At 71.6% G+C, this 55,443-nt stretch carries 58 protein-coding genes and 1 pseudogene (2 of these 59 running past the window's edge); 26 read left to right on the forward strand and 33 right to left on the reverse strand.

What is annotated here, in order from left to right:
• From BUS84_RS20245 to BUS84_RS20255, 3 genes are all read right to left on the reverse strand, one after another.
• Nucleotides 1–66, reverse strand: the 5' end (the start) of a protein-coding gene (locus BUS84_RS20245) for a threonine/serine dehydratase (protein WP_074314737.1). 876 nt of this gene lie to the left of the window's left edge; the window shows 66 of its 942 coding nt (coding positions 1–66); its start codon is at nucleotides 64–66; its stop codon lies beyond the left edge, outside the window.
• A 22-nt stretch (nucleotides 67–88) separates the two neighbouring features.
• A complete protein-coding gene (locus BUS84_RS20250) occupies nucleotides 89–403 on the reverse strand; it encodes a hypothetical protein (protein WP_143728463.1) in 315 nt (104 codons plus the stop codon).
• 74 nt (nucleotides 404–477) lie between these two features.
• Entirely contained in the window at nucleotides 478–993 is a 516-nt protein-coding gene (locus tag BUS84_RS20255; protein ID WP_074314741.1) for a DinB family protein, read from the reverse strand.
• Between the two features lie 195 nt (nucleotides 994–1,188).
• Here BUS84_RS20255 and BUS84_RS20260 point away from each other — a divergent pair, with 195 nt between their 5' ends.
• The 3 genes from BUS84_RS20260 to BUS84_RS20270 all read left to right on the forward strand — a co-directional run bounded on the left by BUS84_RS20260 (nucleotide 1,189) and on the right by BUS84_RS20270 (nucleotide 3,005).
• Nucleotides 1,189–1,533 carry a hypothetical protein gene (locus tag BUS84_RS20260; protein WP_074314743.1) on the forward strand — a complete coding sequence of 115 codons (345 nt, stop codon included), beginning with the start codon at nucleotides 1,189–1,191 and terminating at the stop codon, nucleotides 1,531–1,533.
• Between the two features lie 207 nt (nucleotides 1,534–1,740).
• Entirely contained in the window at nucleotides 1,741–2,094 is a 354-nt protein-coding gene (locus tag BUS84_RS20265; protein ID WP_074314745.1) for a PadR family transcriptional regulator, read from the forward strand.
• Nucleotides 2,091–3,005 (forward strand): hypothetical protein, encoded by a 915-nt coding sequence (locus tag BUS84_RS20270; protein WP_074314748.1) that lies wholly within the window; start codon nucleotides 2,091–2,093, stop codon nucleotides 3,003–3,005. Before BUS84_RS20265 ends, BUS84_RS20270 begins: the two co-directional genes overlap by 4 nt.
• Nucleotides 3,006–3,216: 211 nt before the next feature.
• On the opposite strand, the gene BUS84_RS20275 is transcribed toward BUS84_RS20270, so the two are convergent.
• A complete protein-coding gene (locus BUS84_RS20275) occupies nucleotides 3,217–3,549 on the reverse strand; it encodes a tyrosine-type recombinase/integrase (protein WP_074314750.1) in 333 nt (110 codons plus the stop codon).
• Here BUS84_RS20275 and BUS84_RS41280 point away from each other — a divergent pair.
• Nucleotides 3,548–3,655: a TetR family transcriptional regulator C-terminal domain-containing protein gene (locus tag BUS84_RS41280; protein ID WP_425293459.1), complete on the forward strand. Its 108-nt coding sequence runs from the start codon at nucleotides 3,548–3,550 to the stop codon at nucleotides 3,653–3,655. The two genes, BUS84_RS20275 and BUS84_RS41280, sit on opposite strands and share 2 nt — an antisense overlap.
• A gap of 34 nt (nucleotides 3,656–3,689) precedes the next feature.
• Here BUS84_RS41280 and BUS84_RS38305 read toward each other — a convergent pair whose 3' ends face one another.
• Nucleotides 3,690–3,860 carry a hypothetical protein gene (locus BUS84_RS38305; RefSeq protein ID WP_159451051.1) on the reverse strand — a complete coding sequence of 57 codons (171 nt, stop codon included), beginning with the start codon at nucleotides 3,858–3,860 and terminating at the stop codon, nucleotides 3,690–3,692.
• Nucleotides 3,861–4,305: 445 nt separating this feature from the next.
• On the opposite strand from BUS84_RS38305, the gene BUS84_RS20290 reads away from it, so the two are divergent.
• Nucleotides 4,306–4,527, forward strand: coding sequence for a low temperature requirement protein A (locus BUS84_RS20290; RefSeq protein WP_074314754.1), 222 nt, complete (start codon nucleotides 4,306–4,308; stop codon nucleotides 4,525–4,527).
• 27 nt (nucleotides 4,528–4,554) lie between these two features.
• Here the strand turns inward: BUS84_RS20290 and BUS84_RS41285 are convergent, their stop codons facing one another.
• Genes BUS84_RS41285 through BUS84_RS20300 form a run of 3 tightly spaced genes read right to left on the reverse strand, consistent with a single transcriptional unit; the run spans nucleotide 4,555 to nucleotide 5,760 of the window.
• Nucleotides 4,555–4,806: an integrase core domain-containing protein gene (locus BUS84_RS41285; RefSeq protein ID WP_425293494.1), complete on the reverse strand. Its 252-nt coding sequence runs from the start codon at nucleotides 4,804–4,806 to the stop codon at nucleotides 4,555–4,557.
• The gene (locus BUS84_RS20295; RefSeq protein WP_143728464.1) at nucleotides 4,694–5,452 is read right to left on the reverse strand and encodes an IS3 family transposase; all 759 of its coding nucleotides are present in this window, start codon (nucleotides 5,450–5,452) and stop codon (nucleotides 4,694–4,696) included. The genes BUS84_RS41285 and BUS84_RS20295 overlap by 113 nt, the downstream gene beginning before the upstream one ends.
• Entirely contained in the window at nucleotides 5,449–5,760 is a 312-nt protein-coding gene (locus tag BUS84_RS20300) for a transposase (protein ID WP_074318951.1), read from the reverse strand. Before BUS84_RS20300 ends, BUS84_RS20295 begins: the two co-directional genes overlap by 4 nt.
• 44 nt (nucleotides 5,761–5,804) lie before the next feature.
• Between BUS84_RS20300 and BUS84_RS20305 the strand changes: the two genes are divergently transcribed.
• Entirely contained in the window at nucleotides 5,805–6,749 is a 945-nt protein-coding gene (locus BUS84_RS20305; RefSeq protein WP_074314755.1) for a low temperature requirement protein A, read from the forward strand.
• A gap of 159 nt (nucleotides 6,750–6,908) precedes the next feature.
• Here the strand turns inward: BUS84_RS20305 and BUS84_RS20310 are convergent, their stop codons facing one another.
• Nucleotides 6,909–7,316 carry a DUF6188 family protein gene (locus BUS84_RS20310; RefSeq protein WP_208869701.1) on the reverse strand — a complete coding sequence of 136 codons (408 nt, stop codon included), beginning with the start codon at nucleotides 7,314–7,316 and terminating at the stop codon, nucleotides 6,909–6,911.
• Nucleotides 7,317–7,442: 126 nt separating this feature from the next.
• On the opposite strand from BUS84_RS20310, the gene BUS84_RS20315 reads away from it, so the two are divergent.
• Nucleotides 7,443–7,649, forward strand: coding sequence for a dihydrofolate reductase family protein (locus tag BUS84_RS20315; RefSeq protein WP_143728465.1), 207 nt, complete (start codon nucleotides 7,443–7,445; stop codon nucleotides 7,647–7,649).
• A 19-nt stretch (nucleotides 7,650–7,668) separates the two neighbouring features.
• Nucleotides 7,669–7,827, forward strand: coding sequence for a dihydrofolate reductase family protein (locus tag BUS84_RS38310; RefSeq protein WP_159451053.1), 159 nt, complete (start codon nucleotides 7,669–7,671; stop codon nucleotides 7,825–7,827).
• Nucleotides 7,828–8,174: 347 nt separating this feature from the next.
• On the opposite strand, the gene BUS84_RS20320 is transcribed toward BUS84_RS38310, so the two are convergent.
• From BUS84_RS20320 to BUS84_RS20335, 4 genes are all read right to left on the reverse strand, one after another.
• Nucleotides 8,175–8,540: a hypothetical protein gene (locus BUS84_RS20320; RefSeq protein ID WP_143728466.1), complete on the reverse strand. Its 366-nt coding sequence runs from the start codon at nucleotides 8,538–8,540 to the stop codon at nucleotides 8,175–8,177.
• 283 nt (nucleotides 8,541–8,823) lie between these two features.
• The gene (locus tag BUS84_RS20325; RefSeq protein ID WP_007465523.1) at nucleotides 8,824–9,078 is read right to left on the reverse strand and encodes a Smr/MutS family protein; all 255 of its coding nucleotides are present in this window, start codon (nucleotides 9,076–9,078) and stop codon (nucleotides 8,824–8,826) included.
• A gap of 121 nt (nucleotides 9,079–9,199) precedes the next feature.
• On the reverse strand, nucleotides 9,200–9,568 hold the full coding sequence (locus tag BUS84_RS20330; RefSeq protein WP_074314759.1) for a tetratricopeptide repeat protein: 369 nt from the start codon (nucleotides 9,566–9,568) through the stop codon (nucleotides 9,200–9,202).
• A gap of 108 nt (nucleotides 9,569–9,676) precedes the next feature.
• A complete protein-coding gene (locus tag BUS84_RS20335) occupies nucleotides 9,677–10,447 on the reverse strand; it encodes an ROK family protein (protein WP_074314760.1) in 771 nt (256 codons plus the stop codon).
• 62 nt (nucleotides 10,448–10,509) lie between these two features.
• Between BUS84_RS20335 and BUS84_RS20340 the strand changes: the two genes are divergently transcribed.
• From BUS84_RS20340 to BUS84_RS20350, 3 genes and pseudogenes are all read left to right on the forward strand, one after another.
• Nucleotides 10,510–12,147 carry an ABC-F family ATP-binding cassette domain-containing protein gene (locus tag BUS84_RS20340; protein WP_074314762.1) on the forward strand — a complete coding sequence of 546 codons (1,638 nt, stop codon included), beginning with the start codon at nucleotides 10,510–10,512 and terminating at the stop codon, nucleotides 12,145–12,147.
• Nucleotides 12,148–12,185: 38 nt separating this feature from the next.
• Nucleotides 12,186–12,431: pseudogene (locus BUS84_RS20345) on the forward strand (hypothetical protein); the annotation flags it as partial.
• Between the two features lie 350 nt (nucleotides 12,432–12,781).
• Nucleotides 12,782–13,507 carry a methyltransferase domain-containing protein gene (locus BUS84_RS20350; protein ID WP_074314765.1) on the forward strand — a complete coding sequence of 242 codons (726 nt, stop codon included), beginning with the start codon at nucleotides 12,782–12,784 and terminating at the stop codon, nucleotides 13,505–13,507.
• Nucleotides 13,508–13,574: 67 nt separating this feature from the next.
• Here BUS84_RS20350 and BUS84_RS20355 read toward each other — a convergent pair whose 3' ends face one another.
• The gene (locus BUS84_RS20355) at nucleotides 13,575–14,603 is read right to left on the reverse strand and encodes a LacI family DNA-binding transcriptional regulator (protein WP_074314766.1); all 1,029 of its coding nucleotides are present in this window, start codon (nucleotides 14,601–14,603) and stop codon (nucleotides 13,575–13,577) included.
• 146 nt (nucleotides 14,604–14,749) lie between these two features.
• Here BUS84_RS20355 and arfA point away from each other — a divergent pair, with 146 nt between their 5' ends.
• The 5 genes from arfA to BUS84_RS20380 are packed head-to-tail and all read left to right on the forward strand — an operon-like array spanning nucleotide 14,750 to nucleotide 20,512.
• A complete protein-coding gene (arfA, locus tag BUS84_RS20360; protein WP_074314767.1) occupies nucleotides 14,750–16,264 on the forward strand; it encodes an arabinosylfuranosidase ArfA in 1,515 nt (504 codons plus the stop codon).
• 60 nt (nucleotides 16,265–16,324) lie between these two features.
• Nucleotides 16,325–17,653, forward strand: coding sequence for an ABC transporter substrate-binding protein (locus BUS84_RS20365; protein WP_074314768.1), 1,329 nt, complete (start codon nucleotides 16,325–16,327; stop codon nucleotides 17,651–17,653).
• Between the two features lie 6 nt (nucleotides 17,654–17,659).
• Nucleotides 17,660–18,625 (forward strand): carbohydrate ABC transporter permease, encoded by a 966-nt coding sequence (locus tag BUS84_RS20370; protein WP_074314769.1) that lies wholly within the window; start codon nucleotides 17,660–17,662, stop codon nucleotides 18,623–18,625.
• Between the two features lie 10 nt (nucleotides 18,626–18,635).
• Nucleotides 18,636–19,490, forward strand: coding sequence for a carbohydrate ABC transporter permease (locus BUS84_RS20375; protein ID WP_208869702.1), 855 nt, complete (start codon nucleotides 18,636–18,638; stop codon nucleotides 19,488–19,490).
• Nucleotides 19,487–20,512 carry a glycoside hydrolase family 43 protein gene (locus BUS84_RS20380; protein ID WP_074314771.1) on the forward strand — a complete coding sequence of 342 codons (1,026 nt, stop codon included), beginning with the start codon at nucleotides 19,487–19,489 and terminating at the stop codon, nucleotides 20,510–20,512. The genes BUS84_RS20375 and BUS84_RS20380 overlap by 4 nt, the downstream gene beginning before the upstream one ends.
• A 58-nt stretch (nucleotides 20,513–20,570) precedes the next feature.
• On the opposite strand, the gene BUS84_RS20385 is transcribed toward BUS84_RS20380, so the two are convergent.
• Entirely contained in the window at nucleotides 20,571–22,073 is a 1,503-nt protein-coding gene (locus BUS84_RS20385) for an amino acid permease (protein ID WP_074314773.1), read from the reverse strand.
• A 302-nt stretch (nucleotides 22,074–22,375) separates the two neighbouring features.
• Between BUS84_RS20385 and BUS84_RS20390 the strand changes: the two genes are divergently transcribed.
• Nucleotides 22,376–24,037: a glycoside hydrolase family 10-like protein gene (locus BUS84_RS20390; protein WP_074314775.1), complete on the forward strand. Its 1,662-nt coding sequence runs from the start codon at nucleotides 22,376–22,378 to the stop codon at nucleotides 24,035–24,037.
• A gap of 186 nt (nucleotides 24,038–24,223) precedes the next feature.
• Nucleotides 24,224–24,760 (forward strand): phospholipase, encoded by a 537-nt coding sequence (locus BUS84_RS20395; protein WP_074314777.1) that lies wholly within the window; start codon nucleotides 24,224–24,226, stop codon nucleotides 24,758–24,760.
• A gap of 97 nt (nucleotides 24,761–24,857) precedes the next feature.
• On the opposite strand, the gene BUS84_RS20400 is transcribed toward BUS84_RS20395, so the two are convergent.
• On the reverse strand, nucleotides 24,858–27,698 hold the full coding sequence (locus BUS84_RS20400; RefSeq protein ID WP_084757537.1) for an ATP-binding protein: 2,841 nt from the start codon (nucleotides 27,696–27,698) through the stop codon (nucleotides 24,858–24,860).
• A 152-nt stretch (nucleotides 27,699–27,850) separates the two neighbouring features.
• Nucleotides 27,851–28,063: an FmdB family zinc ribbon protein gene (locus tag BUS84_RS20405; protein WP_074314779.1), complete on the reverse strand. Its 213-nt coding sequence runs from the start codon at nucleotides 28,061–28,063 to the stop codon at nucleotides 27,851–27,853.
• Nucleotides 28,064–28,117: 54 nt separating this feature from the next.
• Here BUS84_RS20405 and BUS84_RS20410 point away from each other — a divergent pair, with 54 nt between their 5' ends.
• From BUS84_RS20410 to BUS84_RS20420, 3 genes are all read left to right on the forward strand, one after another.
• Nucleotides 28,118–29,527 carry a lytic transglycosylase domain-containing protein gene (locus tag BUS84_RS20410; RefSeq protein WP_074314781.1) on the forward strand — a complete coding sequence of 470 codons (1,410 nt, stop codon included), beginning with the start codon at nucleotides 28,118–28,120 and terminating at the stop codon, nucleotides 29,525–29,527.
• Nucleotides 29,528–29,599: 72 nt separating this feature from the next.
• Entirely contained in the window at nucleotides 29,600–30,616 is a 1,017-nt protein-coding gene (locus tag BUS84_RS20415) for a GNAT family N-acetyltransferase (RefSeq protein WP_074314783.1), read from the forward strand.
• A 93-nt stretch (nucleotides 30,617–30,709) separates the two neighbouring features.
• Nucleotides 30,710–33,988, forward strand: coding sequence for a lamin tail domain-containing protein (locus BUS84_RS20420; protein ID WP_074314785.1), 3,279 nt, complete (start codon nucleotides 30,710–30,712; stop codon nucleotides 33,986–33,988).
• Nucleotides 33,989–34,274: 286 nt separating this feature from the next.
• On the opposite strand, the gene BUS84_RS40715 is transcribed toward BUS84_RS20420, so the two are convergent.
• From BUS84_RS40715 to BUS84_RS20450, 6 genes are all read right to left on the reverse strand, one after another.
• On the reverse strand, nucleotides 34,275–34,577 hold the full coding sequence (locus BUS84_RS40715; RefSeq protein ID WP_280175145.1) for a helix-turn-helix domain-containing protein: 303 nt from the start codon (nucleotides 34,575–34,577) through the stop codon (nucleotides 34,275–34,277).
• A gap of 191 nt (nucleotides 34,578–34,768) precedes the next feature.
• Nucleotides 34,769–35,752 carry a porphobilinogen synthase gene (hemB, locus tag BUS84_RS20430; RefSeq protein WP_074314787.1) on the reverse strand — a complete coding sequence of 328 codons (984 nt, stop codon included), beginning with the start codon at nucleotides 35,750–35,752 and terminating at the stop codon, nucleotides 34,769–34,771.
• Nucleotides 35,753–35,771: 19 nt separating this feature from the next.
• Nucleotides 35,772–37,352, reverse strand: a complete 1,581-nt coding sequence (locus BUS84_RS20435) for a bifunctional uroporphyrinogen-III C-methyltransferase/uroporphyrinogen-III synthase (RefSeq protein ID WP_074314789.1) — start codon at nucleotides 37,350–37,352, stop codon at nucleotides 35,772–35,774.
• Entirely contained in the window at nucleotides 37,349–38,317 is a 969-nt protein-coding gene (gene hemC / locus BUS84_RS20440) for a hydroxymethylbilane synthase (protein WP_074314791.1), read from the reverse strand. The genes BUS84_RS20435 and hemC overlap by 4 nt, the downstream gene beginning before the upstream one ends.
• Entirely contained in the window at nucleotides 38,314–39,711 is a 1,398-nt protein-coding gene (locus tag BUS84_RS20445) for a glutamyl-tRNA reductase (RefSeq protein ID WP_074314793.1), read from the reverse strand. The genes hemC and BUS84_RS20445 overlap by 4 nt, the downstream gene beginning before the upstream one ends.
• Nucleotides 39,708–40,478 (reverse strand): redox-sensing transcriptional repressor Rex, encoded by a 771-nt coding sequence (locus BUS84_RS20450; protein WP_074314795.1) that lies wholly within the window; start codon nucleotides 40,476–40,478, stop codon nucleotides 39,708–39,710. The genes BUS84_RS20445 and BUS84_RS20450 overlap by 4 nt, the downstream gene beginning before the upstream one ends.
• A 367-nt stretch (nucleotides 40,479–40,845) precedes the next feature.
• On the opposite strand from BUS84_RS20450, the gene BUS84_RS20455 reads away from it, so the two are divergent.
• Nucleotides 40,846–42,144, forward strand: a complete 1,299-nt coding sequence (locus BUS84_RS20455) for a sensor histidine kinase (protein WP_074314797.1) — start codon at nucleotides 40,846–40,848, stop codon at nucleotides 42,142–42,144.
• Nucleotides 42,145–42,202: 58 nt separating this feature from the next.
• Entirely contained in the window at nucleotides 42,203–42,856 is a 654-nt protein-coding gene (locus tag BUS84_RS20460; protein ID WP_074314799.1) for a response regulator transcription factor, read from the forward strand.
• Here BUS84_RS20460 and BUS84_RS20465 read toward each other — a convergent pair.
• The 3 genes from BUS84_RS20465 to BUS84_RS20475 are packed head-to-tail and all read right to left on the reverse strand — an operon-like array spanning nucleotide 42,837 to nucleotide 45,398.
• Entirely contained in the window at nucleotides 42,837–43,499 is a 663-nt protein-coding gene (locus BUS84_RS20465; protein WP_074314800.1) for an HAD family hydrolase, read from the reverse strand. The two genes, BUS84_RS20460 and BUS84_RS20465, sit on opposite strands and share 20 nt — an antisense overlap.
• Before the next feature lie 20 nt (nucleotides 43,500–43,519).
• Entirely contained in the window at nucleotides 43,520–43,774 is a 255-nt protein-coding gene (locus BUS84_RS20470; protein ID WP_074314802.1) for a glutaredoxin family protein, read from the reverse strand.
• On the reverse strand, nucleotides 43,764–45,398 hold the full coding sequence (locus BUS84_RS20475; protein WP_084757815.1) for an AMP-binding protein: 1,635 nt from the start codon (nucleotides 45,396–45,398) through the stop codon (nucleotides 43,764–43,766). Before BUS84_RS20475 ends, BUS84_RS20470 begins: the two co-directional genes overlap by 11 nt.
• Nucleotides 45,399–45,972: 574 nt before the next feature.
• Between BUS84_RS20475 and BUS84_RS20480 the strand changes: the two genes are divergently transcribed.
• The 3 genes from BUS84_RS20480 (at nucleotide 45,973) to BUS84_RS20490 (ending at nucleotide 49,110) form a co-directional block, all read left to right on the forward strand.
• The gene (locus tag BUS84_RS20480) at nucleotides 45,973–46,923 is read left to right on the forward strand and encodes an ECF subfamily RNA polymerase sigma factor, BldN family (protein ID WP_074314805.1); all 951 of its coding nucleotides are present in this window, start codon (nucleotides 45,973–45,975) and stop codon (nucleotides 46,921–46,923) included.
• 288 nt (nucleotides 46,924–47,211) lie between these two features.
• The gene (locus BUS84_RS20485; RefSeq protein WP_074314807.1) at nucleotides 47,212–48,090 is read left to right on the forward strand and encodes a DUF5667 domain-containing protein; all 879 of its coding nucleotides are present in this window, start codon (nucleotides 47,212–47,214) and stop codon (nucleotides 48,088–48,090) included.
• Nucleotides 48,091–48,240: 150 nt separating this feature from the next.
• Nucleotides 48,241–49,110, forward strand: coding sequence for an HAD family hydrolase (locus BUS84_RS20490; protein WP_074314809.1), 870 nt, complete (start codon nucleotides 48,241–48,243; stop codon nucleotides 49,108–49,110).
• Nucleotides 49,111–49,141: 31 nt separating this feature from the next.
• Here BUS84_RS20490 and BUS84_RS20495 read toward each other — a convergent pair whose 3' ends face one another.
• The 7 genes from BUS84_RS20495 to BUS84_RS20525 all read right to left on the reverse strand — a co-directional run.
• A complete protein-coding gene (locus tag BUS84_RS20495) occupies nucleotides 49,142–49,942 on the reverse strand; it encodes a lysophospholipid acyltransferase family protein (protein WP_244298881.1) in 801 nt (266 codons plus the stop codon).
• A gap of 314 nt (nucleotides 49,943–50,256) precedes the next feature.
• The gene (locus BUS84_RS20500) at nucleotides 50,257–51,330 is read right to left on the reverse strand and encodes an NAD-dependent epimerase/dehydratase family protein (protein ID WP_074314811.1); all 1,074 of its coding nucleotides are present in this window, start codon (nucleotides 51,328–51,330) and stop codon (nucleotides 50,257–50,259) included.
• A 121-nt stretch (nucleotides 51,331–51,451) separates the two neighbouring features.
• Nucleotides 51,452–51,553, reverse strand: coding sequence for a 30S ribosomal protein bS22 (locus tag BUS84_RS20505; RefSeq protein WP_007465623.1), 102 nt, complete (start codon nucleotides 51,551–51,553; stop codon nucleotides 51,452–51,454).
• Nucleotides 51,554–51,802: 249 nt separating this feature from the next.
• Nucleotides 51,803–52,012, reverse strand: coding sequence for a helix-turn-helix domain-containing protein (locus BUS84_RS20510; protein ID WP_007465625.1), 210 nt, complete (start codon nucleotides 52,010–52,012; stop codon nucleotides 51,803–51,805).
• Between the two features lie 226 nt (nucleotides 52,013–52,238).
• Nucleotides 52,239–53,423, reverse strand: coding sequence for an ABC transporter permease (locus tag BUS84_RS20515; RefSeq protein ID WP_074314812.1), 1,185 nt, complete (start codon nucleotides 53,421–53,423; stop codon nucleotides 52,239–52,241).
• Nucleotides 53,420–54,349: an ABC transporter ATP-binding protein gene (locus tag BUS84_RS20520; protein WP_244298656.1), complete on the reverse strand. Its 930-nt coding sequence runs from the start codon at nucleotides 54,347–54,349 to the stop codon at nucleotides 53,420–53,422. The genes BUS84_RS20515 and BUS84_RS20520 overlap by 4 nt, the downstream gene beginning before the upstream one ends.
• Nucleotides 54,346–55,443, reverse strand: partial view of an efflux RND transporter periplasmic adaptor subunit gene (locus BUS84_RS20525; RefSeq protein WP_143728467.1) — the 3' portion only. The gene runs 294 nt beyond the window's last position; the window shows 1,098 of its 1,392 coding nt (coding positions 295–1,392); its start codon lies beyond the right edge, outside the window — the gene reads right to left on this strand; its stop codon occupies nucleotides 54,346–54,348. The genes BUS84_RS20520 and BUS84_RS20525 overlap by 4 nt, the downstream gene beginning before the upstream one ends.

Raw genomic sequence — 55,443 nt, forward strand, 5'->3', positions numbered from 1 at the left:
CGGGGTCTCCCGGACCCGCCCCTCGATGAGCGCCGCAGCCGCCTCGACGTCGCTTCTGTCAACCATCAAATTGCACCCTTCGTTACGATCAGAGAGCCGGTCGACCATCGTCAGGCCGCGGACCGAGCCGGATCGTCCACGGCTCGACACTGTCCACCCGCAGATGCGTCTCGCTCCACGGATCGCGTCCCAGCGTGGCGCGGACGACGTCCTCCGACTCGGAGACGACGACGAGCACCACGCGGTGCTCGTCCGCCAGCGGCCCACCCAGGACGACGAAGCCCGTATCGACGAGCTCATCCATGAACGACGCGTGTGTGGCCCAGTCGGACTGCTCCTGCATGGGCCGCGACGGGTCCCACTGGGGACCACTGCGGTGCAGGAGGACAAGGAACGTCGGCATGCTCGGACCGTACTGCACGACGCGGCCTTCACCAGGGCCTCGCAATGCCCGCCAGGTCTATCCCGAAGCGCTTCTCAGACGCCTCTGGCCCCGTCGATGGCCTGTCGCAGCAGGTCCGCGTGCCCATTGTGGCGGGCGTACTCGGCGATCATCTGCAGGTAGACGTAGCGCAGCGACGCCACGTCCTCATCGGGAAAAGTGAAGGTGTCGTCCATAGAAGCCGCAGCCACGGCCTGACGTGCCAGTTCGGTCTCCTCGACCAGGCGGGCATAGTCGCCTTGAGCGCTCGCCGGGTCGATATCGTCGAAATCGGCATCGCGCCTCTCCGGCGTGGAGTAGAGCGTGTCCAGCGATTCGCTGCGAAAGAGCGTCCGGAACCAGGTGCGCTCCACTTTGGCCATGTGCCGGATCAGGCCGAGCAGCGAGAGGTTCGAGAAAGCCAACGGCGACCGCGCCAGTTGTTCGGCATCGAGGCCGGCGCACTTGTGGAGCAACGTGGCGCGATGCCAGTCGAGAAGATGACGGAGATGGTCGGCCTCTGGTGCGACGAGAACATCACTGGGACGGCTCACATCAGGCGCGATCCACATCCGGCCATGATGGCACGCGCTGGGGCATCGCCCTAGCACGAAGTTTTCGTACGCTCGTCGCGCTAGGGCGCGGAAGGCCGGGACGTCCCGGCTGGCGCCCATGAGCTGCCGCTGCCCCTGGCATGACAATCGTCATGGGTCACTTCACGACTAATGACATTTGCCCCTGACCTAGCGGTCCGTAGCGTTGAGGACATGGCGAACACGAACTCCTCCGACCGGATCAACTGGCAGGTTTCCCTTCTTGGCGGCCACAAGCAGCGCGGCGGCACGGCCGCCGACACCGTGGTCCTCACTCCGATCGGCGGCGCCGAGGTCGATCTCACCGACGCCGAGCTGGCTCCCGAGACGACGCTGACGAAGGTCTCGCTCATCGGCGGCGTCAAGCTGCGGGTGCCCGCCGACGCCGCCGTCGAGATCGAGGGCTTCCACCTGTTCGGCAAGCGCACGGTCCAACCGGGCACGTCCTCACCGTCGGCCCCCGTCGTCCGCGTCCGCGCCTACGGCATCTTCGGCGGGGTCAAGGTCAGCCGCGCGTGACCAGCTCAGCGGACCTGTAGGCGAAATGCCGTCGTCGCCACATCAGGTACCGAGACCTCCACCGGTTCCGGTCCCTTCGCCGAGATCCCGGAGGGTCCGCAGGACTCGCGCCTGGTTTCGAGCGACAGACGCCATCCACCCCGCGTAGCCGCCGGCGAGCACATCGAGCGTTGACCTATACGTCGATCATCTGCTTATGTTGACGGCATGACTGGTTCCTTCGCGTCGATGCGCGAACCTACCTACTTCATTCTGGCCGCGTTGCAGGACGAACCCTTGCACGGCTACGCGATCGTCAAGCGGGCGCAGGAGTTGTCCGACGGGCGGGTGCGCCTCACGACGGGCACCCTCTACGCCGCTCTGGACCGGCTCACCCGTGAAGAGATGGTGCGGGTGACCGAGGAAGCGGTGGTCAACGGCCGCGCCCGCCGCACCTACGAGCTGACCCAGCGGGGAATGTCTGCGCTGCGCGCGGAAGCAGAGCGGCTGGCTGCGGCGGCGAGCGTCGTTCGAAACCGTTCCGTCCGCTCGGTGGCTGCGGGTCGGGTGATGCCGGCATGACCGTGCTGGAGCGCCGTTACCGGTGGCTACTGCGGGCCTACCCCCGCGCCTACCAGCAGTACCGCGCCGACGAGATGCTCGAAACCCTGCTCGCCACGGCTGGCCAGCGGCGGCGGCCGGACCTTCGAGAAGCGGCGGCGCTCGTGGTCGGAGGACTACGCGCCCGCACCGGTGTTGGCCGTCTCGGCTCACGATCGGCGCTGGGATACTCCGCGCTGCGACTGTCCGCGCTGTCCCTGCTCGTGTACGGCATGACGCTCTGGGCCGGAGGTCCGATCTCGTTCTTGGTGACGACGCTGTCGGAGGGCGCGTACAAACCCGACGATTGGTGGTTCATCGTCATTCCGGCGCTGCTGACGATCGCGCTTTTCGCTGCGGCGTGGGGTAGCTACCGAATGGCAATCGCTGCGGCGATATCGACCGTGGTCGCGCAACATTGGTCGGCAAACTGGTGGGACCAATCGTCCTGGTTCTGGTCGGTTCATAGCCTCCAGTACGCGATTGTTCCCAAGTGTTGGCCAGCGCTGCTGGCTTCGCTGGCCTTGCTGCGACTGCTCCGCGCACCCCGAACGCCCGTGACCAAACCATGGACCTGGCCCGTCCTCGGGGCACTGGCAGTCGTCGTTCTGACGCCGAGCCCGATCAACGGCTGGTCGGACGCACCACTGATGTCCCTGTACGCGTTCGCCGCACTGGCCGTCATCACCGCGCCCATCGATGCACGGATGCCCATCGTCGCCTCGGTGCTTCTCCTGGCGCCAGCCTTGGCGCAAGCCGCCTACCAGCTCCACTTCAAACAAGCAGGGTGGGAACTAGGAACCTCCATCACCACGATCCTCATCCTCACGGCGGTCATGGTGATCACGCTTGCGGCCGGCACGATCGCAGCCCGCCGCCAAGCCCGCATGTAGACACGGAGGCGCCCCCGCCACCACTTCTCGGAGAGAGCGGCGGGGAAAGCCGGGGCTCTTACTTCCAGCCGAAGTGCACGAACCGGAGCAGATCCTGGCCTTGACCTGCGGCGCAACGTCACCCCGAAGACGACGGGAACAGACTGGGCACAACCCGGCCCGTCACTGGGTCACCACCGGCTGAGCACCCGACTGCTGGCATAGGGCCGCGTCAACCAGGTTCCGCGTACGATCGATCGCCTCCGGCCACTCCCCCGCCGCATGTGTTCAGCGTGATGATCGGCGTAGCATGGCCCAGCGCCATCTGAACCGTCTTCACACTCGCCCCGCCGTGGATCAACAGTGTGGCGAAGTAGTGGCGCAGCCCGTGGTAGCCAAACCCCGCCGGTACCCCGTCGACCGCCTCCACCGCCTTCTTCCCTGGGTAGGCCCAGCCGGTGCGCTGCATCGGGTTGCCTCGGCCGCTGGTAAACAGCAACTTCGCCGAAAGGGCAGCCCAGCACTTCGCCTTCATCATCGTCGGCGCGACGCTGGACCGGGTCATGTTCGAAGGCGAAGGAGCCATTCCCTCCGGCCCCGAACTGGACCGGCTCGCAGACAGCGGGGTCGAGGCGTTCCTCGCAGCGTACCGACCCGACGAGCGTCCATAGCCGTGCCGACTCCCTGACGACATGATGCCCCGCCCTAGTGGGCCTTCCGGCGGATGGACTCCTGCCGGACCGCCTCAGTGAGATCCCGCCAGGTGATGCCGGCCGAGGTCTTCATCATCCGGTCGGCCATCGCGCGGGCGGAGGCTTCGTCTGGGAAGTCGTACGAGACCTCCTGCCCCTCGTCACCGCCGAGACGGCCCCGCACCCGACAGACCTGACCGTCAGACGTCAGCCAGATGTCGCGTCGGGCTATGCGGCCCCAGCTCCCGTTCCACCATCGACCACGAATCTCCACCACGACCAGCTTGTCGTACACACGTTCGATCAGTTGGCTGCCGGCATGCCATGTATCGGGACCTGGATAGATCCGTAGCAGGGCCCGCACGGCCCGCACCCAGCTGTAGGGCTGGCCGACGAATGCGTTACGGCCGACGAGCCGACCCAGACCCGCGGCGGGGTGGAAGGGAGGCCATCGGCCCGCATCGTCGCCCGGAGGTGGAGTGAGGCCGGTCAAGGCCGGGCGGCAGCGCATCCACATCCACCAGCGCCTGTCGCGTGGTACGACTGCTCCACAGACAGAAGCGGCGGAAACGGGCTGATCGATGACAAGTAGGGCAGGCCGGCTGCGGCCGAGACCCGAGAAACCGAAGGTGACAGGCCTGGAACTGTTGTTCGACGTAGTGTTCGTTCTCGCGCTCGCACAGCTCTCGACTCTGCTCGAGGAGGATACGAGCTGGACCGGCGCCGTCCAGACGCTGATCTTGCTGCTTCCCCTGTCGGTGATCTGGGCCGTTACCGCAGAGGAATGCGATAAGTACGACCCGCAACAACTGCCGATACAGCTGCTGGTCCTTGGGCTTGACCCGTTTTGACGGACAGGGTCGATGTGTTGATCTTATTCAGGCTGCTTGGCTTGTCGGTAGCCGGTGCAAATCGGTGGCCTCGAACGCGGCGGGGCTGAGGTAGCCGAGAGTGGAGTGTCGACGGCGGGTGTTGTACCAGCCTTCGATGTACTCGAATATTGCCTGGCGGGCGGCGCTATGGGTGGGCCAGGGTTGGCGGTGTAGCAGTTCGGTTTTGATGGTGGCGAAGAACGACTCGGCGACCGCGTTGTCCCAGCACTGCCCACGCCGGCCGACAGAGAGGCGGATGCCGTGGGCAGCGGCGAGGCGGGCGTGTTGGTCGCTGGTGTATTGGACAGCCGCGGTCGGAGTGGAACACCAGCCCGGACGGCGGCCGGCGCCGCACAAGGGCATCGGTGAGCGCGGCGTCGATCAGGTCGGTGCGTAGGTGCTCGGCGACCGCCCAGCCCACGACCCGGCGCGAGGCCAGGTCGATGACGGTGGCCAGATACAGCCAGCCTTGCCAGGTGTTGATGTAGGTGATGTCGCCGCACCAGCGGGTGTCGATCCCCGCCGGGTCGGTGCCGAAGTCACGGTTGACCAGGTCAGGTCGCCTGCCGGCGTTCGGGTCAGGCACCGTGGTCGTTCGCCATCGGCGTGGACTCTTGCCGGCCAGCCCGGCGCACCGCATCAGCCGGGCGACGCGTTTACGGCCGTGTCGCAGCCCGGCGTCGGCGAGGTCGGCGTGGATCCGCGGTGCTCCGTAGGTGCCTTTCGACACCGCGTGCACCTGCGTGATCTTCGCGGTGAGCTGTGCGTCGACGCGCTGCCGCTGGGACTGGACGCCGCGTTGCTGCTGGTAGTAGGCGGACCGGGAGACCTCGAGTAGCTCGCACGCGCGCTTGACGTTGTGCTCGCCGGCTTGCTCCGCCTCGATGAACGGGTACACGTTCACCGGGTCTCCTTCGCGAAGAAAGCCGTTGCCCGCTTCAAAATATCGACGTCTTCACGCAGCCGGCGGTTCTCACGCCGAAGCCGCGCGAGTTCGTCTCGCTCATCCGAGGTCAACCCGTCAGTACGGGCGCCGCTGTCGAGTTCGGCCTGCTTGACCCATTCACGCACCGCGGTCTCGGTCAAGTCGAAATCCTGGCTGACCTGCCTGATCGTGCGGTCACCACGCTGACACAACTCGACGATCTCGGCCTTGAATTGCGCCGTGAACGACCGCCGAGGCCGCGACCGCTTCTTCCCCACGTTCTCCATGATGCTGGACATCCTCCCGGAGACCCCAGGTCCCCTGATCTCGGATGTCCGTCAAAACGGGGCAGGCCCACCTCGGAGCCCTGCTCGGCACCCTGGTGATGGCCGCCGCGGCGCCTGAAGCGTTCGGCGAACGAGGCCTTTACTTCGCCGGCGCGTACCTCGCCATCCAGCTCGGTGCCTCCGGCATCCTCGTACATCTGCTGCGTGGCGGCGAGATGCAGCGCCCCGAGGCGCGGGAAGCCTTCTGGTTCGGCGTGTCCGCAGTGCCGTGGATCGCGGGCGCGCTCATGCATGGTTGGGCCCGTGGGGTGCTGTGGGCGCTTGCGTTGGCCGTGGAATACGTGGCTGCCGTTCTCCGCCTACCCACACCAGGGCTTGGCCGCGGGCGAGCGACGGAGTTCGGGTACTCCGGTGAGCACCTCGCCGACCGGTGCCGGCAATTCTTCACCATCGCGCTCGGCGAGCTGATCCTGGTTACCGGGCTGACGCTCGACCAGAGCGGGTTTCAGGTTGCGACCTTTGCAGCGGTATTGGCAGCGTTCGCCACCACGGTGCTGCTATGGCGCGTCTACTTTTACAGTGCCGGGGAACTGCAATCGAAGGCCCTCGCAGAAGCCTCCGGACCGGTTCACGGACGCCCAGTGGTTTTCGCCCACCCGATCCTGGTCGCCGCCGTCATCGCAATTTCGATCAGCTACAAATTCGTGATTTCACATCCGCTCGGACGCACACCGCCGGCCTGGATCGCCCTCATCGTCGGCGGACCCGCACTGTTCCTCGCCGGGCGCGCCTTCTTGGAGTACGCCGTCTTCAGCCGCGTGTCCTGGGATCGGCCGATCGGAATCCTCGTGCTCGCCGTCATCTCACCGGCGATGAGCCTGGTGCCGCCGGTCGGGGCCGCCAGCGCCGCTGCCCTCGTCCTGGCCGGGGTCGCCCTGGTCGACACCGCACGTGGGCCACGACGCGGCCAGCCGGCAGCAGCCGGCTAGCCGGAAGTGCATCTGGGTTCCGATACCGATCTGTCATCCACACACATCAAGCGAGGTACGACAGCCGGCTGCCGGCGATGTCGGGCTCCACTTGACGCGTTACGGATCGCTGTCACTTGACCCGTGACACGTCCGGCTAGACGATCATGGTTGTAGATGTTAGCCGATGTGGCGTGGTTCGGGCTGGGGAGGCGGCTGCCAGTCGGTTTCCCCGCCCGGGCCGACGGTTATCGGCTCGACACCGATGCCCGTGAGGCGCCAGGACTCGTAGTTGTGATCGGGTCCGACGTGTAACTCCGCGCCGTTGTCGAAGTACAGGTGGAGGGCACCCTTGCCGCGGATCTCAACGCTGGTGATGGTCTGGCGGAACAGGTCCAGAACGGGTGCCAGGCGGGCGCCGGCGCCGGGGTCAAGTTCGTACCACTGCCCGTCCGCGTCGCGGAGCAGGAACGGAGTTTCGATCGCCAGTTCGGCGTCGACGCGGTAGCCCTCGTCGGGGTCGAGCGCGGAGAGGCTGAGCCGGACCTGGTAGTCGAAGGCCGTGCGGTCGACACGGCAGCCGGTCAACCGGGTAGGAATTCTGATCGGGCCTGTTCTGGTTAGGTGCCGGTCGGCCTGGCGCGCTGGCGTGGAGGTTAGCCAAATATTGATCGTGTCAAGCATCTGGTGGGACGCGAGTGTCAAGCATGTCCCGTGACGGGACACCGCCGGCCGCCGGCGATGTCGGATCTCAGGACCTTCGTGATTTCGACCACGCTGACCAGCGGCAACTGGAACAACACGACCGTCATCCACGACGACGTGGTCAGCCAGATCGCGAAGCTGAAGGCCAAGCTGACTGGTGACCTGCTCGTCTTCGGCAGCAACCAGCTGGTCCGCCGGCTCTCCCGCACGACGTGATCGACGAGATCCGCGGCTGGTGACCTACCCAGTCGTGATCGGCGACAGTACGCACCTGTTCGCCGGAGGCGACGGGATGGCGTCGTTCCAACTGCTCGGCACCACCACCTTCCAGTCCGGCGTCGTGGTGCTGACGTATGCGCCCCTAACCGGGGATACCGCCGACCCGGGGCAGTGACCACACTGCCGAACCCGACGTAGGACGTGCCGTCACGATGGGCGGCGGAGGTGATGAGCCCCGGCCGGCGTCAGGCCCCAGGCCCGCTGCGGGATGTGTCTTTAATCCAGCGGTTCAGGGCCGGACCGGACGTCTACCCGGTCGACCAGGCACGAAGCAGCGAGGAGGCATCGAACGCTTCGTCTGCGGGCGAAATCTGACGACAACAGGTGGGGTTGTCGCCGAGCTGGGCGGCACCGGATGACAGCCGATAGCAGCAGACGATGCGCCGCAACCGCGTTCGGGACGAAGGGGTCAGGTTGACCAGGCAGGTGGTCAACAAGTCCGGGAGGCATGGCCGGCTGCTGTCACGGGTGGACCTGCTCCAGGTTGTACCCGCAGGTAGCGGCCGCGATGGAGTAGCTGACGGTGGCTACCGTCAGCACGAGGCCGACACCGAGGCCGAGGGCAGCCGCGCCTTTGGCGGACAGCCCAGTTCGCCAAACGAACACGGCCGTCACCACAGCGGCCAGGGGCAGCGAGAACGCGAGGGAGAGCCACACGGTCTCGCGGAACACCCATACCAACCAAGCCGGATCGCCGGTGAGTGCCTCGCACGGCACCGGATGTGAGGGCATAGGCGCCGCCGCCAGCGGCGCAGTGGCAAGACCAGCGAACGCGTATGTCAACAGCGTCCAGCTCAGCGCAGCCCGGGTCCTCGGCCAGTCAATCACCACCGCGACTGTGCCAGAGGCGGCCGAAGACGGCTAGGGCGCGCGGACCTGATCGCCGTACAGCACGAAAGTGCAGCAACGGACGCGACCGCTGGCGACTCAGGCCAGCCAGGCGGTGCGTGTGACTTTCGCACTCGCCGGCAACCCCAGGTTCAGGGCCGGGCACAGATCCGGCACAAGTGAGCGCGAGTAGCGGCGAAAGACGCCGGAAACCGATGGAAGGCGTTTCCGCAGGCCAGGAGCTGTGTCGGGAGTAGCGCGCGAGGCTGGGAAGCCGGGGCTCTTACTTCCAGCGGAAGTGCACGAAGAGGCGGCCGAAGTTCTTGGAGTCCTTCTCCACCCGGTGATAGAGCTGCTTGACGTCCTTCTGGTCGAGGAACCGGAGCACCCGCTTCTTGAGCTGGCCCGATCCCTTGCCCGGAATGATCTCCACGAGGGTGGCCTTCTTCGCCACCGCCTCGTCCATGATCCCGCGCAACGCGCGGTCGATGTCCTGGCCCTTGTTGAAGATCTCGTGCAGATCCAGCTTGAGCTTCATGCCGCAGCCCCCGGCCGGTCAGGTCCCATGTCCGCCATCCTAGGCACGCCCGGCGGACCACCCGCCGGACGACGGCGGGGCGGCCCCGAAGGGCCGCCCCGCACACGTCATCGGTCCGCGCTCAGCGCGTGCCGCCCAGGCGGGTCTCCACCCGCTCCAGAGCGACCCGGTAGTCGTCGTTGGCCGCGTGCATCGCGGCGGCGATCCGCAGGTGCCGCAGCGCGTCGGTGTGCCGGTTCAGCCGCTCCAGGGTCCGGCCCAGCACGTGGTGCGCGTAGTGGTCGCTCGGGTCCCGGTCGACCAGCTCCCGCAACTGCTCCTCGGCCCGGTTGAGCTGGGCCGACTGAAAGTACGCCCGGGCCAGCAGCTGCCGGACCGCCGCGTTGCCGGGTTCGGCGTCCACGATCGGCTCCAGCAGTCGGGCTGCCCCGCTCGGATCACCGGTCTCGAAGAACATGGTCGCCCGCCGGTAGTCCGCCAGAAGATCCATCTGCCCACCTCCTCGGGTCGCGCCGTCACTGTTCCGACGCTGGCACAACATCAGCCGTTTAGCGACTGTTCCCGGGGGTGAGATCGCGTCGGTTCCGACCCTCGGCGGTCAGGTGCGGGCGTCCCGGCGCCCGACGGACAGCTCCCAGGCGCGGACGCCGCCGACGATGCCCGCGGTGTTCGGCACCACGACGACGTCGTCGCCCATCCGGGCCAGCTGTTCGGGCCGGATCAGCCGGGAGTTGCCCCCGCCCAGGTAGAGCCGGTCCCAGCGGAACACCGGGCGGAGCCCGTCCACCACCTGCCGGATCCGTCGGGACCAGAAGGCGTCGCCGAGCCGGCGGCGCTCCGGCTCGCCCACGTACGTGTCGTAGGTGGTGCCCCACCGCACCGGCGCGTGGGACAACTCCAGGTGCGGGGCGAGCACCCCGCCGTCGAAGAGGGCGCTACCCAGCCCGGTGCCCAGGGTCAGCACCAGCTCGCAGCCGGTGCCGGCGACCACCCCGGCACCGTGCACCTCGGCGTCGTTCAGCACCAGCGCCGGCACCCCGAACGCGTCGGCCAGCGCACCGCGCGCGTCCCAGCCGGACCACTCGGCGAGCAGGGCCGGGTCGACCCGACTGCGTGGTCCGCTGCGGGTCACGTAGTGCGGTGTGGCCACGACCACTCCGTGCCGGATCATCCCGGGAACGCCCACCGTCAGCCGGTCGGCCGCCGGCAGCCGCCCGCCCAGGTCGAGCAGGGTTCGGACGAACAGCTCAGGCGGCAGCGGGTACGGGGTCGGTACCCGCAGCGGCCGGGCCCGCATCGTGCCGGCCTCGTCGAGCACCGACGCCTTGATGCCCCCGCCACCGCAGTCGATAGCCAGTGTGGTCACCACGCCGTTGAGTCTGCCCGCTGCCGCCCGGCCGTATGCCGGCGGCCGGATAGGCTGCCGTCCTGATGAGCGCCACGATGATCGTCAAAAACCTGGCCGCCGGGCACGGTGACCGCCCACTCTTCGCCGGATTGGACCTGGTGGTCGCCCCGGGCGACGTGGTCGGCCTGGTCGGGCCGAACGGCGCCGGCAAGTCGACGCTGCTGCGTACCCTCGCCGGGTTGCTGCCGGTGGAGGCCGGCAGCGTCCGGCTCAGCCCGCCCACCGCGACCGTGGGGCACCTGCCGCAGGAGCCGGAACGGCGGCCGGGCGAGACGGTACGTGGGTTCCTGGCCCGGCGGACCGGGGTGACCGCCGCGCAGGCGGCGCTGGACGCCGCGACCGAGGCGCTGACCGCCGGTGCCGCGGGCGCCGACGACGCGTACGCCGACGCGCTGGAGCGCTGGCTCGCCCTCGGCGGCGCGGACCTGGACGAGCGCGCCGAGCAGGTGAGCGCCGACCTGGGGCTCGCGGTCGACCTGGATCACCCGACGACCGGGCTCTCCGGCGGTCAGGCGGCCCGGGCCGGGCTGGCGTCGCTGCTGCTCAGCCGGTACGACGTGTTCCTGCTCGACGAGCCGACCAACGACCTGGACCTGGCCGGGCTGGAGCGGCTGGAGGAGTTCGTCACCGGACTGCGGGCCGGCACGGTACTGGTCAGCCACGACCGGGAGTTCCTCACCCGCACGGTGACCCGGGTGCTGGAGCTGGACCTGGCGCAGCAGCAGGTGCACCACTACGGCGGCGGTTACGCGGCCTACCTGGAGGAGCGCGAGGTGGCCCGCCGGCACGCCCGCGCCGACTTCGAGGAGTACGCCGACACGCGGGCCGGGCTGGAGGCGCGGGCGCGCACCCAGCGTGCCTGGATGGAGAAGGGCGTGAAGAACGCCCGGCGCAAAGCCACCGACAACGACAAGATCGGTCGCAAGTTCCGCACCGAGTCCACCGAGAAGCAGGCGGCCAAGGCCAAGCAGACCGAGCGGCTGATCGAACGGCTCGACGTGGTCGAGGAGCCCCGCAAGGAGTGGGAGCTGCGGATGGAGATCTCCGCCGCACCCCGCGCCGGCGCGGTCGTGGCCACGCTGCGCGGCGCGGTGGTACGCCGCGGCGGGTTCACCCTCGGCCCGGTGGACCTTCAGATCGACTGGGCGGACCGGGTCGCGGTGACCGGGGCGAACGGCTCGGGCAAGTCCACCCTGCTGGCCGCGTTGCTCGGTCGGCTGCCGCTGGACGCCGGCACCGCCTCGCTCGGGCCCGGGGTGGTGGTCGGCGAGGTGGACCAGGCACGAGGGTTGTTCCTCGGCGACGCGCCGCTGATCGACGCGTTCCAGGCGGCCGTACCGGAGATGTCGCCAGCGGACGCGCGGACCCTGCTGGCCAAGTTCGGGCTGCGCGCGGCGCACGTGCCACGGCCCGCGGCCACCCTCTCCCCCGGCGAGCGGACGCGGGCGGCCTTGGCTCTGCTCCAGGGGCGCGGGGTCAACCTGCTGGTACTCGACGAGCCCACCAACCACCTGGACCTGCCGGCCATCGAGCAGCTCGAATCGGCCCTGGCCAGCTACCCGGGCACGCTGCTCCTGGTCACCCACGACCGGCGGATGCTGGCCGCCATCGAGACGAATCGCCGGCTGCGGGTCGACGCCGGGCGGATCGCCGAGGATTGATCCGTGCCGGCGGGCCTTCGCAGGGTGAGAATGACGCCATGCTCAAGTGGGAGTACGCGCTGCTGATCCGCCGTCGCCAGGCCGCGACCAACGATCTGGGCTGGGAGGTCGTCTTCGTCTGGTACGGCCCGGAGGGCTCGATGGTCGACGTGACGCCGTACGGCGACACGGCGCTGGCCCACCTGAACCGGGCCGGCGACCAGGGCTGGGAGTTGGTCGCGATGAGCGAGGACCCGTCCCTGCCCGGCAACAACGAGTTGCACCGCTATCACCTCAAGCGGCCGAAGCCGGCCGCCCCGCCACCCCGCCAGCGGATGCGTGGCGGCGGCCGGCCGGGCCGCCGCACCCTCTCCGGCTGACCAGCGCGACCGCTCGGCGAACTGACCTCGGTCCGGCCTCGCGGGTCCGGCCGGACCCGCGCCCGGGCACCGCTTTGCCTCGCTCCGGCCCCGACGGGCACGGGTCGCAGTTGAGCGTTATACCTGAGAGTCATTTCTATGACTCTCAGGTATAACGCTCGCCGCAGTCTCGCCTCGAAGACCGCGACACGCCGGTCGAGCGGCACGCCGACCCCGGTCGACGAGCGGGCATACCGGCCTCGGATCCGGGTATCGCGCGGCGGGAGGTGGCCCGAATGGTCGCTTTGGCACAGACTCCGCCCTCGGCCGACCGGCTGCGGGCGATCGACGGGTTCCTCGCTGAGGCCTGGGTGGACCAGGTCCAGCACGACGACCGACTGCGTGGCCTGGCGGTCGAGGTGCGGTTCGACCGGGGTGTCGCCCACCTGAGCGGTGAGGTGGCCGAGCCCGCCGAGCTGCGGCTGATCCGGGACCTGGTGGGGCGGCTGGCCGGGGTCTACGGCGTGTGGTGCCGGGTCGGCGTCGGCGGGCGTGAACCCGTGGTGGTGGACCTCGGCTGCGGACCGACCAAGCAGTGGCCGGGCAACCTGGGGCTGGACATCTTTCCGGCCCCGGGGGTGGACGCGGTGGCGGACCTCTCCGGCTCGCTGCCGCTGGCCGACAACTCGGTGGACGTGCTCTTCGCGGTGCACATCCTTGAGCACCTGATCGACTTCCTGCCGCTGGTGGACGAGTGCCACCGAGTGCTCCGCCCGGGCGGTGTACTGCACGTGATGAGCCCCTGGTGGGGGCACGTGAACGCGGTCGCGGACCCGACCCATGTCCGGCTGATGGACGTGCAGACGTTCAAGGGGATCTGCCAACTCCGGCCGCCCGGCACCCCGCGCTGGTACCCCCTGCACGCCGGCTGCGACGGCGCCTCCATCTTCGCGGACCTGACCCCGCTACCCCCCGACGCCGACCCGGCCCCCCAAACCCACCTGGCCCGCTTCTTCGACTGACCCCAACCAACCCACGGGTTGATCATGAGGTTGACGGGTGCGATGGAGATCGAAGGCCCCGCCAACCTCATGATCGACGCGGTAGCCCGGCGGGCAGTTTGGTTGATTCGCGGAGTTCGAGGCGGTAGGGGGCGGAGAGTTCGCGGGCGGGGCCCGTGCGGTCGCCGTCGAGGCGTTCGGCGAGCAGTTCGACGGCGAGGCGGGCGATCTGCGCCTTGTCCGGGGCGACAGTCGTCAGCGTGGGGATCGAGAACCGGCCGTCCTCGATGTCGTCGAAGCCGACCACCGCCACGTCCTCGGGTACCCGCAGGCCGGCCTCGTGCAGGGCTCGCAGGGCACCCAGGGCGAGCGTGTCGTTGAAGCAGAAGACGGCGTCGGGGCGTACGCCGGAGGTGAGCAGGCCGCGCATGGCGGCCGCGCCGTCCGCGCGGTGCCAGGCCGGCGCGGGCGCCACCAGGGCCTCGTCGTAGTCCAGGCCGGCGGCGCGCAGCGCGTCGGCGTAGCCGGTCAGGCGCAGTCGGGCGCTGGCGCCCTCGGGGGTGCGCTGCGAGCCGATGGCCGCGATCCGGCGCCGGCCGAGCCCGATCAGGTGGCTGGTGATCTCCCGCGCCGCGCCCACGTTGTCGATCACCACATGATCCGCCGGGCCGTGGTCGACGCGCTCACCGAGCAGCACCATCGGCCTGTTGTCCAGGCCGGCCAGGTCCTCCGCCGTGAGCGCCAACGGGCTGAAGATCAGCCCGTCGATCAGGTGGTCGGTGATGCCGGAGGCGACCACCCGTTCCTGCTCGCGCCCACCACCGGTCTGGTCGATCAGCACCGTCCAGCCGAAGTCGGCGGCTGCGGTGACCACGTAGCGGGCCAGCTCGGCGAAGTACGGGATGTCCAGTTCCGGCACCGCCAGCGCGATCACGCCGGTGCGCCCCTTGCGCAGGTGGCGGGCGGAGAGGTTGGGCCGGTAGTTCAGTTCGGCGATCGCCTCTTCGACCCGGGCCCGGGTGTCCGGCCGGACGTGCACGTAACCGTTCACCACGTTGGAGACCGTCTTCACCGACACGCCGGCCCGTTCGGCCACATCCTTGAGCCTGTGTCGCACTTTGCAACCTCCCCGATGTAACACTCCGCACCCTACCCCGTCGTCAGCCCTTTACAACGTTGCCTACAACGTTGTAGAAAGCAGGGAGGCCGGGTGGGCGGTGACTGCGGTCACCCGGCACCGGCAATGAGGAAAGGTGGCACCCCTTGCGGACCGCGCAGCTGACGATCGACCCAGCCTTCGCGATCGGCCCGGCCGACCGACGTCTCTTCGGCTCCTTCGTCGAGCACATGGGGCGATGCGTCTACGGCGGGATCTACGAGCCAGGCCACCCCAGCGCCAACTCGCGCGGCCTGCGCGGCGACGTGCTGGAGCTGACCCGGGAGCTGGGTGTCTCGGTGGTCCGTTACCCGGGCGGCAACTTCGTCTCCGGCTACCGCTGGGAGGACGGGGTGGGCCCGGTCGGCGACCGGCCGCGCCGGCTCGACCTGGCCTGGAAGACGATCGAGACGAACGCGTTCGGGCTGGACGAGTTCATGACCTGGGCCGCCGAGGCCGGTGTCGAGCCGATGATGGCGGTGAACCTGGGCACCCGCGGCGTGCAGGAGGCGCTGGACCTGCTGGAGTACGCCAACCACCCGGGCGGCACGCAGCTCTCCGACCTGCGGCGCAAGCACGGCGCGGAGGACCCGTACGGGGTGCGGCTGTGGTGCCTGGGCAACGAGATGGACGGCCCGTGGCAGGTCGGCCACAAGACCGCCGACGAGTACGGCCGGCTGGCCGCCGAGGCCGCCAGGGCGATGAAGATGATCGACCCCTCGATCAGCCTGATCGCCTGCGGCAGCTCCAACCGGCGGATGCCCACGTTCGCCTCCTGGGAGGCGACCGTGCTGGAGCACACCTACGAGCACGTCGACTACATCTCGGCGCACACCTACTACGACCCGTCCGACGGTGACCAGGCCAGCATCCTGGCCTCGGCCGTCGACATGGACAACTTCATCACCGAGGTGGTCGCGACCGCCGACCACGTGGCCGCCAAGCAGCGGCACAAGCGCAAGCTCAAGATCTCGTTCGACGAGTGGAACGTCTGGTACGAGTCCCGCCTCCAGGCCGACCTGGACCGGCGCGGCTGGGTCGAGGCCCCGGCGCTGATCGAGGACGACTTCACCGCGGTGGACGCGGTCGTCGTCGGTGACCTGCTGATCACCCTGCTCCGCCACGCCGACCGGGTCGGGGTGGCCGCCCAGGCCCAGCTGGCCAACGTGATCGCGCCGATCCGCACCCGCAACGGCGGCCCGGCCTGGCGGCAGAGCATCTTCCACCCGTTCGCGCTGACCGCCCGGTACGCCCGCGGCACCGTGCTGCGCACCGAGCCGGTGTCGCCGCGCTACGACACGAAGAAGTACGGGGACGTGCCGGTGCTCGACACGGTCGCCGTGCACGACGAGGAGACCGGCGAGCTGACCGTCTTCGCGGTCAACCGCGGCTCCACGGACCTCCCGTTGGAGATGGACCTGCGCGGCCTGCCGGGCATGTCCGGCCTGTCCTTCCTGAGCCTCGCTGCCGGGTCTGACCGGTCGGCGATGAACACCGAGGCCGAGCCCGACCGGGTGACGCCCCGGGAAATGCCCACCCCCACCCCCGACGGCGGCCGGTGCACCGTGCGCCTGCCCGCCGTGTCCTGGAGCGTGCTGCGCTTCGGCCCGGCAAACGCCTGAGGTCGCATCGAGTTTGACCAGGCACAATTCATCCCGTCCCCCCTTCAAGGAGATACCAGCATGATCCAGAACGACATGAGCCGGCGCCGCCTGCTCGGCCTCGGTCTCGGACTCGGTGCCGCGGCCTCGCTGACCCTCGCCGGCTGCGGCGGCGGTGACAGCAGCTCCGGCCCGGCCGCCGGCAACGGCGGCAAGGAGTACACCGGTCCCAAGGTCGACCTGAAGCTGTGGAACGGCTTCACCGGCGGCGACGGCGAGATCTTCAAGGCGCTGGTGAACCAGTTCAACACCGAGCACAAGAACATCGCCGTGACGGTGGCCACGTACCAGTGGGAGGACTACTACAACAAGCTCCCCGGTGCGGCTTCCAGCGGCAACGGCCCGGACATCGCGGTCATGCACATGGACCAGCTCGCCACCTTCGCCGCCCGTGGCGTGATCACCGAGCTGGACGACGTGGCCAAGAACCTGGAGCTCGCCGAGGCCGACTTCGCCCCCACGGTGTGGAAGGGCGGGCTCTACAACAACAAGCGGTACGGCATTCCGCTGGACATGCACCCGCTGGGCTTCTACTACAACAAGACCGTCATGCAGAAGGCCGGCCTGGACCCGAACAAGCCGCCGACCACCAAGGACGAGTACGTCGCGGCGCTGGCCGAGCTCAAGAAGGCCGGCGTGCAGGGCTTCTGGGTCAGCCCGTTCCAGTTCACCGGCGGCATGACCTTCTACTCCCTGCTCAACCAGTGGGGCGGCACGCTCTTCGACGCCGACGTGGCGAAGGCCACCTTCAACTCCGACCCGGCGGTCGAGGCGTGCACCTGGCTGGTCGACATGATCAAGCAGGGCTACTCGCCGGCCAACGTCGGCCAGGATGCCGACTACCTGGCGTTCAAGAGCGGCAAGAACGCCTTCACCTGGAACGGCATCTGGCAGATCAACGATCTGAAGAAGAGCCCGGAGGTGCAGTGGGGCGTCGCGCCGCTGCCCCAGATCGGCAGCAAGCCGGCGGCGTGGGCCAACTCGCACAACTTCACCATCGTGAAGCAGCGGGCCAACGACGCCAACAAGGTCTCCGGCGCGAAGGTCTTCATCAACTGGCTCAGCGAGCACTCGCTGGACTGGGCGAAGGGCGGCCAGGTGCCGGCCCGTAAGGCCGTCCGTGAGGGTGCCGAGTTCAAGGCGCTGCCGGAGATCTCGTCGCTCGCCCCCGAGCTGGAGTACGCGGCCTTCCCGCCGGCGGCTCCGGGTCTGGGCGAGGTCATGACGACCTTCTACAACTCCTTCAACGAGGCCGCGCTGGGCAAGAAGTCGCCCAAGCAGGCGCTCGACGACGGTGTGGCCAAGGCCAACAAGCAGCTCGAGGACAACCGCAAGAAGTACGGGAGCTGATAACCCGTGGCGGACGTGATCGAGGTCGGGGCGGCGCGCGGTGACGCGCCGCCCCCGGCGGCCAACGCAGCCCGCCGGGGCGCCTCGGCGGGCCGGACCGGACGGGCGACGCCATATCTGTTCCTCGCCCCCTACCTGGTCCTGTTCGGGGTCTTCGGCCTGCTGCCGATCGTCCTCGGCCTCTGGCTCAGCGTGCACCAGTGGGACTTCCAGCTGCCCAACCGGCCGTTCATCGGGTTGGACAACTACAAGGACCTGTTCTCCAGCGACTCCGCCATCTACGGCGACTGGTGGGAGAGCGTCCGGGCCACCGCGATCTTCACGGTGCTGTCGGTGCCGCTGCTGGTGGTCGTACCGCTCGGGCTGGCGCTGCTGCTGAACCGCTCCTTCCCGGGCCGGACCTTCTTCCGGGCGATCTACTTCGCGCCGTACGTGCTGGGCGTCGCGGTGATCGGCCTGCTCTGGCGGTTCCTGCTCGACGCCAACCTGGGCCTGGTCAACCGGCTCGCCGGCGCCGTCGGGCTGCCCGCGGACACCCCCTGGGTGACCAACATGCCGTGGGCGTGGATCTCGCTGGTCGGTGTCACGGTCTGGTGGACCTCCGGCTTCAACGCGGTGATCTACCTGGCCGGTCTGCAGGACATCTCTCCGGAGCTGTACGAGGCCGCCCGGATGGACGGCGCGAACGCCTGGCAGCGGTTCCGCAACGTCACCCTGCCCGGGCTGCGCCCGGTGCTGCTCTTCGTGATCACCACGACCGTGCTCGCCTCGGCGAACATGTTCGGCCAGTCGTTCCTGATCACTCAGGGAGCGCCGGGCACGGAGACCCGCACGGTGGTCTGGTTCATCGTCGAGGAGGGCCTGCGGGACAACGACGCCGGTCGCGCCGCCGCAATGAGCATCGTGTTCGCCCTGATGCTGGCGGTCGTGAGCATCGCCAACTTCCGCCTCTTCCGCTACAAGGAAGACTGAGGGGACCGCCATGACGACGCCCACGCGGACCACCCGCGGTTCCGCGACCGCGAGCCGGGTCGTGCTCTACGCCACGCTCGTGGCGCTGGCCCTGATCTTCCTGACTCCGCTGCTGTGGATGGTCATCACCTCGCTGAAGACCTACACCGCCGCCCAGCAGATCCCGCCGAGCTGGCTGCCGAACCCGCTCGCCGGCTATGGCTACGAGCAGATCCTCAACAACACGGCGAACCCGGTTCTGCGCTGGTTCCTCAACAGCATGCTGGCCGCCACGCTGCACTCGCTGCTGGTCCTGGTGACCGCCTCGATGGCCGCGTACGCGCTGGCCCGGATGAAGTTCCGCGGGCGCGGGGTGAGCTTCGCGCTGATCGTCGGGACGCTGTTCATCCCGCCGACGTCGCTGATCATCCCGAACTTCCTGATCGTCGACCAGCTCAACTGGATCGACACCCTCGCGGTGGTCGTGGTGCCCGGTGCGGCGAGCGCGTTCGGGGTGTTCTTCCTGCGGCAGTTCTTCATCTCGCTGCCCAACGAGCTGGAGGAGGCCGCCATCCTGGACGGCGCCAACCAGTGGCAGATCTTCTTCCGGGTGGTGCTGCCGCTGTCCAAGCCGGCGCTGGCCACCCTGGCCGTGCTGTCGTTCCTCACCAACTGGAACGACTTCCTCTGGCCGATCTTCGTGCTGTTCAGCCCGGAGAAGCTCACCCTGCCGCCGGGCCTGGGCCTGCTCCAGGGCTCGTACGTCACCGACTATCCGGTGATCATGGCGGGCGCGGTGCTGGCCAGCCTGCCGGTGCTGATCCTCTTCGTGTTGGCCCAGCGGCACATCATCCAGGGTGTCTCCCGCAGCGGTCTGAAGGGATGACCCGCACGATCACCCGGCGACGCGGCGCGGCGGCGATCATCATCGCCGCCGCGTTGCTCGTCGCGGGCTGTTCCGACGGCGACGAATCCACCTACACGAGCAACGGGAGCGGCCCCAGGATGTTCAGCAACCCCGTCGTACGCACCGACGCCCCGGATCCGCAGGCGATCCAGGTGGGCGACACCTGGTACCTGTTCCACACCAACGCGGGCGGCCGCAACGTTCCGGTGCTCACGTCCACGGACCTGGTCGACTGGACCGAGGCCGGTGACGCCCTGCCGGCGCTGCCGGACTGGGCGGACGCGGGCAAGACCTGGGCGCCGGAGGCGATCGAGCTGGCCCCGGACCGGTTCCTGCTCTACTACACCGTCGCGGGCCGGGAAGCCGGGCGGCAGTGCGTCGGCAGGGCGGTGGCCAGCGCGCCGCAGGGGCCGTACCGGGACGACTCGGCCGGCCCGCTGATCTGCCAGGCCGAGCTGGGCGGGGCGATCGACGCCAGCCCGTTCCGGGACACCGACGGCAGCCTCTGGCTGCTGTGGAAGAACGACGGCAACGCGATCGGGGTGGACACCTGGCTCTGGTCGCAGCGTCTCTCCGACGACGGCCTGACCCTGGTCGGTGAGCCGACGAAGCTGCTCAAGCAGACCGAGCCGTGGGAGGGCACCCTGATCGAGGGGCCGTTCTTCCACCGCCAGGACGGTCGCCTGCACCTCTTCTTCGCCGCGAACGCCTACGACCGCGCCGAGTACGCCGAGGGCTACGCGGTCTGCGAGAGCCCGACCGGGCCCTGCGTGAAGGCCTCCGAGAACCCGATCCTGAAGAGCAACGAGGCCGCCTCCGGTCCCGGCCACGCCTCGATGGTGGTCAAGGACGGCCGGACCTGGCTGCTGTACCACGCCTGGCCGCCCGGCCAGGAGGGCACCACCGATCCCGGCCGCCAACTCTGGCTGGACGAGGTGACCTGGGTCGACGGCAAGCCGGTCGTCAAGGGGCCCACGGGCGATCCGCAGCCCCGCCCCTGACACGTGCGAAAAGGGGCCCCTCGCGATTCGCGAGGGGCCCCTTTTCGCACGTTCGGGTTCAGCTGCCGGCGGCCGGCTCGCGGGGGGCCGGGGCGGCGGTGGGCTCGTGCCGGGCCAACCGGTTGCGGCGGTAGCCGTAGCCGAAGTAGATCAGCCCGCCGAGCAGCATCCAGGCCAGGAACCGCAGCCAGGTCTCCACCGACAGATTGAGCATCAGGTAGAAGCAGGCCAGCGCGGAGACGATCGGCAGCACCGGGGAGAACGGCACCCGGAACGGCCGGTCCAGGTCCGGGCGCTTGCGGCGCAGGATCGGCACCGCGACCGAGACCAGCACGAACGCGCAGAGCGCGCCGATGCTGACCAGGTCGGCCAGGGCGGAGAGCGGCAGGAAGCCCGCCAGCAGCGCGACCGCGATCGTCATGATCGCCGAAATCCGGTACGGGGTGCCCCAGCGCGGGTGCACCGTCGCGATCGACGGCGGGATCAGCCCGTCCCGGGCGATCGCGAAGCCGATCCGACCCATCGCCACCAGGTCGACCAGGATGACGCTGGTCAGGCCGGCGACGGCGGCGATGGAGACCAGCACGGCCGCCCAGCCGGCGCCGACCGCCTCGAAGGCCGACGCGATCGGGGCGCCGCGGTCGATCTCCGTGTACGACACCATGCCGACCACCACCAGCGAGACGCCGATGTAGAGCACGGTGGAGATCAGCAGCGTGCCGAGCAGGCCCAGCGTGAGGTCCCGACGCGGCTTGCGCGTCTCCTCGCCCAGGTTGGCCACCGCCTCAAAGCCGGTGTACGCGAAGAAGACCACCGCGGCGGCGCTGAGCACCCCGACGAAACCGAAGACCGACGGTTCCAGCCCGAAGAGCGCCTGGGTGACCGGCTGCTTGATGCCGTCGTCGCCGCTCCCGGCGGGTTCGGCCGGCGGGATGAAGGGGCTGAGGTTGGTGGCCTTGACGAAGAAGAGCCCGGCGACCACCACGAAGACGCAGATGGCCACCTTGACCAGCACCAGCAGGTTGGTGATCCGGGCGGACTCCCGGATGCCGACGATCGCCACGATGCCAAGGATCAGCACGATCGCGATCGCGCCGACGTTGACCGTGCTGCCCTCCTCGCCGAACCACCGGGTGGGCAGGTCGAGCAGTTCGGCCAGGTAGCCGGACCAGCCGCGGGCCACCACGGCCGCGCCGAGCGCGAACTCCAGCAGCAGGTCCCAGCCGATGATCCAGGCGACGATCTCACCCATCGTGGCGTACGCGTAGGTGTAGGCGCTGCCGGCGGTCGGCACGCTGCTGGCCAGTTCGGCGTAGCAGAGCGCGGAGAGCAGGGCGACCACGCCGGCGATGGCGAAGGAGATCACCACGCCCGGCCCGGCGCTGTCCCGGGCCTCGATCCCGGTGAGCGTGAAGATGCCGGTGCCGATCACGATGCCGATGCCGAAGCCGGTGAGGTCGACCGCGCCGAGCCGCCTCTTCAGCCCGGGTCGGCCGTCGGTGCCGTCCGCCCCGCTCTGGGCTATCACGTCCTTGATCGGTTTGGTCCGCAGCACGGACACGCGCTCACCCCTCCCACCGTGCGACCACCACCGTGGCGGCCGGTGACCGGCGTTGCTACCCAGCGACGGGAGCCGCCAACCGCGCCAACCACCCTTCACGAGGAGTGGGATCCCCGTCACGTCGCGCAATCTGACGATCGACGCGGAACGACCCGATAACCGGCGGTCGAATCCATCCGCGCGAACCCTTGCGATAACGACCCGAGTGTGAAAATTTCCTACCAGCGGCAGATAGGCAGCGGCGAATCTTGCCGGACGTGCCGCGCTGAACACCCGGGAGCCCCAACGAAGGGACACACCGCATGAAGGCAACTCGGCTCGGAGCCGCCGGGCTGGTCGCAGCCCTGCTCGGCACGCTCGTCACCGCCACCCCCGCGAGCGCCGCGCCCGGCGCCGCCGGCACCGACTCCACCGCCACCTGCACCACCGACCCGGCCAGCCCGAAGCGGCAGTTCCGGGCGATGTGGATCTCCTCGGTGGTCAACATCGACTGGCCCAGCAAGGCTTCGCAGACCGACCCGGACCGGATCTCCGCCCAGCAGGCCGAGTACCGCGGCCTGCTCGACCTCGCCGAGCGGCTGAACCACAACGCCGTCGTCGTGCAGGTCCGGCCGACCGCCGACGCCCTTTGGCCGTCGCCGTACGAGCCCTGGTCGGAGTACCTGACCGGGGTACGCGGCCAGGACCCGGGCTGGGACCCGCTGGCCTTCCTGGTCGAGGAGTCACACAAGCGCAACCTGGAGTTCCACGCCTGGTTCAACCCGTACCGCGTCTCCATGCCGGCCCCCGGCGGCGCCGGCGCCGACCTCAACCTGCTCGCTCCCGGCCACCCGGCCCGGGAGCATCCGGACTGGACCTTCGCCTACCCACCGGCCGGGGTGGCCGGCAGCCGGCTCTACTACAACCCCGGCATCCCGGAGGTCCGCGAGTTCGTGCAGACCGCGATGATGGACGCGGTCAGCCGGTACGACATCGACGGCGTGCACTTCGACGACTACTTCTACCCCTACCCCAGCGGCACCCACCAGGTGCCGGACGACGCCACCTTCGCGACGTACAACCGGGGCTTCACCGACCGGGCGGACTGGCGACGGGACAACATCAACCTGCTGATCCAGGAGATGAACGGCAAGATCAAGGCGGCGAAGCCGTGGGTGAAGTTCGGCGTCAGCCCGTTCGGCATCTGGCGCAACAAGGCCGCCGACCCGCTCGGATCGGACACCACCGGCAGCCAGTCGTACGACATCATCTCCGCCGACACCCGTAAGTGGGTCAAGCAGGAGTGGATCGACTACGTGGTGCCGCAGCTCTACTGGTACATCGGCCAGTACCCGGCGGCGGACTACGCCCGGCTGGTCCCGTGGTGGGCCGAGACGGTGCGTGGCACCCGTGTCCAGCTCTACATCGGCCAGGCCGACTACAAGAGCGGCGACCCGGCGTACGGGCCGTTCTGGCAGAACCCGCGGGAACTGTCCGACCACCTGACGCTCAACCGGGCGTACCCGGAGGTGCAGGGCAACGTGCACTTCTCCGCCGTCCAGGTGCGGGCCAACCGGCTCGGCGCCACCGACATCTACGCCGCCGAGCACTACTCGCGCCCGGCGCTGGTGCCGGCCATGCCGCACCTGCCGGCCAAGCCGCTGCTCTTCCCGGTGGTCACCAAGGCCGCCCGGGACGCCGACGGAGTGCGGCTGACCTGGCGTCAGCCGGCCGACGGCGTGGGGCCGTTCGGCACTGCCACCTCGTACGCGATCTACCGGTTCGACGGCACCACGCTGCCCAGTCGGTGCGGCACCGCGGACGCCGCACACCTGGTCGACACCGTCCGCGCCACGGCCGGTGCGATGCAGTCCTGGGTGGACACCTCGGCCGAGCCCGGCCGGCGGTACACCTACCAGATGACCGCGCTGGACCGGTCGGCCAACGAGAGTAAGGTCAGTCCGCCGGCCTTCGTTCTGCGCTGACCGGACGACCCTCGCCGGATGCCCCGGGTGCCACCGAGCACCCGGGGCATTCGTCTGTTTCAACGTATGTAACCAATAGTTGGCAAGAGACATACCGATGAGTTGATCAGTTGATCGACACTGATCGACATCCGGTAACCCGCCGGTAACTTACCGCCTCACCGCTCACCCCCGCGGAGGTAACCCGTGCCCCGACGTCTCGCCACCCTGCTCGCCTCGGGCGCGCTCGCGCTGCTCACCACCCTCGCCATCGCCTCCCCCGCCGCCGCCGTCACCCCCGAGCAGCGACTCTCGGTGCTCTCCAGCTGGACCCAGACCAGCGCGAGCAGCTACAACTCCTGGAACAGCGCCCGGGTCAACCGGGCGCCCTGGGCCGAGTACGCCTTCGACTGGTCCACCGACTACTGCTCGTCGAGCCCCGACAACCCGCTCGGGTTCACCTTCAACCTGGGCTGCTACCGACACGACTTCGGCTACCGCAACTACAAGTCGGTCGGTCAGTTCTCCGCCAACAAGTCCCGGCTGGACAGCGCCTTCTACGCGGACCTGAAGCGGGTCTGCGCCACCTACAACGCGGTGGTCCGGCCCGCCTGCCTCAGCCTGGCCTGGACCTACTACCAGGCGGTCAGCATCTTCGGCTCGGTGGCGGCCGTGCAGCAGGCCGACATCGACCGTGCCGCCCGGATGAAGGCCGACGCCGAGCGCCGCGCCGCCGCCCGCTAAATCCCACCCACCTCACCTCGCGGCCGCGTTGATCAAGAGGTTTCGGTCATCGGAAGCCCGCTTCCTGACGCAAACCTCTTGATCAACAAGGCTGGGCTCAGGCCCGTTCGGTTCTGGTGGCCGGATGACGGTCGGGTTCGGCGGGACGACGCGGCGTCGGCTGAGACAGCCCGGTGCTGAAACGGGTCGAATCCGCCGCCAGGTCCGGGTGCTCCACGTCGAGCGCCAGCGCCGCCGCCTCGTCCAACCCCAGCTCGGCGCCCTCTCCGTACGCGTCGTCGAAGGCCGCGTCACCCAGCACCCCGCGCAGCTCCGCCTGCTGATCGTCCCAGTAGCCGCCGTAGATACCCGGTGTGGATCGCATACTCGCCCGGGTGGCCTGCGCCGCCCCGAACAGCCGAACGGCGGTCAACCGGTCCCCACCGGCCGCACAGCGCACCGCGATGGCGTTCAGCGTGTCGCACGCCCGGCCGTGGTAGCCGTGGCCCATCCGGGAGCGCAGCGCCACCAGCAGGTGCTCGTGCGCTGCGATCACATCACCCCGGGCCAGCGCGACCATACCGAGCAGCATGTCCACCGAGCGCCGGCCCCGCTCCACCGGCCGGGCCGCCTCCACCGGACGGACCGCACCCAGCAGGTCCGCCGCCTCCTCCAGCGCGCCCCTGCGCCACAGCAGCTCAGCCAGGCTGAACACCGCGAACAGCGCCTCGCCGACCACGTCCTGACCGTGCGCCCAGTCGATGACCTCCCGGCACACCCGTTCGGCTTCGACGAACTGTCCCATGTCGACCAGCGGCGCGGCCCGACCGGCGAGCACCCGGGCCAGCAGCCCGGCGTCACCGGCCTGCCGCGCGGCCGCCTCCGCCCGCTGGGAGAAGCGCAGCTCCTCGGCGAACTCGCCGTCCGCACCGGCGTGCAGCGAGTGCATGTGGTACGCCGCCGCCAGCTCGGCCTCCGGGATCCGCTCGCCGGTTTCGGCGATCCGCCCGTACAGCCGGAACAGCCAGAGCCGCCCCTCCCGGGCCAGCCCACGCTCACGCCACCACTGGTCCAGCCCGCCGGCCAGGCGGAGGCCGGCTCGCGCGCTGCCGCCGGTGGTGCACCACCGCAGCGCGGCCCGAAGCTCCCCGGCCAGCGGGTCGAGGGCGTAGAGCGACAGTGTCACCGGCCGGCCGTCCGGGCCCAGGTGAGCCCGCTCCAGCGCGTGCGCCGACCAGGCCACGTGCCGGTCCCGGGCGGCCTGCTCCTCGCCCGCCTCAACCAGCCGCCGAGCCGCGTACGCCCGGATCGGATCGAGCATCCGGTACGTGCTGCCGGCGGCGCGCGGCTCGGCCAGCACCATCGACTTGTCCACCAGCACCGAGAGCGGATCCAACGGGTCGTCACCCAGCAGCCACTCCACCGTCGCCAGGTCCACCGGCCCGGCGAAGACGGCCAGCCAGCGCAGCAGCCGGGCGGCCCGCGGCCCCAACGTGCGGTACGACCAGGTGACGGTGGCCTGCATGGTCAGGTGCCGCTCGGTGGCCGAGCGCTGCACCGCCCTGCTCGCCGGCGTGGGCGGCGAGGCGCCGGCCGCCGCGGCCACCAGGTCCACGGTGTCCTGCTGGTTCCCCGACCAGCCCCGCTCCACCGGCGGCGGCTCCGGGTCCTCCCGGCCGGCGTCCAGCGTGCCGAGCACGTCGTCCAGCCGCTCGGCGAGCTGACCGACGGAGAGCACCCGCAACCGGGCGGCGGCCAGCTCGATGGCCAGCGGCAGCCCGTCCAGCCGCTGCACCACACGGCGCAGATCCGCAGACTCGGCCGGATCCGGTTGCCGCCCACCGCGCGCGGCCGCCGTACGGTCCAGCAGCAGCGCCACCGCGTCGCTCTCCGCGCCGTCCGCGCTCGGGTCGACCGAGAGCGGCGGGATCCGCCACACCACCTCGCCGGGCAGGCTGAACGACTCGCGGCTGGTGGCCAGCACCCGCACACCGCCCCCACCGGAGAGCAGGCGCGAGATGACTTCCGCGCAGGCGGCCGGCTGCGTGTCGCAGGTGTCCAGCACGACCAGCATCCGACGGCCGGCGGCGTACTCGACCAGAGTGTCCAGCATCGGCCGGCCCGGCTCGGGTCGCAGCCCGAGCACCGCGGCGATGGCGAACGCCACCAACCCCGGGTCGGTCACCGCGGCGATGTCGACGAACCAGACCCCGTCCGGGTACGCCTCCACCATTCCGCTGGCCAGCTCCACGGCGAGCCGGGTCTTGCCCGCGCCACCCGCCCCCAGCACGGTGACCAGCCGGTGCTCCTCCACCAGCCGGTCCAGCTCGGCCCGCTCGGCCTGCCGGCCGACGAACGAGGTCACCTGGGTCGGCAGGTTGTGCGCCACCGCGTCGGCGGTGCGGGGCCGGGGGAACTGCCGTTCCAACCCGGGCGCGACCAGCTGGAACAGTCGTTCCCGGTCGTCGAAGCCGCGCAGCCGGTGCAGGCCCAGGTCGAGCAGGGTGGCACCGGGTGGCAGCGGCTCCGCCCGGCGGGCGGTGGGCGCCGAACAGAGCACCTGCCCGCCGTGCGCGGCGGCGGCCACCCGGGCCGCCCGGTGCACCTCGGGGCTGGCGTACTCCCCGTCGCGCGGCTCGGCGTAGCCGGTGTGCAGGCCCATCCGGACCCGAGGCGCCGCTTCCGCGGTCGGCCAGTCATGGTTCGCCAGCGCGCGCTGGGCGGTCAGGCAGGCGGTCAACGCCGCCGCGGCGTCGTCGAAGGCCAGGAAGAACGAGTCGCCCTCGGTCAGCAGCTCCGCGCCACCGGTGCTGGCCAGCGTCCGGCGTAGCAGCCGCCGGTGCTCGGCGAGCACGGGGCGGTAGTCCGGGCCGAGCAGCTGGGCCAGCCGGGTCGAGCCCTCGATGTCGGTGAACACGAAGGTCACCCAACCGCTCGGGAGCTGGATCCGTGGCGACATGCGTGGAACCTCCGCCCGTGACGTCGGGTTCATGCTGCCTGAGTCCGAGCGGTCACGCATCGTGAGAACGGCCGGGCAGGTGCCGCCTCAAGGTGCCACTCGGACCCGTTCCCGGCAAGGGCAGCCGACCAAGCGGCTGCGAATTGGCCGGATCAGCAGCCGCAGGCACCGCCGCAGCAGCCGCCTCCGGTGGCGGCCGCGGCCCCGCCGCCCGCGCCCCGGCCGGTGACCGCGATCGCGGAGAGCAGCTTGACCGTGTCGGCGTGTCCCTGTGGGCAGGTGGCGGGCGCGCCGGCCGCCGCCATTGGACGGTTGACCTCGAACGTGTCGCCGCAGGCGCGGCAGCGGAACTCGTACCTGGGCATGCAACCAGGGTACGGGGACCTGACGTCCAACGGCGCATGGGTGATACTCGACGGGTGGTGGACGGCGAGGACAAAACGCGTGTGCAACCGTTGCGACCGGCCGCGCCGCTGGACGGGCCGCTCGAAGGATCGGGGGCCGCGCCGGATTCGGTGCCACGGGCCGTGCCCCGCCCCCGCCGGCCCTGGCTGAGCGGCAAGGCCACCGGTGCGCCCAACCCACCGACGGAGACGGCGTCCGCGCCCTCGACCGCCCCCGACCCTGCGGCCGCCAGCCCGGCCGGGGCCCCGGCAGCCGCGACCCCCGCCGGGACCCCGAAGGCCGACGCCCCTGCCGCAGGCACGAGAGCCGACGCACCCGCTGGCGACTCGACCGCGCCGAGCCCGGCCACCGGATCGGACGCCGCGACCACGCCGGGCGGGCCGGATGTCGGGACGCGGGCTGGCGATGCGAAGCCGGCGCCTGTGGCCGATGCCGCCGCGGCTGGCCAGGCGGCTAGCACTGTGGACGGCACTGCCAGCGCCCCGAAGTCCGACCCCGGCCGACGACGGCGGATCCCGTTCGCGCACGCGCTCCGCCTGCCGCCACGCCAGGCGGCGGTGACCGCGGCCCGGGCGACCCGCGCCTGGGCCCGGCGCCCCAGCGGTCGACTCACCCTGCCCGGGGTCTTCCTGCTCGCCCTGGTGGCCGCGACCGCCGCGGCGGGCGCGCTGCTCGTCCCGGCTGCCATCCGCGCGCCCCGGCCGGTCGCGGTCGACGCCTCCGTCACGCCGACCGCGGCCGTTCCGCCTCCGGTGCTGCCGTCCGGAGTGCCCACCGGCCCGCTGCCGACCGGGCCCCTTCCCACCGGCGGCCTGCCGACCGGGCCGGCCGGCGGGCCGGTGATCGGCGGACGGCCCTCGGACGCCCTGGCCGGCTGGGCGCAGCAGGTCGGCGCCAAGGTCGGTGTCCCACCGACCGCGATGCAGGCGTACGGCTACGCCGAACTGGTGCTCGCCCAGACCAACCGCAGTTGCGCGCTGAGCTGGACCACGCTGGCCGCGATCGGCCAGGTCGAGTCCGGGCACGGCGCGGCCAACGGCGCCCGGTTGGGGCAGGACGGCAAGGCGCTGCCGCAGATCATCGGCCTGCCGCTGGACGGGCGGGACGGCCGGATGCGGATCATCGACACCGACCGCGGCCTGCTGGACCAGGACACCTCGTTCGACCGCGCGATCGGGCCGATGCAGTTCATCCCGACCACCTGGCAGGAGATCGGCGCCGACGCGGACAACGACGGCGTCAAGGACCCGCACGATCTGGACGACGCCGCCCTGGCGGCGGGAAACTACCTGTGCAAGAACAGCCGCAATCTGAGCATTCCGGGCGACTGGTGGAACGCGATCCTGTCGTACAACGACGTGCGGCGGTACGCCCAGGACATCTACGACACCGCGAACCGGTACGGACGGGCCAGCCACACGTGAAGTGATCGTCCGCATACATTGGAGAACTGGACACTTCCCCCGGGCAGCTGTTAGCGGCAAGCTAGACGGGTGATGGTGCGCGAGTGGGACCCCAGGACCGCGTCGTCCGCCGAGATCGCGTCGCTGCTGGACACGCTGAACGCGGTTCTGGCGGTCGATCTGCCGCAGGACCCGCAGTGGCGGGAGGACTCCCTGCGGGAGTATCTCGCCGAGGTGATGCCCGGCGAGCGGCGGATCTCCTGGATCGCCCAGGCGGAGCCGACCGGCCCCGGCGACCCGGGCGCGGTGCTCGGGCAGGTCCATGTGCTGCTCCTGGGCGACATCGGCGTGCTCGAGGTGCTGGTGCACCCGTCCGCGCGGCGCACCGGGCTCGGCCGTGACCTGGTGCTGCGCGCCGCCCGCCGGGTCTACCAGGAGGGCTTCCGGTCGATCGGGGTCGAGGTGGTCGGCGACACGCCGGCGGTGGGCTTCTACGAGTCGCTCGGCTTCACCCGGGAGTACGTGGAGACGCGCAGCGTGCTCGACCTCGCCACGGTGGACTGGACCGAGCTGGCCGGGATGGCCACGGGCATCGGGGCGGGCTACCACCTGGAGTTCTTCCCCGGCGGGCCGCCGGACGACCTGATCGAGGCGTACGCGCGGGCCAAGGCGGAGGTGCGCGACGTCGACGACGGCGAGCTGCGCCCCAGCTCCTACGACCCGCAGCGGCTGCGCGACAGCCTGGACACCCTCCACCGGCGGGGCATGAAGCCGTACATCGTGCTGGCTCGGCACGAGCAGAGCGGCGAGGTGGCCGGCCTGACCGAGGTGGTGGTGCCGGCACAGCACCCGACCCGAGCCGACCAGTACGACACGATCGTGGCGCAGGACCACCGGGGCTACGGCATCGATCGGGCGATCAAGGCCCGGATGCTGCTGGAGCTGCGCTCCGCCGAGCCGGCGCTGGCCGAAGTGCAGACCTGGAACGCCCAGGCCAACGAGGCGATGCTTAAGGTCAACGCGGAGCTGGGTTACCGGCCCGACCGGGACTGGTGCGAATACAGCGTCGACATCGCCGAGCTGGTGCACCGCATCGATTCGCCACGCTGAGGGAATTCACGAAACTGTCCAATGGGGGATGGACGGTGGACAGCCGGGCACCTTAACGTGCGTTGACTCCCATCCACCCATCGTGGAGGCCCTATGCGCCCGCGCCGCACAATCGCCGCGCTCGCGACAGCAACCGTCGCCGTGACCGTCACGGCCCTCGGCGTCGCACCCACCGCGGCCAGCGCCGCGCCCACCGACCTGTTCATCTCGGAGTACGTCGAAGGTTCGTCGAACAACAAGGCGATCGAGCTGTTCAACGGCACCGGTGGCGCCGTCGACCTCAGCGCCGGCGGCTACCAGCTCCAACTCTTCTTCAACGGCTCCGGCACGGCGACCACCATCGCGCTGACCGGGACGGTGGCCGCCGGCGACGCGTTCGTGTTCGCCAGCGCCTCGGCCGGGTCCGCCATCCTCGCCCAGGCCGACCAGACGACCGGGGCGAGCCTGTTCAACGGCGACGACGCGATCGTGCTGCGCCGGGGCACCACCGTGCTCGACTCGATCGGCCAGGTGGGCGTCGACCCTGGCACCGAGTGGGGCACCGGCGCCACCAGCACCGCCGACAACACCCTGCGCCGGCTGCCCGCCGTGGCCGCCGGCGACACCGACCCGTCGGACGCGTTCGATCCCGCCGCACAGTGGGCCGGCTTCCCGGTCGACACCTTCGACGGGCTCGGCACGCACACCGTGGACGGCGGTGGCCCGGTCGACGCGCCGGCCACGCTGGCCTGCGGCGGGCCGCTGGTCACCGCCGCTGGCACGGCGGCGACCCGCGAGGTCACCGCCACCGACCCGGACGACACGATCGTCGATCTGGCGGTGACCGCGGTCAGCCCGGCCCCGGCGACCGGCTCGATCACCCGCACCGCGCTCACCCCGGCCGGAGGGGTGGGTGGCACCGCTCGCGCCACGGTCGGTGCGAGCGCCGACCTCGCCGCCGGGGCGTACACCGTCACGGTCACCGCGACCGACGCGGGCGGCGGCACCGCCAGCTGCGCGCTGGTCGTGCAGGTGACGCGGGAGCTGACCGTCGGCGAGGTGCAGGGCCCGACCACCGACGCCGAGTCCGGCCCGGCCGACCGGTCGCCGCTCGCACCGGCGAGCGGCAACGGCACGAGCAGCACGCTGTACGACGTACGCGGCGTGATCACCCAGTTGACCCTGGCCCGCACCTCGGCCGGGGCGGAGCAGCACGGGTTCTTCCTCCAGAGCCGCACCGGCGACACCGACGGCGACCCGAGCAGTTCCGACGGCATCTTCGTGTTCATGGGCACGTTCACCTCGCTGATCGGCGGTTACGTGCCGACGGTCGGCGACGAGGTGGTGCTCCGGGCCCGGGTGTCGGAGTACTTCAACCTCACTCAGCTCTCCGGCGCCTCGCTGGTCCGCCGGATCGCCACCGGCCTGGACGTGGCCACCGCGGTCGCGGTGACGGACGCGGCCCCGCCGGCCGAGCTGATCGACGCGCAGCGCTTCTGGGAGCGGCACGAGGGCGCCCGGCTGCGGGTGCGCGCGGGCAGCGGCGCGGTGAGTGGCCGGGACGTCTTCTCCTCCACGGCCGACGCGGAGCTGTGGGTGGTCGACCGGGACGACCCGCTGCTGGACCGCGCCGACCCGTACGCCCGGCGGGTGTTCCGGGACTCCCACCCGCTGGACAACGACCCGACCCGCCGCTTCGACGACGGCAACGGCCAGCGGGTGCTGCTCGGCAGCATGGGCGTGAAGGGCACCGCCGGGGACAGCGCCGCGCTGCTCCCGCCGGCGCACACCTTCGACACGCTGCGCGCCGACGCGGTGGGTGGGGTCTACTACTCGTTCGAGAAGTACGGCGTCCAGGTCGAGCGGGCGGAGTTCGACGCCGGGGCCGACCCGTCGAAGAACAACCCGCCGAAGCCGGCCGACCGGTCCCAGGAGGTGGCGGTCGCCACCTACAACGTGGAGAACCTGTACGACCACCGGGACGACCCGTTCGACGGGTGCGACTTCGCCGGCAACGCCGGCTGCCCGGGCGTCGACCCGCCGTTCGACTACGTGCCGAGCAGTGAGGCGGACTACCGCGAGCAGCTGAGCGCGCTCGCCGACCAGATCGTCAAGGACCTGCACGCGCCGGACCTGATCCTGGTGCAGGAGGCCGAGGACCAGGACATCTGCACGGTGTCCGGGGCGGCGCTGGCCTGCGGCGACACGGACAACGCGGACGGCGCCCCGGACACCATCCAGGAGCTGGCGCTCGCGGTGGCGGCGGCCGGCGGTCCCGCGTACGCCGCCGCCTACGACCGGACCGGCGCGGACGCCCGCGGCATCACCGCCGCGTTCCTGTACCGCACCGACCGGTTGTCGCTGGCCGCCGCGACGGCGACCGACCCGCTGCTGGGTTCGGCACCGACCATCCAGTACCGTGCCCCGGGGCTGCCGGCCAACGCCGACGTGCAGAACCCGAAGGCGCTCAACGCGGTCCTGCCGTCCGACGTGGACACCTCGACGGGCCGGGACGGGAACAACGTCTTCACCCGGGCTCCCCAGCTGGGCAGGTTCAGCGTGGCCGCGACGCCCGGCTCGACCGAGCGGTTCACCCTGTACGCGCTCAGCAACCACTACTCGTCGGGCCCGGACAGCCGGATCGGGCAGCGTCGGGAGCAGGCGGCGTACGGCGCGGCGATCGTCACCGCGATCGAGGGGGCCGACCAGAACGCCCGGGTGGTGTACGGCGGGGACTTGAACGTCTTCCCCCGCCCGGACGATCCGATCGCCACCGGCGACCGGCCCACCCCGTCGGACCAGCTCGCACCGCTGTATGAGGCGGGCCTGCACAACCTGTGGGACAACCTGGTGGCCGACGTCCCCGCCTCCGCCTACTCGTACAGCTTCGAGGGGCAGGCGCAGACGCTCGACCACCTGTTCGTCAACGACGCGCTCTACGGCGACCTGGTGCAGGTGCGGGCGGCGCACATCAACGCCGACTGGCCTGCGGAGTTCAGCGGCGACGGGTCGCGGGGCTCCAGCGACCACGACCCGCAGGTGGCCCGGTTCCGGTCCCGGGCGTCGCTCACCGTCGCCGACGCGACGGTGGTCGAGGGCGACAAGGGCACGCGGCAGCTCACCTTCACTGCCACCGTGTCCCGGCCGCTGTCCCAGCCGGTGCTGCTCTGCGCCGCCACCCTCGGCGGCACGGCGCAGGCCGGCTCGGACTTCGACCCGTACGCCGGCTGCCGCACCCTGGCCGCCGGGCAGACCTCAGTGGCCTTTCCGGTGACCGTGCGCGGCGACCGGAAGCGGGAGGCGGACGAGAAGCTGACGCTGGTGGTGGCCGGCGTGCCCGGCCTTCGGCTGGCCGACCCGCTCGCGACGGGCACCATCACGAACGACGACTGATCCTCCGGGCACCGTGTCAGCGGCCCGTCTTCCAGGTGCACGTCTGGACGGCGGGCCGCTGTCGTTGCCGCTGGCGCCGTCGCTGGCGTCAGTAGTAGTCGTGAACGATCGGCGGGGGTGGCAGGTGGCGGTGTTGTGCGACCCGTACCTCCCACTGGCTACGCCGTCGCCGCGCCTCCCGGTCCGCCGAGCTCCGGTGATAGGTCTCGGGCGGTCGGGCCAGCCCGTAGATGTCCCCCCACCACTCCCCCGGCTCGGGGTCGAGAATGGTGTCCAGGTGTGAGGGCTAGCGACGGCCAGCACCGTCGTGGACATCCTCCCGGTCGGCCATCGGCTGGACCAGCCGACCGTTCTGGTCGACCACGGTCAGATAGAGCCCGGCCGCTCCGAGCAGGCGCTCTAGCACGGCCATGCTGGGGGTCAGGCTGCCCGCTTCGACCCGTCCCACGGTCGAGGGCGAGACCTTGGCGAAGCGGGCCATCTGGTGCTGGCTCAGCCGGACGATCCGACGTGCTCGTCGAACGAGACCAGCAATGGGAAACCGACCGACGGTGGGACCGGGGGGAGGAGGATCGAGCGCCGACGCCATTCGACCAGCATCCCCGTAGCGTCGGCCAGGCTCAATCCCTGTGGATAAGCCTGTGGATACCCGATGTGGGCGAGGGGGCGGGGGCGTAGTTGACGCCCTTTGCGAAGGGGTATCGGGTCTGCCCGAGTGGTGGGGCTGCAAGCGGCTACCGCCGCCCCCGGGGCCCGACTGTGAGGCCTGCTACGGGCCGCTCAGTAGCGCTGGCGGAGCAGGCCGGCGGCCTCGACAGCCCAGTAGGTGAGGATGATCTGCGCGCCGGCCCGCTTGATCGAGGTGAGCGTCTCCAGCATCACCCGCTCCCGGTCGATCCAGCCGTTCGCGGCGGCCGCCTCGACCATCGCGTACTCACCGGAGACCTGGTAGGCGGCGACCGGGACATCCACCGCGGCCCGCACCGCCGACACCACGTCGAGGTAGGGCAGCGCCGGCTTGACCATCACCATGTCGGCACCCTCGGCGACATCCAGCGCCACCTCGCGCAGCGACTCGCGCAGGTTGCCCGGGTCCTGCTGGTAGGTGCGCCGGTCACCCTCCAGCGCCGACTCCACGGCCTCCCGGAAGGGCCCGTAGAAGGCCGAGGCGTACTTCACGGCGTACGCCAGCACCGCCACGTCGGTGTGCCCGGCCGCGTCGAGAGCCCGGCGTACCACGCCGACCTGGCCGTCCATCATCCCGGACGGCCCGACCACGTCGACCCCGGCGGCGGCCTGGGCCACCGCCATCTCGGCGTACGCGTCCAGGGTAGCGTCGTTGTCCACGTCGCCGCCGGGGGTGAGCAGCCCACAGTGCCCGTGCGAGGTGAACTCGTCCAGGCACAGGTCGCTCATCACCACCGTGGCGTCGCCCACCTCGGCCACCACGTCCCGGATGGCGACGTTCAGGATGCCGTTCGGGTCGATGCCACCGGACCCGGTCGGGTCCCGATGCTCCGGCACACCGAAGAGCATGATCCCGCCGACACCGGCCTGGACCGCCTCGACCGCCGCCTTGCGCAGCGAGTCCCGGGAGTGCTGGAGCACCCCCGGGAGCGACGCGATGGCCCGAGGCTCGGTCAGCCCCTCCTTGACGAACATCGGCACGACCAGCTCGGCCGGGTCGACCCGCGTCTCGGAGACCAGCCGGCGGATCGCCGGGGTGCGGCGGAGCCGGCGGGGCCGGATCTCGGGGTACGACATGGAGCCCCTCCTCGGACGACTACCGGAAGCGCAGGGCGGTCGGCCCCTGCACCTTCGAGCCGCGACGCTGCTTCGCCGGCATGGCGGCGAGCTTCTCGCGCAGCTCGACGGCGTAGGCGGCGAGCGCCTCCACCAGGTCGGGCACCGAGGCGTGCGGCGGCTGGACGTCGACCCGCAGCCCGAACTCCGTCGCGGTCTCCGCCGTCTTGGGCCCAATGACGGCAACAACGGTACGCGCGTGCGGCTTCCCCGCGATGCCGACCAGGTTCCGCACGGTGGAGGACGAGGTGAAGAGCACCGCGTCGAACCCGCCCGACTTGATCGCGTCCCGGATCTCGGCCGGCGGCGGCGCGGCCCGGACCGTCCGGTACGCGGTCACGTCGTCGACCTCCCAGCCGCGCTCGGTGAGCCCGGCGGCGAGCGTCTCGGTGGCGATGTCGGCGCGCGGCAGCAGCACCCGGCCCACCGGGTCGAGGATCTCGTCGTGTGGCGAGAACTCGGCCAGCAGCCCCTCGGAGGACTGCTCCCCGGCGGGGATCAGCTCCGGCTGGATGCCGAACGCGCGAACCGCGTCCGCCGTCGCCTCACCGATGCAAGCGATCTTGACGCCGCCGAAGTGCCGGGCGTCCAGCCCGTGCTCGGCGAACTTCTCCCAGACCGCGCGGACCGCGTTCACCGAGGTGAAGATGACCCAGGCGTAGCGGCCGTCGACCAGGCCCTTGACCGCCCGCTCCATCTGCGCCGGGGTACGCGGCGGCTCGACCGCGATGGTCGGCACCTCGCACGGGATGGCCCCGTACGCGCGCAGCCGGGCGCTCATCGCGCCGGCCTGCTCCTTGGTCCGCGGTACCAGCACCTTCCAGCCGTACAGCGGGCGGTTCTCCCACCAGCTCAGCTTGTCCCGCTGGCCCACGCCGGCGCCGACGGTGAGCACCACCCGGCCGGTGAAGCCGAGCGCCGCGGCCACGAAGCTGTCGACGGTCGACGTGGTCGTGTACTGGGTCTCGCCGGTGCCGTCGCCGGTCACCCCGACGCCGGTGGTGCCGTCGACCCCGGCGGCCAGCAGCCCGTCGCGGACGGCGGCGAGGTCACCGGCGTCCACGGCGACGGCGAACGAGCCCCGGCCGACGGCGGCGGCCAGCGCCTCGAAGTCCAGCGCGCTGACGTCCTCGACGTCGGCGGCGGTACGCACGCCCGGCAACGGGACCCCCGCGTAGGTGGCCACGCCCTCGGCCTGACCGACCCCGGGCACCACCTCGAAGTGAGCGGCGGTACGGGCCACCGCCTGCACCTCCTTGACCACCGAGTCGTGGCCGAACGGGTCGCCGGCGACCAGGTGCACCGCGTTCAGCCCGGACCGGGCCGCGGAGATCAGCACCTTCGCCACGTCCCCCGGCGCGCCCTCGGCGGGGGTGAACTCGGCGTCGTCCCTGGCCTCGGCGCGTACGACGGCGAGCAACGACTCCGGGACTCCCCGGTCGTAGATCACCTGGTCGGCGTCGACCAGGGCGTCGTGCGCCCGACGGGTCAGCAGGCCCGGGTCGCCGGGGCCAGCCCCGACGAACGCGATACGGCCGACGGGCTTACGGGTGCGGGTCATTCTGTGCTCCCAAATTGCTGGGTCCCCGAGCCGGTGTGTCCTTCGTGGCCGAGGATCGAGTCGGCGCCGAGGTCGAGGAGTTCGGCGGCGAGTGCCTTACCGATCTCCGCCGCGTCGGCGGGCGTTCCGGTGCGGGACAGCCGGAGGTCACGAGTGCCGTCCGGGCTGATCACCGCCCCGCGCAGGTAGATCTCATCGCCGGCGTCACCTTCGGCGAGTTCCGCATAGGCGGCGACGGGTGCGCTGCACCCGGCCTCCAGGGTGGCCAGCAACGCGCGCTCCGCGGTGACGGCGGCGTGCGACGGTGCGTGGTCGAGCACCGCGAGCAGCTCGACCAGGTCCTGGTCGTCGACCCGGCACTCCACGGCCAGCGCACCCTGGGCGGGCGCGGGCAGCATCAGCATCGGGTCCAGCGTCTCGGTGATCACGTCGGCCCGGCCGAGTCGGGCCAGCCCGGCCCGGGCCAGCACGACGGCGTCGAGGTCGGCCTCGGGGCCGAGCACCCGCGCCAGGCGGGTGTCCACGTTGCCCCGGATCGGGGTGACCTCCAACTGCAGGCCGAGCGCGTGCAGCTGGGCGATCCGGCGCAGCGCGCCGGTGCCCACGGTGGCCCCGGGCGGCAGCTCGGTGAGCGTCCGGGCGTCCCGGGCGATCAACGCGTCGCGTGGGTCCTGCCGGGCCGGTACCGCCGCGATGTGCAGCCCGCCGGCGGCGGCCGTGGGGAGATCCTTGTAGGAGTGCACCGCGAAGTCGATGGTCCGGGCGGCCAGCGCGTCGCGCAGCGCGGAGACGAACACCCCGACGCCGAGCCGGTGCACCGGCGCGCTGGAGCGGTCGCCGGCGGTGATCACCTCGACCAGCTCGACCGGGCGGCCGGTGGCGGCGGTCAACGCCTCGGCGACCTGGCCGGACTGGGCCATCGCCAGGGCGCTGCCCCGGGTGCCGAGGCGTAGGGGGGCGGTCATCGCGCACCTCCGGTGGGCGGGGTCGGGTCGGTGGCGTCCGCGCCGAGCACCGGGTCGGTGCCGGTGAACGCCGCCCCGAGGTCGGAGGCCACCACGTCGGGGACGGTGTCCACCGGCGAGGTCTGCGGCACCTGGAGGTCGAACAGCTCGCGCAGCAGGGCCGCGTACTGGTCGCCGCCAGGCTCCGCGGCCAGCTGGCGGACCTTGACGGTGGGCTGGTGCAGCAGCCGCTGCACCACGCGGTGCACCGTGCGGGCCACCTCGGCCCGCAGGTCGTCACCGAGGTCGGGTCGGCGTTGGGCCAGCCGGCGCAGCTCGGCGGTGACCACGTCGTCGGCCCGGCCGCGCAGCGCGGCCACGGTGGGCGCCACATCGGCGCCGCGCAGCCAGGAGAGGAAGCTCTCCACCTCGCCGAGCACGATCCGCTCGACGGCGGCGGCGTCCGCGGCGGCCGGACCGTCGGCGAGCAGCGCCGCCATCCGGTCGATGTCGATCACCTCGACGCCGGGAAGGTCGGCGACGCCCTCCTCGACGTCGCGCGGGACGGCGAGGTCGAGCAGGACCAGCGGGCCCCGGACCGGGTCCCGCTCGGCCAGCGCCGCGCCGACCACCGCTCGGGTGAGGACCGGTTCGGTGGAGGCGGTGGCGGCCACTACGATGTCCACTGTGGAGAGCGTGTCGGCCAGCTCGGCCATCGGCACGGCGCCCGCCCCGTACGACTCGGCGAGCCGCACGGCCCGGTCGGCGCCCCGGTTGGTGACGGTGAGCGGCCCGGCACCCAGCCGCGACAGCGTGGCCACCCCGAGCGAGCCCATCGCGCCAGCCCCGACGACCAGGGCCGGGCGGCCGGCGAGGTCACCGTCGAGGTGCCCGGCGGCCAGCTCCAGCGCGGCGGTGACCACGCTCTGGCCGGCCCGGTCGATGCCGGTCTCGGCGTGGGCCCGCTTGCCGACCCGCAGCGCCTGCTGCATCAGCTCGTGCAGCAGGCGGCCGGCCGAGTCCGCGCCGGTGGCCCAGTGGTACGCGTCGCGCAGCTGCCCAAGGATCTGCGCCTCGCCGACCACCATCGAGTTCAGCCCGGTGGCGACCCGGAAGACGTGGTCCACGGCGGCGGCGTCGTAGTGCACGTACAAGTGGCTGGCGAGCGCCGCCGGCGAGCTGCCGGCCTGCTCGGCCAGGACGGCGCAGATGTCGCCGAGCCCGCCGTGGAAACCGGACACGGCGGCGTAGACCTCCACCCGGTTGCAGGTGGAGACGATCACCGCCTCGGCCACGTACGGCTGGGCGACCAGGCGGTCCAGGGTGCGGGTGAGGTCGGCGGGAGGCACGGCCAGCTGCTCCAGCGTGGCGACTGGGGCGGTCCGGTAGGACGCGCCGACGACGAGCAGTTTCACGTGCCGATCGCCTCCTGGGTGTCGGTGGCCGCGAGTCCACCCGGCAGGGCGGTGAGAGCGGACCCGCCGGTGGCGGGAAGCGCGGTCAGTGACGCCTTGCGGTGCTCGTGGAAGGACAGAATCTGCAGCTCGATGGCGAGGTCGACCTTGCGCACGTCGACCCCCTCCGGAACCGAGAGTACGCACGGCGCGAAGTTGAGGATGCTCGTCACGCCGACCGCGACCAGCTGGTCGGCGACCCGTTGGGCGGCGGCGGCCGGGGTGGCGATCACGCCGATCGCGATGCACTCCTCCACGGCGACCGCCGGCAGCTCGTCGACATGCCGGACCACCAGGCCGTTGATCTCTTCGCCGACCCGGGAGGGATCGGCGTCGAGCAGTGCGGCGATCCGGAAGCCCCGGCTGGCGAAGCCGTCGTAACCGGCCAGGGCGTGACCGAGATTACCCACGCCGACCAGGGCGACCGCCCTGCGCTGGGTGAGCCCGAGCACGTACTCGATCTGCTCGATCAGCAGCGCGACGTCGTAGCCGACGCCCCGGGTGCCGTACGAGCCGAGGTGGGAGAGGTCCTTGCGGAGCTTGGCGGAGTTGACCCCGGCGGCGGCGGACAGACCCTCGCTGGAGACCGTCTCGTGGCCGGCGTCGGCGAGGTTGTGCAGCGCACGCAGGTACTCCGGGAGCCGCGCGACGGTGGCCTCGGGCAGGTCCGGGAGCGCCGGTACGGCACCGGCGCGGCCGGGCGCGCCTGGGTGACGATGCTGACTCATGAGACTCCGTGCGGTGCGATCCTCGGCCAACTCCGCTGGTCGGCCGCTTAGGGACTCCCGCTGGCGACCGAGATTGCCGGCTGTGCTAGCGGGGCGCGTCGGAACTAGAGAGTAGGCGCTTGTGAAGACGTGCACAAATCGCGATCTTGTCGCTGCGCGGCGCGACCCCACCAGCACCTCCATTCCGCAAGATCGATCCAGCGGCATCCGCCCGCACCGCCCGGATAATTATTGCTCAATCCCGACTTCTCTGACCAATCCCGCGCCCATGCCGCACAGACGTGCCGGGACGGGTAGGGACAGCACTACGAGGGAGAGGCGGGGCTTCGGGATGGGGTGGCGGACCCGGGCTGCCTAGCCTTTGGGCATGACCGCCGTTGCCGCCACCAGCGACCAGCCGACGCTGGCACCGAGCATCCCCCGCCAGCTCTTCGTCGACTCCGGGTACGTGCTGCTCGGCCTACCCCTGGCCCTGACCAGCTTCATCGTCCTCGTCGTGGGCCTCGCGGTCGGCGTTGGGCTGGTGGTCACGGTGATCGGCCTGCCGATCATCAGCGGCACCCTGTACGCCGCCCGTGGGCTGGCCGACATCGAGCGGCTGCGGCTGCCCGCGGTGCTCCGGCAGCCCCGGATCCGGCCGCACTACCGGCTGCCGGAGGCGGGAGCGAACGCCTGGCGGCGGATCTTCGTGCCGATGCGGGACGCCCAGTCATGGCTCGACGTGGCACACGGCGTCCTGCGTCTGATCGTGTCCGTGATCACGTTCGTGGTGGCGATGGCCTGGTGGGCCGCCGCGGTCACCGGCTCGCTCTACTGGGCGTACGACTGGACGCTGCCGCGCGGCGAGGGCGACAGCGACCTCGCCCAGCTGCTCGGCCTGGGCGACTCGACCACCGCGCGGATCGGGCTGAACACCGCGATCGGAGTGTTCTTCCTGATCACCCTGCCGATCGTGGTCCGAGGCTGCGCGCTGCTGCAGGCCAGCTTCGCCCGGGCCATGCTGACCGGGGTGGCCGAGATGCGGGACCGGATCACCGTGCTGGAGGAGCAGAAGCGCGCCGCCGTCTCCGCCGAGGCGTCCGCGCTGCGCCGGCTGGAACGCGACATTCACGACGGCCCCCAGCAGCGCCTGGTCCGGCTGGCGATGGACCTCAGCCGGGCCCGGCAGCAGCTCGCCACCGACCCGGAGGCGGCCGGCCGGACCATCGACGAGGCGGTCACCCAGACCCGGGACACGTTGGCCGAGCTGCGCGCCTTGTCCCGAGGCATCGCCCCACCGGTCCTGGTCGACCGGGGCCTGCCCAGCGCCCTGGCCGCGCTCGCCGGCCGCGGGCTGATCCCGATCGAGCTCCAGGTGGACCCACAGCTCGGCACGCCGGGCGGAAGACTCGACCCGGCGGTGGAGAACACCGCGTACTTCATGGTGGCCGAGGCGTTGACCAACGTCGCCAAGCACAGCCGGGCCACCGAAGCCACCGTCGCCCTGGCCCGACAGGGCACCCATCTCCTGGTGCGGGTGGGCGACGACGGGCAGGGCGGCGCGCACCTGGCCAAGGGGCACGGGCTGGTCGGCATCGCCGACCGGGTGCGGGCCGCCGGCGGCGAACTGGCCGTCGTCAGCCCGGTCGGCGGGCCCACCGAGATCCGCGCGGAGCTTCCGCTGTGAGCCGGCGAATGCCGCGACGAGCCCTCCCGGACGGCCGGACGTGGTAGACAACACAGCCATGCGCATCGTGATCGCCGACGACGCCGTCCTGCTCCGGGAGGGGCTGGTGCGGCTGCTGACCGAGAGCGGGCACCAGGTGGTGGCCGCCGTCGGGGACGGCGACGCGCTGGTCGAGGCGGTGGTGGAGCACCGGCCGGACGTGTCGATCGTCGACGTCCGGATGCCCCCGTCGCACACCGACGAGGGGCTGCGGGCGGCGGTGGAGGCCCGCCGGCTGGTGCCGCGTACCCCGATCCTGGTGTTGTCCCAGTACGTCGAGGTCTCGTACGCCGACGACCTGCTGGCCACCACCGGTGGCGCGGGCGGCGGGATCGGCTACCTGCTCAAGGACCGGGTGGCCGCGATCGACGAGTTCCTGGACGCCCTGCGTCGGGTGGCCGCCGGTGGCACCGTGCTCGACCCGGAGGTGGTCGGCCAGCTCTTCGCCCGGCGCCGCCGGGACGACCCGCTGCGCGAGCTGACCCCGCGCGAGCGCGAGGTGCTCGCCCTGATGGCCGAGGGACGCTCGAACACCGCCATCGCCCGCGCCCTGGTGGTCAGCGACGGCGCGGTGGAGAAGCACGTGCGCAACATCTTCACCAAGCTCACCCTGCCCCCGGACACCGAGCAGCACCGGCGGGTGCTGGCCGTCCTCACCTACCTGCGGAACTGACCTCCCCGGCCAGGGTCACGGCGTCGGTGAGGGTGTCGGCGACCGGGTGACCGGAGGCGCGCAGCCGGGCCGGGTCGGTGAAGCCGCCGCTGTAGAGCACCGCGCGACCACCCACCGCGAGCGCCGCGTCGGCGTCGTCGATCGAGTCGCCGATCAGCACCACCGAGGCGCCGTCCACGCCCAGCTCGGCCAGGTGCCGCTCGAGCGACTCGGCCTTGCGGTCGCCGCCGACCGTGGCACGCAGCCCGTCCACCCGGGTGAAGTGGCCGGTCAGCCCGTAGGTGTGCACGGTGGGCACCAGCTCCTCGTGGAACCACATGGAGAGCAGGCTCTGACTGCCCGGCCAGGCGGCCATCGCGATCCGCGCGTCGGCGGCCAGCTCGCAGGTGGTCAACCCGCTGCGGTACGCGTCGTGGAAGATCCGGTCCAGCCGGCCGAACTCATCGTCGTCCACGGCCTGGCCGAGCACGTCGGCGTAGTACTCGGCGATCGGCCGACGGAACCGCACCCGGTGCTCGTCGGGCGTGACCACCGGCCCGCCCACGCTGGCGAAGGCCACGTTGGTGGCGGCAACCACCAGGCTGAGGTCGTTGAGCAGGGTGCCGTTCCAGTCCCACACCAGGTGGGTGCGTGCAGGGGTCATCAGAGCACCATAGGCACCGCTCAGAGCTGCGGCGTGGTCAGGTCCCGCAGCAGCCGTTCCTCCTCCACCCGCCAGTAGCCGTGCTCCTTGCCGTCGAGCATCACCACCGGCAGCCGGTCCCCGTACTCCCGCTCCAGCCCCTCGTCGCCGGTGACGTCCCACTCGACCCACTTGTCGCCGGTGACCGCCACCACCCGGTCGAGCGCCGCCTTGGCGTCGTCGCACAGGTGGCAGCCGGGTCGGGTGATCAGGGCGAGCCGGGCATCAGTGGACATCGGTTACCTCCGTGCGGGTGTCGGCGTTCGCCGGCGGGTCGGCCGGCGTCGCCGACCGGAGCTGGGTCTTGCGTACCTTGCCGATCGCCGAGTGCGGCAGGGCGTCGACGAACTCGACCACGGACGGGCACTTGAACCGGGCCAGGTTCCGCGCGCAGTGGGCGAGCAGTTCCTCGCCGGTCACCTGCCGCCCCGGCGCGGGCACAACGTACGCCCGGACAGTCTCGCCGGTCCGCGGATGCGGCACACCCAGTACCGCCGACTCGGCCACCCCGGGATGCCCGGCGAGCACCAGCTCCACCTCGTGCGGATAGACGTTGAACCCGTTGACCAGGATCAGCTCGCCGAGCCGGTCGACCAGGAAGAGGTCGCCGTCCTCGTCGGCGTACGCGACGTCGCCGGTCCCCCACCAGCCGTCGGCGTCTGGGCCGCCCCGGCCGTCCGGCCAGTAGCCGGTGAAGAGGTTGGGGCCGCCCACCACGATCTGCCCCGGGTCGGTGCCCGGCGCCACGTCGGAGATGTCCAGCTCATCCGGGTCCTCGTCGGGGACGGCCAGGCCGTCGCGCCAGAGATCCACGCCGTCCGCGCCGACCAGGCGCAGCCGCACACCGGGCAGCGGCCGACCGATCGAGCCGGTCTTGGCCACCCCGCCGACCAGGGTGGAGGTGAGCACCGGCGCGGTCTCGGTGAGGCCGTACCCGACGTGCACCGGATGACCGGTGGCCTCGGTGAAGCGCGCCGCGACCGCCGGCTCCAGCGGCGCCGCGCCGCAGACCGCCACCCGGACGGAGGCGGTCGCCGCGCGGACCTCCGCCGCGCCGGCCCAGGCCAGGAACATCGACGGTACGCCGACCAGCACGCTCACCCGGTGCCGGGCGATCTCGTCGAGCCCCGCCGTGGGCCCCAGCTCGTCGAGCAGCACGCCGGTCGCGCCATGGTGGACGACCGCGCCGAGCCCCGAGTTGAGCCCGTACGCGTGGAACAGCGGCAGGGCCAGGAGCACGGTGTCCCCCGGACCGACCACCGGCGGCTCGATCCGGTCAACCTGCTCGTGGTTCGCCAGCAGCGCGCGGTGCGAGAGCATCGCACCCTTGGGCCGGCCCTCGGTCCCGGAGGTGTAGAGCAGTACGGCCAGGTCGGCGCCGCCCCGGTGCGGGCGTGCCGGCGGCTCCGGTGCGTCGACGGCCGACCGTGGCGGGGTGCCGTGCACGGCGGTGAGCGCGGGCAGCTCGGCGGCCACCTCGGCGACCAGGCCCCGGACCCGCTCGGTGCCGATCAGCACCGAAGCGCCGGAGTCGGCCAGCACGTGCCGCAGCTCCGGGGCGGTGAAGCCGGGGTTGACCGGCACCGCGACCAGCCCGGCGCGCAGGGCACCGAGCCAGCTGACCACGAAGTCGAGAGTATTGGGCAGCGCGATCGCGACACGTGGCGGCGTACCGCCCGGGTCGGTGGGCGGCGCCGTGGCGGTCAGCGCGTACGCGGTGGAGTCCACCGCGGCGTCCAGTTCGGACCAGCTGAGTGTCCGGTCGCGCCAGTGCAGCGCGGCCCGGTCGCCGTGGTCGAGAGCCGCCCGGTGGACCCGGTCGGCGAGGTTCGGCGCGGGGTTTGCCGATGCGTCCTGCACGGTGATCGAGTCTGGCACAGCGGGCGGCGCCAGGCCACGCCCGACGGCCGGACCGCGGTGCCGCGGAAGTCCCGCCGGCGGGACCGGCCACTGCGCCACCGGCGATCCGATCAGGTCCTGTCGATGGGACGGGCGACGCCATCCGCCGACGATTTGGCCGGGCTCCGCCGACCACCCGACGGGACGGGTCAACCAAACGGGCAATCCACCCCCGACCAGGGGATCCATCCTGGATCACCGCGCCGCTCCAAAGTCAATCGCACACGACGGACAACCGGTCCGCCGACGGTGCGATGGAGCGGGAAATACTTCCGCCCTGTGTAACGGACTTGCCACGCGCGGGTGACGTTGGCCCTATCATCACTCGGGTCGGCTCACCCCATTTGCCGTGAGTCGACACCCCTCAGCCCGAGGAGGCCCCCGTGCCTGTGAGCGCATTGGACCAGCACCTCAAGGGGAACTGCCGCCCGTCGGCACACCCCGGAACCGTTCTGCCCGACCGGAAGCCCGGTCGGTCCGCACCGACGACCCGCAAGCCGGCCCGCCCGGCGACCGACGGGACGGGGGCGACGCGGTGACCACGTTCGGTTACGCGGAACGCCCGGTCGGCCTGACCAGCCAGACGGCTCGGGCCCAGGTCAACGAACGGCCGGCGGCCCGCGCTCCGCTGGACGAACCGCACGGCACCGCCCTGCGGGGCGACGGCACGGCGAAACGGATTCGCAACCGGCCACACCACAACGAGCCCCCACCACGACCGGCGGTGCCCGGCGGCAACGCGAAGCCGGCCGGCGGCCGGGTCGCCGTCCCGGCCCGACCGACCATGCCGGCCCAGGGCCGACGGGTCAGCGACACACCGGCGGCGACCACCGATCCGTCCGCGGGCGAGACGGCGGTGATCCCGGCGGTGCCGGCCACCACCACCCCGACCGGCTTTCCGAGCCGACCGGACCCGTCCGACCCGGCCACCGAGGTCTGGACGCTAATCGAGCGGGCCCAGGCCGGCGAGTCCGAGGCGTTCGGCCTGATCTACGACCGGTACGTGGACACCGTTTTCCGGTTCGTCTACTTCCGGGTCGGCAACCGCCAGCTCGCCGAGGACCTCACCTCGGACACCTTCCTCCGCGCGCTCAAGAGGATCAGCAGCTTCACCTGGCAGGGCCGCGACCTCGGCGCCTGGCTGGTGACCATCGCCCGCAACCTGGTCGCGGACCACTTCAAGTCCGGCCGGTACCGGCTGGAGGTCACCACCGGCGACGTGCTCGACGCCGACCGGGAGGACCGGGGCCCGGAGGGCAGCCCGGAGGCTGCGGTGGTCGAGCACATCACCAACGTCGCCCTGCTCACCGCCGTGAAGCAGCTCAATCCGGAGCAGCAGGAGTGCATCGTGCTCCGCTTCCTCCAGGGCTTCTCGGTCGCCGAGACGGCCCGGGCGATGGGCAAGAACGAGGGCGCCATCAAGGCCCTTCAGTACCGGGCGGTCCGCGCGCTGGCCCGGCTCCTGCCCGACGGCTTCCAGCCGTAGTTTCTTTCGGCGGGACCGATGGACGTCGATCGGCGTCCGGGCAGCTCAGTCGGTCCCGCTTGGTGACGACGATCACTTTCTGTGATTTCCGGCCCGCGGGGCCCGTAACCCGTGCCCGGTCTACGGCGTTTCTCCGGGTGCGACCGGTGGTTGCCCCGGCAGGCCCGGGTCACCGAGGTCCGACCGGCATGCCGGACGGGGCCTCACCTCCGTGGTGTCACACTGCCGCCCGGTCGCTGGCAACGACGGCGGCCGACCGGCCGTGACCAGCGAGAGGAGGTGCCTGCGGTGGACAACATCCTCTTCTCCCGCCGGCGCGCCGAGCGCTTCGCGCAGCTTCTCGACGAGGCCAACGGTGGCCGGCGGCACCACGTCCGGTCCCGGGCGGATGGCCAGCTCGCGCCGCTCGTCGCAGTGGGCCAGCGGCTCAGCGTCGATCCACCGGCGGTCGAGGTCGACCCCGACTTCCGCACCGGCCTGCGGGCGATGCTGCTCGCCACCGCCGTGCGGGAAGGGCTGGGCACCACCCCGCCGGCCGGCGAACCGGCCACCGCGCGTCCCACCGCCACCACCCGCGGTTCGCTGCTCCCGGCGGTCACCGCCCGCCGGGCCCGCGCCCGGGGCGCGATCCTGATCGGCATCGCGGCCGGCGCCATCGCCGTCTCCGGCATCTCCGCCGCCAGCGAGAACGCGGTCCCCGGCGACGCGCTGTACGGCATGAAGCGCTCGACCGAGCGGGCCCAGCTCGCCCTGGCCAGCTCGGACATCAGCCGCGGGCAGCTCTTCCTGGACTTCGCCCGGACCCGGCTCGGCGAGGCCGCCGAGCTGCGCGGTGACCGGATCGGTTACAGCGCCGTCCTCGACGACATGGACGCCGACACCCGGCAGGGTGTCCGCCTGCTCACCGCCGCCGCCGTACAGCGGGCCGAGCCGGCCAGCCTGGACACCGTCAACACCTTCGTCGCCGGTCAAAGCCGAGCGGTGGGCAACCTGCTCGACGGGGCAACCCGGGCCGATCGGGAGCGGACCCGGCGTTCGCTGGTGCTGCTGGACAGCATCCGGGAGCGCTCGGACGCGCTGCGCGCGGCGATCGCCTGCGGCCTGCCGGCGCCGGCGGCCAGCGACGCCCTCGGCCCCGCCCCGTCCGCCTGCCCCGGCACCCGCTGACCCGTCCGGGGCGGCCAGCCGCCCCGGCCACTCCCATACCGCAGGTACGGCCGGTCGCGCCACAGTTCGCTGTCTGCCCGGCCGGTCGACCATGCTCTCCGGCTACCCTCGCTGGAGGCATCCGTCGCACCTGGCGAGGAAGGGAGACGCGTGGCGCGCAGCCGCAAGGTGACGGTCAGCACCGACACCCATGGTCACACCGCCGGCTGGACGGAGACCGAGCTGGCGCCGGCGACCGCGCCGGACCCGACCGCAGCGGCCTTCTTCGACGTGGACAACACGATGATGCAGGGCGCGTCGATCTACTGGTTCGCCCGCGGCCTCGCCGCCCGGAACTACTTCACCTCCGCCGACCTGGCCCGGTTCGCCTGGCGGCAGCTCCGGTTCCGGTTGCTCGCCCGCGAACACGCCGGTGACATGTCCCAGGCCAAGGAGGCCGCGCTGGCCTTCGTCGAGGGCTGGCGGGTGGATGACGTGGAACGCCTCACAGAGGAGATCTTCGACGAGCTGATGGCGCCCCGGATCTGGTCCGGCACGCACCAGCTCGCCCAGCGCCACCTCGACGCCGGCCAGCGGGTCTGGCTGGTCAGCGCCGCCCCCGTGGAGATCGGTCGGGTGATCGCCACCCGGCTCGGCCTGACCGGCGCCATCGGCACCGTGGCCGAGGTGGTGGACGGGGCGTACACCGGGCGGCTGGTGGGCGACCTGATGCACGGGCCGGCGAAGGCCGAGGCGGTCACCCAGCTCGCCGCCGTGGAGCGGCTGGACCTGGCCCGCTGCGCCGCCTATAGCGACTCGGCCAACGACCTGCCGCTGCTCTCCGCGGTGGGGCGGGCGGTAGCGGTCAATCCGGACGGCACCCTGCTGCGGCAGGCCCGGCAGCGCGGCTGGGAGGTGCGGGACTTCCGTACCGGCCGGCGAGCCGTCAAGATCGCCGTACCGTCGACCGCGGCGGCCGGGCTGGTCGCCGGCGCCGTCACCGCCGGCCTGGCGTTGCAGCGCCGCCGCCGCAGCGGCTGACCGGCGGGCTCAGGGACTGTCGGGCGGTCCGTCAGGGGCCGAACGGGTCCGGCCGCCGCTCCAGCAGCGTGTGCAGGGTCTGCTGGATGGTCTCCCGCACCTGGTCGGCGAGGTTGAAGACCACCAGCGGGTCGTCCGCCGAGTCGGTCAGGTGCGCGGTCGGGATCGGTGGGCAGAACTGGATCAGCCACTTGCTGGGCAGCGGCACCATGCCCAGCGGCCCGAGCCACGGGAAGGTCGGCGTGACCGGGAAGTACGGCAGCTTGAGAAGCCGCGCGAGGGGCTTGATGTCGGCGAGCATCGGATAGATCTCCTCGCCACCGACGATGGCGACCGGCACGATCGGGGTGCCGGTGCGCAGCGCCGCCGAGACGAAGCCGCCCCGGCCGAACCGTTGCAGCTTGTACCGGTCGGCGTAGAGCTTGCCGATGCCCTTGAAGCCCTCGGGGAAGACGCCGACCAGATCGCCGCCGCGGAGCAGCCGCTCGGCGTCCGGGTTGCAGGCCACCGTGCCACCGGTCTTACGGGCGATCTCCGACACCACCGGCATACGGAAGACCAGGTCCGCACCGAGCAGGCGCAGGTAGCGATGAGCGGGGTGCTTGTCGTGCAGCGCCGCCGAGAGGATCAACGCGTCCAGCGCCACCGTGCCCGAGTGGTTGCCGACCACCAGGGCGGGCCCGTCGACGGGCACGTGCTCCACCCCGCTCACCTCGGTGCGGAACCAGTCCCGGTAGAGCAGCCGCAGCAGCGGGTGGAAGATCGCGTCGGTCAGCTCCGGGTCGAAGCCGAACTCGTCGACCTCGTAGTCGCCGGAGAGCCGCCGGCGCAGGAACGCGAGGCCGTTCGCGACCTTCCGGTCCCAGTGGTCACCCGGCCGATCCCGAACGGCCGGCTCGCTGCCGCCCGGCTCGCCGCCGGTGGCCGGGCCGCCGGTGGCCGGCCCGTCGGTGGCCGGGCCGCCCATGTCGGCCGGCTCGTCGGTGGCCGCGGTGTCGACCTCGTCGGCCGGCGCCGGGGTCGGCGCGACCCGGGCCGTCGGTCGGTGTCCGTTGTGCCGCGCCGGCTCCGCGGCCGGTCCGGTCGGCCCGTGCGGTACGTCGAAGCGCCCGATGCCCGCTGGGTCACGCCCCTCCCCCGACCCGGTCACGACCGCTCCCGCATGGCGGAGCGGACCTGCCGGATGCCGTCCAGGACGAGCTGCTCAGCGGCGGCCAGGTGGTCCCGGGTGACCACCACCCCTCCATGGTGGGCGCGGATGAAGTCGTCGAAGGCCGCGGCGGTGGAGCGGGGCGTGAAGCCGTACTCCCGCTCCAGCCGGGTGGTGTCGACCACCCGGCCGTGCACGAAGAGATCGACCTGGTCCAGGCCGTAGCGGCCGAAGCCCATGCTGCGGGCCAGCGCGGCAGCGCCGGAGAGGCCCGGCTCCAGCACCGGGACGGCCACACGACCGGCGCGCCGGATCGCCTGGGACAGTGAGAGCACCCCCGGGCCGGCGACGTTGTAGGTGCCGGGGTGATCCTCCACGATCGACCGGTGCAGCACCTCCAGCGCGTCGTCGAAGTGCAGGAACTGCAAGCGGGGATCGCGGCCGAAAACGGTGGGCACCAGCGGCTGCGCGAAGTAGCGGGTCAACGTCGTGTCGGCGGTCGAGCCGATGAACGGGGCGAAGCGCAGCACCGTCGCGGTGACGTCGGGTCGGCGACGCCGGAAGCCGCGGACGTACCCCTCGACGTCGAGGATGTCGCGGCCGAAACCGCCGCGCGGCACCTCGCGTGGCTCGGTCTCCTCGGTGAACACCGCCGGGTCCCGGAACGACACGCCGTACGCGGCGGTCGACGAGCGGACCACCAGCTTGCGCAGCCGGGGCGCCCGTTGACAGGCGGCGAGCAGCTGCATGGTGCCGATGACGTTCTGGTCCTTCATGGCCGACCGGCCACCGTGCTGAGGGTCGGGGGCGCTGACCAGCGCGAGGTGCACCAGCGCGTCGACGTCCAGGTCGGCGAGGAGCCCGCCGAGCGAGCCGGCGTCGACGCGGATCCGTTCGACGCGGTCCAGCAGGTCGGTGAACTCGGCGCCGGGGTCCGGCGCGTCCACCCCGATGACCCGCTCGATGCGCGGGTCGGCGGCCAGCCGGGCCGCCACGTGGGCGCCCAGGTAACGACCGACCCCGGTGACGACGACGACCCCCGGAGCACCTGAGGTGCTACCGGGGGTCATCTGACACACCTACCCCGGCAGGAGTGATCGAGCCGGGACGACCACGGCCTGATCACCTGAGCCTCCGGAGGTCGACAGGTGGCAAGTGACGCCGGATGCCGGGCCGTGAGCCCGGCGGCGATCACTTGCCGAGACGGCGACGCTGGACGCGGGTCTTGCGCAGCAGCTTGCGGTGCTTCTTCTTAGCCATGCGCTTGCGGCGCTTCTTGACCACCGAGCCCATACGACAGCCTTTCGATACAACGTGCGGGGCGGACCGGATGACACCACGCAGGTGGCGACGGCGACCGCTTGCGGACAACGGACCGGACCAGTCTGGGCGGCGGGGCGCACCGGTGGGGTCTCGGTCGGGCTCCAGGGTAGCCGGAGAGCGTCAGCAGGACCAACGCGCCCCCGTCGATGCCGCTTTCCGGGCGTGACCGCGGGGCCCGCAAGCTCCCGCTACGTCGCGCTCGGTGAGTGCGGCGGTGGCTCAGGCGGTCTCCTGAAACGCACCCCGGAGATATTCGTGCACCGCGTGCTCAGGCACCCGGAACGACCGGCCGACCCGGACCGCGGTGAGTTCACCGCTGTGCACCAGGCGATAGACCGTCATCTTCGACACCCGCATCACCGTCGCCACCTCGGCAACGGTGAGGAACTTGACCTCCGACAGCCGTCCGTCGGACTGCGACCCGGCCATGGCTCACCGACCCATCCCATGCCCGGCGCGTGCCAACCCGACGGATGCTCCGGGCCGGGCCGGCGACGCGCGTGTTACCAGTACGGTAGCGGGGCGGCTGTGACCGGCGCGATCCCTTCGTACAACTGATCATGTTCCGGTCGCCGGTTCACCCGATCCGCGCTCCCGGTATCTCCCCGCCTGCGTCCGCCGTCCGGTTGTTGTGCCGGTCCGTCGCGGCCGGGGCTCACTCTGCGCGCAGCGCGACCACCGGGTCGAGCCGGCCGGCGCGCTGCGCGGGAACCACCCCGAAGACGATGCCCACCGCCGCCGACACGCCGAACGCGAGCGCCAACGACCACCAGGTGATCGCCGCCGGGATCGGTGACAGCGCGTCCACCAGCAGTGCGGTGCCCACGCCGAGCGCCATCCCGGTCAGCCCGCCGATCGTGGTGAGCAGCACCGCCTCCAACAGGAACTGCACACCGATATCGCGGGGACGGGCACCGACGGCCTTGCGCAGCCCGATCTCCCGCGTCCGCTCCCGGACGCTGACCAGCATGATGTTGGAGACGCCGACCCCGCCGACGAGCAGCGAGATGCCGGCGATGGCAGCCAGCACGCCGGTGAGCACGCCGAGGATGTCGCCGAGCACGCCGAGGATCTGCTGCTGGGTGACCGCGCTGAACTCGGTGTCCGGATGCCGGCGGTTGAGCTCGGCGACGATCCGCTCGCCCAGCTCGTCGATGCGCTCCCGGTCCGGCGCCTTCACCGCGATGCCGTCCACCCGCTGAGTGCCCCAGAGCCGTTGCGCGGCGGTCACCGGCACGTGCACCTCGTCGTCCCGGTCGACGCCGAGGCTCTGCCCGAGCGGCGCGAAGACGCCGATCACCCGGAACCGCACGCCGGCCAGCGTCACCTGCTGCCCGAGCGGGTCCCGGTCGGGAAAGAGAGCGCGGGCCACCGAGTCGCCGAGCACCGCCACCCGCCGGCTGGTGTCCACGTCCGTGCCGGTGAGGTAGCGGCCCCGGGCCAGCGACCGGGTGAACACCGCCGGGGTGGTCTCCAGTACGCCCTGCACGGTGGTGAAGTCGGAGCGGGCGCCGGCCCGCGCGGTCGCCCCGGAGGCGATGGTGACCGCCACCCGATCGGGATCTCCCACCACCCGGGTGACCGCGTCCACGTCCTTGAGCGTCAGCGGCGAGACCACCGGCGCGGTGCCCACCTCGATCCTGCCGGGGACCACCAGCAGCAGGTTGGAGCCGAGCCCCTCGACCTGCTGCTCCACCTTCTGCTTGGTGCCGGTGCCGATGGCCACCAGCAGGACCACCGAGGCCACCCCGATGATCACCCCGAGCATGGTCAGCGCGCTGCGCAAACGGTTGGCCCGTAACGCGTCCAGCGCCACCCGCCACGCCTCGGCGACCCTCACGACTCGCTCCCGTCGCCGGTCACCACGCCGGCGTCATCGGTCCCACGGCTGCTGACCGGCGGGTGCGGAAGGCGCCCGGTGGCTCCGGCGGCGCCACCAGAGCCACCGGACGGGTGCCCCGGGCCGCTTCCGGACACGGACCGGGGCTCCGCGCTGGGAGCGGGGACCAGTGTCGCAGGTCGACCATGATCAACGGACAGCGGTCGATCATGCAGGTGGGTGGCGCCGTCGTCGGTGGCGCTGTCCGCCACCACCACGCCGTCGCGCATGGTGATCCGGCGGCGGGCCCGAGCCGCGACCTCCTGGTCGTGGGTGACCATCACCAGCGCCACCCCGGACTCGGCGTTCAGCAGCTCCAGCAGCTCCAGAACCGCCGCGCCCGTGACGCTGTCCAGGTTGCCGGTGGGCTCGTCGGCCAGCAGCACCGTCGGCTCGGTGACCAGCGCACGGGCGATCGCCACCCGCTGCTGCTCGCCGCCCGACATCTGGTTGGGCCGGTGGTCCAGCCGGTGCCCGAGGCCGACCCGGCCGAGCATCGCCGCGGCCCGCTCCCGGCGCTGCCGGGCCGACACACCCCGGTAGACCAGCGGCAACGCCACGTTCTCCACCGCCGAGGTACGCGGCAGCAGGTGGAACGCCTGGAAGACGAAGCCGATCGTCTCGTTGCGCAGGGTGGCCATCTCCGGCGGAGACAGGGCGTTGACGTCCCGACCGCCGATCACCAGCCGGCCCCCGGTGGGCCGGTCGAGCCCGCCGAGGAGGTGCATGAGAGTGGACTTGCCCGACCCGGACGGCCCGACCAGCGCCACGTAGTCACCCGGCCGCACGACCAGCGACACGCCGCGCAGCGCCTCGATCGACACCCCGTCCAGCTGGTACGTCCGGGACACGTCCACCGCCTCGATCGCCGGCGGGAAGCCGGTCACCGCACCTCCTGGCCGTCGCGGACCTGGTCGGCGCCACGCACCACGACCCGGTCGCCGGCCTGCACGCCGTCGAGGATCTGCACCAGGTCCGACCCCTGGACGCCGACGGTCACCGGCGCCCGGTCCGCCCTGCCGTCGCGGACGACCCAGACGGCGTCCCGGCCGTCGGCGGAGAAGACCGCCGAGGCGGGGACGGTCACCGCGTCGGTGGCCTCGCGCACCCGCAGGTGGACGATCGCGTTCATGCCGGGGCGCGGCGTCGGGGCCGGCTCGTCCTCGGCCAGCTTCCCGGCGCCCAGCGCCAGGCGTACCCGGTAGGTGACACCGCCCTGGGCGGAGTTGGTGGGAAGCACGTCGACCGAGCGGACCGTGGCGTCGTAGCTGGCGCCGGTGACGGCGTCCAGCTCGACCGTCGCGGTCACACCGGCCCTGACCAGCAGCACGTCGGTCTCGTCCACCTCGGCCAGCAGCCCCAGCTGCCCGGTGTCCACCACCGTCAGCACCGGCGTACCAGCGGCGACCTGGCCGCCCACCGCGACCGCGTCGTCCACCCCTGCGGGTGGCCCGCCCTGGCCGGGTGCCAGCACCGACGGGTCGATCCCGGCCGCCTGGGCGCCACCGACCTGCTCGAGCAGCCCGGCGAGGCCACCGGTCGGGCCGCCGCCGCTCCGGGTGCCGCCCGGCTGCACCACCCCGGCGATCGGGGCGCGCAGGGTCAGCGCGTCGACGGTCGCCTTCGCCAGGTCGTACGCCTGCTGGGCCTGCAGCCGTTGCGCCGCGGACAGCGCGCCGACGGCGGAGTTCAGCCCGCTGATCCCCCGCTGCACCGCTCGGACGGCCTGGTCGGCGGTGCGCGCGGCGGCGGCGTACTGCCGCTGGGCGGAGGTCACCTGGGTCAGCAGCGCGTCCCGCAGCCGCGGGTCGGCGATCTTCTCGGCGGCCTTGCGGGCCGCGTCGAACGCCTCGTCGGCGGCCTTGTCGGTGCCGCGCCGACTGCCGGTCAGGTCGCCGGTGGAGACACCCCGGCCGGCGCGCCTGGCGGCGTCCAGCGCTTCCCGGGCCTGGCGCAGCCGGGCCTGCGCCGACGGGGAGGC

The organism is Micromonospora cremea (genome assembly GCF_900143515.1).
In the GTDB taxonomy this organism is placed as follows: domain Bacteria; phylum Actinomycetota; class Actinomycetes; order Mycobacteriales; family Micromonosporaceae; genus Micromonospora; species Micromonospora cremea.

Bases quoted from the DNA above. Each gene is read 5' to 3' on its own strand.
- BUS84_RS20265 (WP_074314745.1), top strand. From the start codon at position 1,741: ATGACTGGTTCCTTCGCGTCGATGCGCGAACCTACCTACTTCATTCTG.
- BUS84_RS41280 (WP_425293459.1), top strand. From the start codon at position 3,548: ATGTTCGAAGGCGAAGGAGCCATTCCCTCCGGCCCCGAACTGGACCGG.
- BUS84_RS20365 (WP_074314768.1), top strand. From the start codon at position 16,325: ATGATCCAGAACGACATGAGCCGGCGCCGCCTGCTCGGCCTCGGTCTC.
- BUS84_RS20420 (WP_074314785.1), top strand. From the start codon at position 30,710: ATGCGCCCGCGCCGCACAATCGCCGCGCTCGCGACAGCAACCGTCGCC.
- BUS84_RS20375 (WP_208869702.1), top strand. From the start codon at position 18,636: ATGACGACGCCCACGCGGACCACCCGCGGTTCCGCGACCGCGAGCCGG.
- BUS84_RS20330 (WP_074314759.1), bottom strand. From the start codon at position 9,568: ATGGATCTTCTGGCGGACTACCGGCGGGCGACCATGTTCTTCGAGACC.
- BUS84_RS20435 (WP_074314789.1), bottom strand. From the start codon at position 37,352: ATGACCCGCACCCGTAAGCCCGTCGGCCGTATCGCGTTCGTCGGGGCT.
- BUS84_RS20305 (WP_074314755.1), top strand. From the start codon at position 5,805: ATGTCCGTCAAAACGGGGCAGGCCCACCTCGGAGCCCTGCTCGGCACC.
- BUS84_RS20380 (WP_074314771.1), top strand. From the start codon at position 19,487: ATGACCCGCACGATCACCCGGCGACGCGGCGCGGCGGCGATCATCATC.
- BUS84_RS20400 (WP_084757537.1), bottom strand. From the start codon at position 27,698: ATGTCGCCACGGATCCAGCTCCCGAGCGGTTGGGTGACCTTCGTGTTC.
- BUS84_RS20415 (WP_074314783.1), top strand. From the start codon at position 29,600: ATGGTGCGCGAGTGGGACCCCAGGACCGCGTCGTCCGCCGAGATCGCG.
- BUS84_RS20450 (WP_074314795.1), bottom strand. From the start codon at position 40,478: ATGAGTCAGCATCGTCACCCAGGCGCGCCCGGCCGCGCCGGTGCCGTA.
- BUS84_RS20255 (WP_074314741.1), bottom strand. From the start codon at position 993: ATGTGGATCGCGCCTGATGTGAGCCGTCCCAGTGATGTTCTCGTCGCA.
- BUS84_RS20300 (WP_074318951.1), bottom strand. From the start codon at position 5,760: ATGGAGAACGTGGGGAAGAAGCGGTCGCGGCCTCGGCGGTCGTTCACG.
- BUS84_RS20350 (WP_074314765.1), top strand. From the start codon at position 12,782: ATGGTCGCTTTGGCACAGACTCCGCCCTCGGCCGACCGGCTGCGGGCG.
- BUS84_RS20500 (WP_074314811.1), bottom strand. From the start codon at position 51,330: ATGACCCCCGGTAGCACCTCAGGTGCTCCGGGGGTCGTCGTCGTCACC.
- BUS84_RS20390 (WP_074314775.1), top strand. From the start codon at position 22,376: ATGAAGGCAACTCGGCTCGGAGCCGCCGGGCTGGTCGCAGCCCTGCTC.
- hemB (WP_074314787.1), bottom strand. From the start codon at position 35,752: ATGTCGTACCCCGAGATCCGGCCCCGCCGGCTCCGCCGCACCCCGGCG.
- BUS84_RS20275 (WP_074314750.1), bottom strand. From the start codon at position 3,549: ATGACCCGGTCCAGCGTCGCGCCGACGATGATGAAGGCGAAGTGCTGG.
- hemC (WP_074314791.1), bottom strand. From the start codon at position 38,317: ATGACCGCCCCCCTACGCCTCGGCACCCGGGGCAGCGCCCTGGCGATG.
- BUS84_RS20260 (WP_074314743.1), top strand. From the start codon at position 1,189: ATGGCGAACACGAACTCCTCCGACCGGATCAACTGGCAGGTTTCCCTT.
- BUS84_RS20465 (WP_074314800.1), bottom strand. From the start codon at position 43,499: ATGACCCCTGCACGCACCCACCTGGTGTGGGACTGGAACGGCACCCTG.
- BUS84_RS20510 (WP_007465625.1), bottom strand. From the start codon at position 52,012: ATGGCCGGGTCGCAGTCCGACGGACGGCTGTCGGAGGTCAAGTTCCTC.
- BUS84_RS40715 (WP_280175145.1), bottom strand. From the start codon at position 34,577: ATGGCGTCGGCGCTCGATCCTCCTCCCCCCGGTCCCACCGTCGGTCGG.
- BUS84_RS20470 (WP_074314802.1), bottom strand. From the start codon at position 43,774: ATGTCCACTGATGCCCGGCTCGCCCTGATCACCCGACCCGGCTGCCAC.
- BUS84_RS20505 (WP_007465623.1), bottom strand. From the start codon at position 51,553: ATGGGCTCGGTGGTCAAGAAGCGCCGCAAGCGCATGGCTAAGAAGAAG.
- BUS84_RS20340 (WP_074314762.1), top strand. From the start codon at position 10,510: ATGAGCGCCACGATGATCGTCAAAAACCTGGCCGCCGGGCACGGTGAC.
- BUS84_RS20250 (WP_143728463.1), bottom strand. From the start codon at position 403: ATGCCGACGTTCCTTGTCCTCCTGCACCGCAGTGGTCCCCAGTGGGAC.
- BUS84_RS20460 (WP_074314799.1), top strand. From the start codon at position 42,203: ATGCGCATCGTGATCGCCGACGACGCCGTCCTGCTCCGGGAGGGGCTG.
- BUS84_RS20270 (WP_074314748.1), top strand. From the start codon at position 2,091: ATGACCGTGCTGGAGCGCCGTTACCGGTGGCTACTGCGGGCCTACCCC.
- BUS84_RS20325 (WP_007465523.1), bottom strand. From the start codon at position 9,078: ATGAAGCTCAAGCTGGATCTGCACGAGATCTTCAACAAGGGCCAGGAC.
- BUS84_RS20405 (WP_074314779.1), bottom strand. From the start codon at position 28,063: ATGCCCAGGTACGAGTTCCGCTGCCGCGCCTGCGGCGACACGTTCGAG.
- BUS84_RS20455 (WP_074314797.1), top strand. From the start codon at position 40,846: ATGACCGCCGTTGCCGCCACCAGCGACCAGCCGACGCTGGCACCGAGC.